Raw genomic sequence first — 55,363 nt, forward strand, 5'->3', positions numbered from 1 at the left:
TACGGCTTCAAGCTGAAGCCCGACCAGCTCGTGGTGCTGTCCGGCGGCGACACGGCCGCAACCATCAAGGCTGCCGCGAACCAGACCGACGGCGTGAATGCCGCGATGGTCTACGGCACCGACGGCGGCATCGCGTCGAGCGGCCTCGCGGTGCTCGACGACGACAAGCACGTGCAGCCCGTCTACGCGCCCGCACCGGTGATCCGCGAAGCCGTGCTGAAAGCGCACCCGCAGATCGCCGACTACCTGAAGCCGGTGTTCGCGAGCCTCGACCTGAAGACGCTGCAGTCACTGAACGCGCGCATCCAGATCAACGGCGAACCGGCCGCCGGTGTCGCGAAAAGCTACCTGAAATCGAAGGGCTTCGTTAAATGACGGGTCGCGCGGCGGCGTCCGCGCGGCGCATCACGGCGGACAAGGTCGGCATCCTGATCGGGGTCCTGACGATCGTCGCCGTGCTCGGCCTGCCGTTCGCGGTGCTGCGGCCGAACCGCATCGCCGCCGGCACCGACCTGTCGGTGTTCACCGCGCTGCCGGCCCTGCAGGGCGCCGGGCTCGCCGCGCTGTGGATCGTCGGCGCGCTGTGGGCGATGACCGCGAGCCGCCCCACGTGGCGCCTCTTGGCCGGCTGCGCGTGGCTCGCCACGCTCGCGTACGCGGTCGGCGCGGCCGCGACGCACGTCGTCGCACCGGACGACACGCTCGCCCGCGTGTCGCCCTCCTCCGGCGTCTGGCTGCTGCTGTTCGCGTGGGCCGTGCTCGTCGCGGATGCGCTCGCGCGCCTCGCATTCGGCCCGTGGCGGCGTCTCGCCGCGCTCGTCGTCGCGATAGCGGCGATTTCGGTGCCGCTCGCGAGCGGCTGGTGGGACGGCCTGTCCGTGATGCGCGAATACGCGGTGCGCAGCGACGACTTCTGGATCGAGGCGATCCGGCACGTGTCGCTCACCGGTGCCTCGGTGGCTGCCGCGCTCGTCGCGGGCGTGCCGCTCGGCATCGCCTGCGCGCGCATCGCGGCGGTGCGTACCGTCGCGATGCCCGTGCTCAATATCGTGCAGACGATCCCCAGCATCGCGATGTACGGGCTGATGATGGCGCCGCTCGGTTTGCTCGCCGCGCACGTGCCGCTCGCGGCCGCGCTCGGCATCCGCGGCATCGGCGTGGCGCCTGCCGTGCTCGCGCTGTTCCTGTATTCGCTGCTGCCGATCGCGTCGAGCGTCGTGGTCGGGCTCGGCCAGGTGCCGCCGCACGTGACCGAAGCGGCGCGCGCGATGGGCATGACGCGCGTGCAGCGGTTGCTGCGCGTCGATCTCGTGCTCGCGCTGCCGGTGATCCTGAGCGGCGTGCGCATCGTGCTCGTGCAGAACATCGGATTGACCGCGGTCGCCGCGCTGATCGGCGGCGGCGGCTTCGGCACCTTCATCTTCCAGGGGATCGGGCAGTCGGCCGCCGATCTCGTGCTGCTCGGCGCGATCCCGACGATCGCGCTCGCGCTGGTGGCGGCCGTCATATTCGAAGCCGCGACCACGCTCGCGAAGGGGCGTGCAGGATGATCGAGATCGAACGTGCGGGCAAACGCTTCGGCGATATCGTTGCCGTCGACGACGTCACGCTGACGATGAAACGCGGCACGATCACCGCGCTCGTCGGCGCATCGGGCAGCGGCAAGTCGACGCTGCTGCGCATGATCAACCGGCTGATCGCGCCCACCAGCGGCACGATCCGCATCGACGGCGTCGATACGGCCACCGTTGCGCCCGAGCAGCTGCGGCGCGGCATCGGCTATGCGATCCAGGGGCACGGGCTGTTTCCGCACTGGAGCGTCGCGCGCAACATCGCGACCGTGCCGCGCCTGCTCGGCTGGCCGGCCGACCGCATCGACGCGCGCGTGAGCGAATTGCTCGACCTGTTTCATCTCCCGCCGGCCGAGTTCGCGGACAAGCTGCCGCACGAACTGTCGGGCGGCCAGCAACAGCGCGTCGGCGTTGCGCGCGCGCTCGCGGCCGAGCCCGCGATGCTGCTGATGGACGAGCCGTTCGGCGCGCTCGATCCGATCATCCGCAACAAGGCGCAGGACGACCTGTTTGCATTGCAGCGCCGCCTCGGCATCACGGTCGTGATCGTCACGCACGATATCGAGGAAGCGCTGAAGCTCGGCGACACGATCGCGGTGATGGACGGCGGCCGGCTGCTGCAGGTCGCAACGCCTGCCGAGATTCTCGGCAAGCCGGCAGCCGGCGTCGTCGAACAGCTGGTCGCCGGCGTCGACCGGCCGCTGCGCCTGCTCGCGCTGACACCGATCGACGCGGTGGCCGAACCCGGTCATGCCGACGGCGAACCGATCGCCGCGACACGCACGCTGCGCGATGCGGTGTCGGAGCTGCTGTGGCGCGGTGTCGATGCGCTTCCGGTCGACGATGGCGACGGCCGCAACCCGCGCCGCATCACGCTCGACGCGATCCGTGCACACGCAAGGAAGCCCGCATGACGACGCACGGCAGCACGCGGCCCGGGCGGTCGGCACTTCCCGCTTTCATCGCACGCGCGGCCGCGCTCGCGCTGCTGCTCGTGCTGCTGTTGCGACCCGCATGGCTGCAAGGCTTGTTCGCGCCGTTCGCGGACAACGGCGCGCCGGTCATCTACGATCGCGCGAGCCTGCTCGACCTCACGCTCGCACATCTCGGCACGGTCGCATTGTCGAGCGTGATCGGCACGATCGTCGCGGTCGCGGCCGGTATCGCGGTCACTCGGCCGTGGGGCGCGGATTTCCTGCCGGTCGCGCGCAGCGTCGTCGACATCGGCCAGACCTTCCCGCCCGTCGCGGTGCTCGCGCTCGCGGTGCCGGCCGTCGGCTTCGGCTTGAAGCCCGTGCTGATCGCGCTCGTGCTGTACGGCCTCCTGCCCGTATTCGAAAGCACGATCGCGGGGCTCGAGGACGTGCCGCGCGACGTCGTCGACGCCGCGCGCGGGATGGGGATGAGCGGCTGGCAGCAACTGGTATCGGTCGAGCTGCCGCTCGCGTTTCCGGTGATCATCAACGGAGTCCGGCTCGCGGTCGTGATCAATCTCGGCACCGCGACGATCGGCTCGACGGTCGCCGCGCGCGGGCTCGGCGACGTGATCATCGCGGGGCTGCAGACGTCGAACACCGCGTTCGTGCTGCAAGGCGGCGTGATCGTCGGGCTGCTCGCGGTGCTCGTCAGCGATGCGATCGGCGCGATTGCGCGGGTGGCGAGCGCGCGGCGCGCGTAGAATCCATTGCGCGATTTTTGGAAGGAGAAACCATGACCGTTCCGGACACCGGCCCGTTCTTTCATGGCACGAAAGCGAATCTGCGGATCGGCGACTTGCTGACGGCAGGCTTCAGATCGAATTATCGCGATGACGTCGTGATGAATCACATTTACTTCACCGCCTTGCCCAAAGGCGCCGGCCTGGCTGCGGAAATGGCCAAAGGCGACGGCCGGCCGCGGGTCTACATCGTCGAGCCCACCGGCGAATTCGAAAACGACCCGAACGTCACGGACAAGAAATTCCCGGGCAATCCGACGCGATCGTATCGGAGCACATCGCCGTTGAAGATCGTCGGCGAACTCGAGAGCTGGGAACCCTACGATCCGGCGTTCATCCAGCAGCTCAGGATCCGCATCGAAACCGGCATCGGCGAGATCATCAACTAGCGTTCGTCCGGACTCCGATGCGTGTCCGCGCAACGATCGGTTCGTCGATCGGCTCGCCACGACACAAGCCTACATGCCGCTTTCATTCGAACCGGCACTCGACCACCGGCCGCGATTGGCCGATATACTAGGCGCCTTCCCATTCCCCGCACTCCACCATGCGACGGTTTCTCTGGCTGATCGTGCTTTCGCTCGGCATCACGCAACAGGCGTCGGCGCAGCAAGCGCCCGCACTGCCTGCGTCCGCGCCCGAAGCAGCCGCATCGGCGCCGTCCGTCGCATCCGCGCCGCTCGCCGACGCCAACGATCAGCCGAACGAAGCAAACCGCCGCATCACGTCCTACCTGACGAAGAAGTTCGGCGTCGCGAAGGAACGGGCCGCGAAGCTTGCCGATATCGTGAGCGTCACTGCGACGAAATATTCGCTGCCTCCCGCACTCGTTTACGCCATTATTTCGATCGAATCGCGCTTCCAGGAAAAGGCGCGCGGCCAGCATGGCGCGACCGGGCTGATGCAGGTCGTGCCGACCGCGCATCGCGGCCTGGTGCGCAACGTGAAGGACCTGACCGACCCGAACGCGAACGTCGAAGTCGGGTCGGCGATCCTGTCGGGCTACGTGAGGGCGGCCGGGGGCGACGTGCGGGCCGGGCTGAGGAGCTACAGCGGCGGTTCGAACGCGTATGCGGCGAAGGTGATGCAGCGCGTCGATTCGTTCCGCTTCGTGCTCGAACCTGACGACGATGCGAAAGCCGTGAATCCGGCGAACCCCGCGAACGATGCGAAGGCCCGCATGGTACCGGTCAGCGAAAAGACGAGCCCGGCGTCGGCCCGCGGCAACTAGTCTCCCCCTTCGTTCATCGCGTATGCGCCACGCCGCCCGCTTCCTTGCCGTCACCGCGCTGGCGACCGGCCCCATCGCTGCGTTTGCCGCCGTCGATTGCGAGAAACACGGCCCGACGATGGACAACGTGCGCGTGTGCATCCTGGATCAGAACAACCAGGCCGTCGAACGCGCGTACCGGTCGCTCGAGCGCAAGCTCGAGCAGCGCAACCCCGATGCCGCCAGCGCGCTCGCGAAGTCGCAGGCAAGCTGGACCCGTTTCGCCGACGACACCTGCGACTACGTGAAAGCCGCCAATCCACAGCAGATGATCCCGGAAGACGCGCGAACGAACTGCCGGGTCGATTTCAGCCAGGCACGCGTGCGCATCCTGAAGAAATGGGAAGCGCAGCTGGACGCACCGCCACCGGCGCAGAACTGAACGACGAACGGATACCCGCCCGTCACGCCTGCGCGAAACGCTCCCGCAAGAACTCGATGAAATGCTGCGTCTTCGCGGGCAGCAGCCGCGTTTCCGTCATCGCGTAGACGGCAATCGGCTCGCCCTCCCATTCGGGCATCACGCGGCGCAACCGGCCGGCGGCCAGGTCATCCGCGACGATCTCTTCGGACAGCACGATGATGCCCGCATCGAGCGTGGCCAGGCGCCGCAGCATGCCGACGCTGTTTCCCGCGAAACGGCTGCTCACCGGTACCGCGACGGTGTGCGTGCCGTCGTGCAGCGTCCACGTGCCGGCCCTCGCCAGGCTGAGGCACGCGTGCCGCGCGAGGTCGTCCGGCGTGCGCGGCTCGCCCGCGCGCGCGAGATAGCCGGGCGACGCATAAAGGTAGTTCCCGAGCGTGGCCAGCCGCCGCGCGATCAGTTGCGAATCTTCGGATTCGCCCAAGCGGATCGCCACGTCGAACGGTTCGCTCACCAGATCGACCCGCCGCGACGTCAGCTCGAAATCGAATGTCAGCTTCGGGTAGCGCGTCGAGAACTCGACGATCAGCGGCGCCAGGTAGGTCACCGCGAAATCGACCGGAAACGAGGCGCGCAGCACGCCGGTCGGCTCCGCCAGCAGGCCGCCGAGCTGCTCGTGCGCGAGCCGCGCCTCGTCGACGATGCGCTTGCAGCGCTCGAAGTAGAGCTGGCCGGCCTCGGTCAGCTCGATCCGGCGCGTCGTACGGTGCAGCAGCCGCAGCCCGATCGCCTTCTCCAGCGCGCTGATCCGCCGCGACAGCGTCGAGTTCGGCATCCCCAGCGTCTCGGCCGCACTGCGAAAGCCCTTCGCTTTCACGACTTCGACGAACAGCGCCATGTCGTTCAGCAGTTCCATGCTCATTGCCCCACTAATGGATCAATGCTATCCAGATTACCCGGTTTATCCCGAAAAGGAAGCAATGGATGATGGGTGTGTGGAGGCGAGGTCGGCACACCCGTGCGCGGCCGGCGCCAGAGGCGGCACCGACCCGGCGCCGCCGTCCCGAATCTCGAGGAGCTGACGCATCATGAGCCAACTGTTCACTCCGGTCCGCGTGGGCCGATATACGCTGGAAAACCGCCTGGTCATGGCGCCGATGACCCGCAGCCGCGCCGCCTTCGACGGCACGCCCGGCGAATGGGCCGCCGAGTACTACGCGCAGCGATCGAGCCTCGGCCTGATCGTCAGCGAAGGCACCCAGCCGTCGGACGACGGGCAAGGCTACCTGACGACGCCAGGCATCTATACCGACGCGCACGTCGCCGGCTGGAAGGCGATCAGCGACCGCGTGCATGCACGCGGTGGCCGGTTGTTCATCCAGCTGATGCACGTCGGGCGCATGTCGCATCCGGACAATACACCGCATCACCGGCAGGGCGTTGCACCGTCGGCGATTGCGCCGAACGCGCAGATGTTCACGGTAAAGGGCATGCAGGACATCCCCGCGCCGCGCGCGTTGACAACCGACGAAGTGTGCGCGACCGTGAACGACTTCCGCATCGCCGCGCGCCGCGCGATCGAGGCGGGCGCCGACGGCGTCGAGATCCACGGCGCGAACGGCTACCTGATCCAGCAGTTCTTCGCGCCGAATGCCAACACGCGCACCGACGTGTACGGCGGCTCGATCGAGAACCGCGCGCGCTTCGCGATCGAGGTAGCCACGGCGATCGCCGACGAGATCGGCGCGGACCGCACGGCCATCCGGGTATCGCCCGGCAACACGCTGGGCGGCCTCGACGAAGGTGCGGAAGGGCGGGACCTGTACCGCCATCTCGCGACGGAACTCGACCGGCTCGGTCTCGCCTACCTGCACGTGATGCATCAGGGCGACGAAGCACTGCTGGCCGACCTGCGCGCACGCTGGAACGGCACGCTGATCCTGAACCGGCCGGGCCGCACGCGCGACGCGATCGGCACGGACGTGACGTCGGGGCTGGCCGATCTCGAAGCGTACGGGCAGATGGTGCTGGCGAATCCGGATTTCGTGACGCGGGTGAAGACCGGCGCACCGATGAACGATGCGCGGCGCGAGACGTTTTTCGGCGGCGATGCGCGCGGGTATGTCGACTATCCGGCGCTGGACGGGGCGGCTGCGGCTTGATGCTTCGGCCCAGGGTGATCGCAACATCACGCGCCCTCCCGCGACTCCGCCGGAACAGTCGGCTCGGCAAGTTCATGCAATGCCTTGCGTGCGACGGGCACTTCGCGCTTCGGTACGACGAGCAAATTGAGTCCCAGACCGTCAAGCACCTTGAACAACTTGTCGAGGCTCACCGCCCGGCCGTTTTCGAGCCGCGATAGCACGTCCTTGGAGACGCCGAGCATGTCGGCTGCGTCGTCGATCCGCATCCGGTTCTGCGCCCGCCGGTTGCGGACGAGTGCACCCAGCGCCGCGAGATCCTGCGCGAGCGGGTCGGGTGATGCAATGGGGCGGGGTAAGGTGCGGGCCATAATTCCGGGATACCAGGAACAAAACGCCGACGAACGGCATCGACGGCATTGTTACGAGAATATCGGAATTAAAGGCTTGAATGTCAGCGACGGTGAATTGTTCGCATATTTCAGGAACTATAAAGGCCAGCAAGTGCCACGGCCGACGGCCGACCGGCATCGTTTCGACGCACTCATCGGCCGCCTCTACTGCCTCAAAACTGCCCCACCGCCCCCGTCCACCGCAAATAATCCCCGCGCGTCCAGTCGAGCGACACGCCGACCCGCTTCGTGCCGGGCCGGATCTTCGGCTTGTACACCGACAGCGTCAGCGACTCCAGCGCCGGCCACTCACGGAACGACAGCACCGCGATATCGGCGACGAGCGTCTCCAGCAGCCGCGTATGCGGCTTGTGCGACAGGAACGCGGCAAGGCGCGCGCAATAGCCGTCGTAATCGATCCACTCTCCCTGCTCGCTCGGTTCGCACCGGTAGCCGAGCCTTGCATCGATCACGATCGGCTGCGGCGCTTCATGCTCGTGTGCATGAATGCCGATCCGCGCGGGCACCTTCAGTTCGTCGACGAACACGCTCCAGCCGCGCCCGCGCAGGCGCGGCGCGTCGATCGCCACGAACGGTTCGTCGAACGGCTTCATGATGCGAGCGGCGCGGCCGCGTCGAGCATGATGCGCACGAAGTAGTCGGCGAAGCTGCGGCGTACGACGATCTCGAACGCATCGTCGCCCGTCGGGATCAGCACGATCGACGACTTGAAGTAGTGCGACTGCGCGCACTGGCCCGGCTTGAACGCGCGCGGATGGAGATCGAGCGGGCAGCCGCGTGCGAGCACGTCGCGCACGCGTTCGCCGCTGATCTCGACGACCGTATAGCCGCTGCCGACATCGACGGCCGCCGCATACGTGCCCTGCACGGCTTCCGCGAGCTTCGCTTCGAGCACACCGGCCGGCACGGGCCCGTTCGAGCGCACGAGCCACTCGTCGGGGCCGAGCCACAGCACGTCATACTCGGCGCCGCGCGCGACCGTGTTCGGCGCCGCGGGCGGCCGGCAGCCGACCACGCGCTCGAACGCGGCGACGAACGCCGGATCGCTCAACTCGCCGCGCACGTTGACGAGATCGAGGAACGGCCGCTCGCGCAGCGTGAACTTCTTCGATGCGCGCGCCTGGTGCGGCTTCAGCACGTCGGCCGCGCCGACGAACGGCGATTCAAGCGTCACGCCGCCCGCGCCCGCCACCTGCGACTGGTTTCTGGTTTCATTCCACATGCTGGCGCACCCCTTCGGTATCGTAGAAAACCGGGCTCGAGATCTTCGCGGTGATGCGCTTGCCGTTGGCCAGCGGAATCACGACGCTCTCGCCCATCTTGTTCAGGCCGCCCTTCACCACCGCGAGCGCGATCGAGCGCTTCAGGATCGGGCTGTAGTAGCTCGACGTCACGTGGCCGATCATCGGCGTCGGATCGACCGCCGACACCTGCGTGTCCTTCGCGATGATCTGCGCGCCTTCCGGCAGCACGAACTGTTCGTCCTCGGTCAGCAGGCCGACGAACTGCTTGCGGCCTTCCTTCGCGGTATCCGAGCGCGCAAGCGAACGCTTGCCGAGGAAGTCCTTCGACTTCGCGACGACGCCGCCCATCCCGAGGTCGTACGGCGTGACCGAGCCGTCGGTATCCTGGCCGACGATGATGTAGCCCTTCTCCGCGCGCAGCACGTGCATCGTCTCGGTGCCGTACGGCGTGATGTCGAACTCGGCACCGGCCGCCATCAGCGCTTCCCACACCGCACGGCCCGCATTCGCCGGCACGTTCACTTCATAGGCGAGCTCGCCCGAGAAGCTGATCCGCATCACGCGCGCCTTCGCACCCGCGACGGTGCCGTTCCGGTAGCTCATGAACGGGAACGCCTCGTTGCCGAAGTCGATGTCCTGGCACACCTTCTGCACGACCTTGCGGCTCTTCGGGCCGACCACCGCGAACGTCGCCCAGTGATCGGTGACGGACGACAGCCGCACCTTCATGTCGGGCCATTCGGTCTGCAGCCAGCGCTCGAGCCACGTGAGCACACGCGCCGCGCCGCCCGTCGTGGTCGTCATCATGAAATGCTGGTCGGCGAGGCGCACCGTGACGCCGTCGTCGAACACCATCCCGTTCTCGTCGAGCATCAGCCCGTAGCGGCACTTGCCCACTTCGAGCTTGTTCCACGGGTTCGTGTACATCCAGTTCAGCAGCTTCACCGCATCCGGACCCTGGATGTCGATCTTGCCGAGCGTGGACGCGTCGAGGATGCCGACGCTGTTGCGCACCGCGAGGCACTCGCGCTTCACGGCCGCATGGAGATCCTCGCCGTTCTTCGGGAAGTACCACGGCCGCTTCCAGTTGCCGACGTCCTCGAACAGCGCGCCATGCTCGACGTGCCACTCGTGCACGCAGGTCTTGCGGATCGGGTCGAGGAAATCGCCGAGCTCGCGGCCCGCGAACGTGCCGAACGACACCGGCGTGTAGTTCGGGCGGAACGTCGTCGTGCCCGTTTCCGGAATCGTCTTGCCGAGCGCCCCCGCGAGGATCGCCATCCCGTTGATGTTGCCGAGCTTGCCCTGGTCGGTGCCGAAGCCCATCGCCGTGTAGCGCTTCACGTGCTCGACCGACTCGAAGCCTTCGCGTGCGGCCAGCAGGATGTCCGCGGCCGACACGTCGTTCTGGAAGTCGACGAACTGCTTCGGCCCGCGTGCCGCGGCTTCGCGGCTGCCGACCAGCCACAGCGGCTGCAGTGCGCCTTCGACGGTTTCCGCGACCTGCGGCGCGACCGCGCGCTGCTCGGCCGCGAAACCCGCTGCCTTCGCGGCTTCCACGCCCGCATCGACCGCGAGCCGCAGCGCACGGGCCAGGCCGAACTCGCCGGCCGCGGCGCCGATGCTCGCTTCCGCCTGCACGGGCTTGCCCGGCAGGAAGCATGCCTTCTCGTCGTTCCAGCAGGCCTTGCCGCCCGACTGCGCGAACAGGTGCAGCACCGGGCTGAAGCCGCCCGACATCGCGACGAGGTCACACGGCAGCGTCTGCAGCTTGCCGCCCACCTGGCCGTTCGAGTGCGACGCGACGTCGACCGACGATACGCGCCACTTGCCCGATGCGCCTGTCACGACCGCGCCGCTCATCACCGTCACGCCCTGCCGCTTCGCGGCGGCCGGCAGCGCGCCGTTGGACGATGCGCGCGAATCGACGACCGTCACCTTCGCGCCGCACGCCTTCAGGTCGAGCGCGGTCTGGTACGCGCGATCGTTGTTCGTGAACACGACCGCGTTGCGGCCCGGCAGCACGCCGAAGCGATGCACGTAGGTGGACACGGCGCCGGCGAGCATCACGCCCGGCAGGTCGTTGTTGCCGAACACGATCGGACGCTCGTGCGCGCCGGTCGCGAGGATCACGCGCTTTGCGCGGACCTTCCACAGCAGCTCGCGCGTGCCCTTGCGCATCGACACCGGCAGGTGATCGGTCAAACGCTGCGTGACCGTCACGAGGTTGTGGTCCTGGTAGCCGAACGCGGTGCTGCGCGACAGGATCGTCACGTCGGGCAGCTTGCGCAGCTCGGCCTCGATCTTCTCGACCCACTGCAGCGCGGGCTTCCCGTCGATCTCCGCGCGGCACGACAGCAGGCTGCCGCCGAGCTCGCGCTGGTCGTCGACGAGGATCACGCGCGCGCCGGCCGTAGCCGCCGCATGCGCGGCCGCGAGGCCCGACGGGCCGCCGCCGACCACGAGCACGTCGCAATGCGCGTAGCACTTGTCGTAGCGATCGGCGTCGAGCGCTTCCGGCGCCTTGCCGAGGCCGGCCGCTTCGCGGATCTTCTCTTCGTACTTCGGCCACATGTTGCGCGGCCACATGAACGTCTTGTAGTAGAAGCCGGCCGGCAGGAAGCGCGACAGCTTCTGGTTGATCGCGTACTTGTCGTTCTCGAGCGACGGCTCCGCGTTCACGCTCGTTGCGACGAGGCCCTGGTACAGCTCGATCTCGGTCGCGCGCGCGTTCGGCACCGTGTACGGGCCGGATTCGAGCTGCACGACAGCGTTCGGTTCAGCGACGTCCGCCGTCACGATCCCGCGCGGACGGTGGTACTTGAAGCTGCGCGCGACGAAGTGCACGCCGTTCGCGAGCAGCGCGGACGCGAGCGTGTCGCCCTGGAAGCCCTGATACGTGCGGCCGTTGAACGTGAAGGTCAGCGGAATCGCGCGATTGATGCGGCCACCGGTGCCGAGGCGGTCTTTCTGGCTCATTTGCTCGTGCCCTCTTCGTGTGCGTTACCGGCAGCTGCGCCACTGACGGCAGCCCCACCGAACTTTTCGTAGCCCTTGATATCGTAGGTCACCGTGTCGCGCGTCACCTTGAACCAGCGGCGGCAGCCCTGCGTGTGCAGCCATTGCTCCTTGTGCAGCCCGCGCTTGTTCTCGCGCATGAACACGTACTCGCCCCATTCACGGTCGGTCATGTTCTCGTTGTTCACGGGGCGCACGATGTCGGCTTCACCACCGCACGAGAACTCGGATTCGGCGCGCGGCCCGCACCACGGACATTCGATCAGCAACATGTTTTTCTCCTCGTTCAGTGCGCGACGGCGGCGGCGCCGTGCTCGTCGATCAGGTGGCCCGTGTAGAAACGGTCGAGCGCAAACGGCGCGTTCAGCGGATGCGGTTCGTCGCGGGCGATCGTGTGCGCGAACACCCAGCCCGAGCCGGGCGTCGCCTTGAAGCCGCCGGTGCCCCAGCCGCAGTTGAAATAGAGGCCCTTCACGTCGGTCTTGGTGATGATCGGGCAGGCGTCCGGCGACACGTCGACGATGCCGCCCCACTGGCGGTTCATCCGCACGCGCGAGAACACCGGGAACATCTCGACGATCGCCTGCAGCGTGCTTTCGATGATGTGGAAGCTGCCGCGCTGGCCGAAGCCCGTGTACTGGTCGATACCGGCGCCGATCACGAGGTCGCCCTTGTCGGACTGGCTGATGTACGCGTGCACCGCGTTCGACATGATCACCGAGTTGACGACCGGCTTGATCGGCTCGGACACCAGCGCCTGCAGCGGGTGGCTTTCGATCGGCAGGCGCACGCCGGCCATGTCGGCGAGCGTCGTCGTGTTGCCGGCCGCGACCACCGCAACCTTCTTCGCCTTGATGAAACCCTTCACCGTGTCGACGCCGACCACCGCACCGCCTTCGCGGCGTATGCCCGTCACCTGGCAGTTCTGGATGATGTCGACACCCGCGCGGTCCGCGCCGCGCGCGAAGCCCCAGGCCACCGCATCGTGACGCGCCACGCCCGCGCGGCGCTGGATCGATGCGCCGAGCACCGGGTAGCGGCTGTTCAGGTTGATGGTCGGCTCGATTTCCTTGATCTGCGCGGGCGTCAGGAATTCGGCGTCGACGCCGTTCAGCCGGTTCGCGTTCACGCGGCGCTCGGTGTCACGCACGTCCTGCAGCGTGTGGGCCAGGTTCATCACGCCGCGCTGGCTGAACATCACGTTGTAGTTCAGGTCCTGCGACAGCCCTTCCCACAGCTTCATCGCCTTTTCGTACAGCGCGGCCGATTCGTCCCACAGATAGTTCGAGCGGACGATCGTCGTGTTGCGCGCGGTGTTGCCGCCGCCGATCCAGCCCTTCTCGAGGATCGCGACGTTCGTGATCCCGTGCTCCTTCGCGAGGTAGTAGGCGGTCGCGAGGCCGTGGCCGCCGCCGCCGACGATCACGACGTCGTATTCCTTCTTCGGTTCCGGGCTCTTCCACTGCTTTTCCCAGTTCTCGTGATACGAGAGGCCGTTGCGGAACAGGCTGAATATCGAGTAGCGGCTCATGTGAGTGATCCTTCGTTTAGCATTCGATGACGTTCACGGCCAGACCGCCGCGCGACGTTTCCTTGTATTTCGTCTTCATGTCGGCGCCCGTCTCGCGCATCGTCTTGATGACCGAATCGAGCGACACGTAGTGCTGGCCGTTACCCTTGAGCGCCATGCGCGACGCGTTCAGCGCCTTGATCGCGCCCATCGCGTTGCGCTCGATGCACGGGATCTGCACGAGCCCGCCCACCGGGTCGCAGGTCATCCCGAGGTTGTGCTCCATGCCGATCTCGGCGGCGTTCTCGACTTGGGTCGCCGTGCCGCCCATCACCGCGGCGAGCGCGGCGGCGGCCATCGAGCACGCGACGCCCACTTCGCCCTGGCAACCCACTTCCGCGCCGGAGATCGACGCGGTTTCCTTGTAGATGATCCCGATCGCCGCGGCCGTCATCAGGAATTCGAGGATGCCGGCTTCGTTCGAGCCCGGCACGAACTTCACGTAGTAGTGCAGCACCGCGGGAATCACGCCGGCCGCGCCGTTGGTCGGCGCGGTGACGACACGGCCGCCCGCCGCGTTCTCCTCGTTGACGGCCATCGCATACAGGTTGACCCAGTCGAGCATCGACAGCGGGTCGCGCAGCGACTCTTCCGAGCGCTCGCGCAGGCGGGCGTTCAGCTCGGCCGCGCGGCGCTTCACGCGCATCGGGCCCGGCAGGTCGCCCTCGACCTTGCAGCCGCGCTCGACGCACGCGGCCATCGTGCGCCAGATCGCGAGCAGCCCGGCGCGCACTTCGTCGGCGGGACGCAGCGCGCATTCGTTGCGCATCATCAGCTCGGCGATCGACAGCCCGTGCTCGCGGCACTGGCGCATCAGGTCGTCGCCGGTGCGGAACGGATACGGCACCTCGACGGCCGCACGCACGCCGTTCACGCGATCGCCGTCGCGGTTCACGACGAAGCCGCCGCCGACCGAGTAATACTCTTTCTCGACGAGCAGCTGGCCGTGCTCGTCGAAGGCCTGGAAGCGCATCCCGTTCGGGTGCACGATGCTCGTGCCGCTCATCAGCTTGCGATAGAAGCCGATGTGCTCCTTTTCCTCGAAGCGGACGGTCTGCTTGCCGAGCAGCGACAGCGATTTCTCCGTGCGGATCGCGGCGAGCCGCGGCTCGATCAGGTCCGGATCGATCGTGTCGGGCAGGTGGCCCTCGAGACCGAGCAGCACGGCCTTGTCGGTGCCGTGGCCCTTGCCGGTCGCGCCGAGCGAGCCGTATAGTTCGACCCGCACGCGGCGCACGAAACCGAGCAGGTTCGCGTCCTCCACGTGCGACGCGAAGCGGCACGCGGCGATCATCGGGCCGACCGTATGCGAACTGGACGGACCGATGCCGATCTTGAACAGGTCGAAGACGCTGACGTTCATCTGCCTTCCTCTGGGTGGGACATACGTGAAGTGACGTTGGCGCCAGTACATCAAAGCGTAAAATCGGCCGATAGAACAAAAACGGCATCGGCGTGGGATACCGCCGCCAAGCGCCACGCCGGCGGGCCCGAAAGTGCGCTTTGGCGATGGTTCGCGACGGAAAACCACAAGTCGGGCCGGAACCGATCAGCGACGCTGGCTACATCCGCCCCGCCCGACTGCCGTACCCGCATGACCCGTATCAACAGACTGAGTGAGACCGCCCGCCCGGCGTGAAGAGACTGGCCGCGATGACAACCGACGTACCCGCTTCCCCCCTCGCAGAACCCGCGCCGCGGCGCATCCGCTTCGGCATCGTGCTGCTGCCGAACTTCACGCTGACGGCCTTCTCCGGCTTCGTCGACATGCTGCGGCTGTCGGCCGACGACGGCGACTACAGCAAGCCCGTGCGCTGCGCGTGGAGCGTGATCGGCGAGACCCTCGCGCCGGTGCGCGCGAGCTGCGGGATCCAGATCACGCCGTGGGAAACGTTCGACGCGGCCGAGCCGTTCGACTACGTGGTGGTAGTGGGCGGGCTGCTGCATTCGGGGCCGCAGGCGGGCCCCGAGACGCTCGAGTTCATCCGCCGCGCGGCGGCGGCCGGCGCGACCGTCGTCGGCATCTGCACCGGCGTGTTCACGCTGATGCGCGCCGGCGTGCTCGACGGCTACCGCACCTGCGTGAGCTGGTTCCACTACTGGGATTTCATCGAGCGCTTCCCGGCCGCCGATCCCGACCTGCTGATCGCCGACCGGCTGTTCGTGATCGACCAGCGCCGCATCACCTGTTCGGGCGGCCGCGCGTCGATCGACGTCGCCGCCGCAATCCTGCTGCGCCATTTCGATCACGCGACCGTGCAGAAGGCGCTGCGCATCCTGCTGGTCGGCGAGATGCAGAAAGGCAATGCGCCGCAGCCGCATCCGCCGGGCCTCGAACCGGCGACGCACCCGAAGGTCAAGCGCGCGATTCTCCTGATGGAACAGCATGTCGGCCGCGCGCTGTCGCTCGACGAGCTCGCGAGCAAGCTCGATTTGTCGACGCGGCAGCTTGAGCGCCTGTTCAAGGCGGAAACGGGCAAGAGCCCGCAGGTGTTCGCGAAGCAGGTGCGGCTGCGCACGGCCGCGTGGCTGCTGACCAGCTCGGACCGCACGGTGGCCGATATCGCGTCGAGCTGCGGATTCGCCGATGCGTCGCACCTCGGGCGCGAATTCCGCAAGCAGTTCGGCGTGCCGCCGGCGACTTACCGGGAGCGTGGCGGCGAAGTGGCGGAAGCCGGCGCGGCAATCGCGGCGGACCCCGTCGAGGACATCGCCGACTGACGGCAACGGGCACCCGCTCCTTCACCAACCGATCGCGACACGACACCCGAACGCATCGGTTTCGATTCAATTGGAACCGGTTCCAATTAATTTAGCCGACGTTGCACGCCGTTAACCGAGGGTTATCCCGGATGCTGTCGCACACTCAAATTTGTATGATGACCACATAACCTTACAAGCCAGAGCACCATGTTCGAGAAAATTCCCGCCCGCGCGATGAGCGACCATGTCGCGCAGCAACTGCTCAAGCAGATCGAAGTCGGCAGTTTCTCCGCCACCGGCAAGCTGCCGACGGAGGCCGTGCTCGCGCAGGAATTCGGCGTGAGCCGCACGGTGATTCGCGAGGCGATCTCGCGGCTGAAGAACGAAGGCGTGGTCGAGCCGCGCCAGGGCAGCGGCGTGTACGTGAACCAGCACGGCGCGATCCGGCCGCTGCGGATCGACTACGCGGAAGCGGTCGAGGCCACCTCGCTGCCGCACCTGCTCGCGGTGCGCCGCGCGATCGAGGCCGAGGTCGCGGCCGAAGCGGCGTTGAATCACACCGACGAAGACATGGCCGACATCGACGATGCGCTGCGCAAGATCGACGATGCGGTCGCGGAAGGGCGCGACGGCGTCGCGGAAGACGTCGCGTTCCACCGCACGATCGCGGCCGTCACCGGCAACCCGTATTTCCTGAAGACGCTGCAGTTCCTGAACCAGTACCTCGAAGCCGGCGTGAAGGTCACGCGGCGCAACGAAGCGACGCGCGAGGACTTCTCGCGCCAGGTGCGCGAGGAACACGCGGCGATCGCCGACGCGATCCGCGCGCGCGACCCGATGGCCGCACGCAACGCGGCACGCACGCACATGTACAACGCCGCCCGCCGTCTCGCGGAAGCCGGTATCTGCTGAACCCGGCGGCCGCGGCCGTTACCGGCGCCGCCGCTGTCATGAACCTCTCCCGAATCGATCAAGGTTGACCATGTCACGAAATGTTGGAGTCATCGGCCTCGGCGCGATGGGCCTCGGCGTCGCCCGCTCGCTGCTGCGCGCCGGCCTGCGCGTGCACGCATGCGACGTGCGCGACACCGTGCTGCAGGCGTTCGCCGCCGAAGGCGGCATCGCCTGCGCGACGCCGGCCGAACTCGGTGCGCAGTGCGACGTCGTCGTCACGCTCGTCGTCAATGCCGCGCAGACCGAAACGGTGCTGTTCGGCGAGCACGGCGCGGTCGCGGCGATGAAGCCGGGCGGCGTCGTGATCGCCAGCGCGACCGTCGCGCCCGACTTCGCGGTCGCGCTCGGCGCGCGCATCGAGGCCGCCGGCCTGCAGATGCTCGACGCGCCGGTATCCGGCGGCGCCGCGCGCGCGGCCTCCGGCGAGATGACGATGATGACGTCGGGCCCGGCCGCCGCGTATGCGGGCTGCGAGGACGTGCTCGCGGCGATCGCCGGCAAGGTCTATCGCCTCGGCGACGCGCACGGCATCGGCTCGAAGGTGAAGATCATCAACCAGTTGCTCGCCGGCGTGCACATCGCGGCAGCGGCCGAGGCGATGGCGCTCGGCCTGCGCGAAGGCGTCGATGCGGATGCGCTGTACGACGTGATCACGCACAGCGCCGGCAACTCGTGGATGTTCGAGAACCGCGTGCCGCACATCCTGAACGGCGACTACACGCCGCTGTCGGCCGTCGACATCTTCGTGAAGGATCTCGGCATCGTGCTCGATACCGCGCGCCGCAGCAAGTTCCCGCTGCCGCTGTCGGCCACCGCGCACCAGATGTTCATGAGCGCGTCGAGCGCCGGCCACGGCGGCGAGGACGATTCCGCCGTGATCAAGACTTTCCCCGGCATCACGCTGCCGCCCGCCCGCTGATTCGACCGACGCTTCCGCCATGACCGCTTCCGCTTCCCGTCCCCTGCTCGGCTGCATCGCCGACGATTTCACCGGCGCGACCGATCTCGCGAACATGCTCGTGAAGAGCGGCATGCGCACCGTGCAGACGATCGGCGTGCCCGCCGACGGCACCGCCGACACCACGCTCGACGCCGACGCGATCGTCGTCGCGCTGAAGTCGCGCACGATCCCCGCCGCCGACGCGGTCGCCCAGTCGCTCGCCGCATACGAATGGCTGCGCGCGCAAGGCTGCCGGCAGTTTTTCTTCAAGTACTGCTCGACGTTCGATTCGACCGACGCAGGCAACATCGGGCCCGTCGCCGATGCGCTGCTCGATGCGGCCGGCGGCGGCTTCACGATCGCCTGCCCGGCGTTCCCCGAGAACGGCCGCACGATCTATCGCGGCCACCTGTTCGTCGGCGATGTGCTGCTGAACGAATCGGGGATGGAGCATCATCCGCTCACGCCGATGAAGGACGCGAACCTCGTGCGCGTGCTGCAGCGGCAGACGAAGTCGCCGGTCGGCCTGATCCGCTACGACACGATCGCGCTGGGCGCGGCCGCCGTGCGCACGCGGATCGAGCAACTGCGCGCGGAAGGCGCGCGCTTCGCAATCGCCGACGCGCTGTCGGACCGCGACCTCTACGTGCTCGGCGAAGCGTGCGCGGGCCTGCCGCTCGTCACCGGCGGCTCGGGCATCGCGCTCGGCCTGCCCGCGAATTTCCGCCGCGCGGAGCAACTGCCCGAGCGCGACAACGCGGCGTCGCTGCCGCGCATCGACGGCCTGTCGGCCGTGCTCGCCGGCAGCGCGTCGAAGGCCACCCATGCGCAGGTCGCCGCATGGCGCGCCACGCGGCCAAGCTTCCGCATCGATCCGCTCGCGGCCTCGCGCGGCGAACCTGTCGTCGAGCAAGCACTCGCGTTCGCGCGCTCGCACCTGCCGCAACCCGTGCTGATCTATGCAACCGCGACGCCCGACGAAGTGAAGGCCGTGCAGCAGGCGCTCGGCGTCGACGCGGCCGGCCATCTCGTCGAAGCCACGCTCGCGGCGATCGCGCGCGGGCTGCGTGACCTCGGCGTGCGCAAGTTCGTCGTGGCCGGCGGCGAAACGTCCGGCGCGGTGGTGCAGGCGCTCGACGTGAAGTCGCTGCAGATCGGCGCGCAGATCGATCCGGGCGTGCCGGCGACGGCCACCATCGACGCGCAGCCGCTCGGCCTCGCGCTGAAGTCCGGCAACTTCGGCACCACGGACTTTTTCGACAAGGCGCTGCGCGCGCTGGACGGAGCCGCACGATGAGCGACGAAGCGAAACTGCGCGAAGAGATCTGCATGGTCGGCGCGAGCCTGTATGCGCGCGGCCATGCGGTCGGCAGCGCCGGCAACATCAGCGCGCGCCTCGCCGACGGCTGGCTGATCACGCCGACCGACGCCTGCCTCGGCCGGCTCGACCCGAACGACATCGCGAAGGTCGGCGCGGACGGCCAGCCCGTATCGGGCGGCAAGCCGTCGAAGACACTCGCGCTGCATCGCGGCATCTACGCACGCAATGCCGAAGCGAACGGCGTCGTCCACACGCATTCGACGCACCTCGTCGCGCTGACGCTCGCGGGCGTGTGGCGCGACACCGACGTGCTGCCGCCGATCACGCCGTACTACGTGATGAAGGTCGGCCACATTCCGCTGATCCGCTACCGCCGCCCCGGCGATCCGGGCGTCGCGGCCGAAGTCGCGGCGCTCGCCGACCAGGTGCGCGGCGTGCTGCTCGAGCGCCTCGGCCCGGTGATGTGGGGAGCGTCGGTATCGCACGCGTCGTATGCGCTCGAGGAACTCGAGGAAACGGCGCGGCTGTGGCTGATGACGCACCCGAAACCCGAGCCGCTCGACGACGCCGCGCTCGACGAACTGCGCACCAGCTTCGGCGCGCGCTGGTAGCGGCACGCCACGCAACGATTCCCATGCCCGCCGTGTGCGCGGGCCCTTCCGTCAGCACACACACGACCGGCGACGTACGCGCCGCCGGCACACGACATCATTGGAGACGACGATGACTGCTCTCGACGCGGCCGCTGGCCGCTCGCCCGCCGCGCCCGCCCATGCCGCGGAACTCGACCGCACCTACAAGAAAGTGTTCTGGCGCATCGTGCCGTTCCTGATGCTCTGCTACGTGGTCGCGTATCTCGACCGCGTGAACGTCGGCTTCGCGAAGCTGCAGATGTCGCAGGATCTCGCGTTCAGCGAAACGGTGTTCGGGCTCGGCGCCGGCATTTTCTTCCTGGGCTATTTTCTGTTCGAACTGCCAAGCAACCTGCTGATGCACCGCATCGGCGCGCGCATCTGGATCGCGCGGATCATGATCACGTGGGGCCTGCTGTCCGCGCTGTTCGCGTTCGTGCAGACGCCAACGCAGTTCTACGTGCTGCGCTTCCTGCTCGGCCTCGCGGAAGCCGGCTTCTATCCCGGCGTGATCCTGTACCTCACGTACTGGTTCCCGTCGCATCGCCGCGCGAAGATCATCGCGGTGTTCATGTCCGCGATTCCCGTGTCGGGCATCTTCGGCAACCCGCTGTCGGGCTGGATCATGGAGCGCTTTCACGGCGGCTCGGGCTTCCACGGCTGGCAATGGATGTTCATGATCGAGGCCGTGCCGGCCGTGCTCGTCGGGATCGCGACGATCCTGTATCTCGACAACAGCATCCGCGGCGCGAAGTGGCTCGACGAGCGCGAGAAGCAGCTGCTGGAGGACGAGATCGCCGCGCAGCCGCAGGAACAGCAGAAGCACGGCCATTCGCTGAAGGCCGTGTTCGCGGACCCGCGCATGTGGTGGATGTCGCTGATCTACTTCGCTTTCGTCACGGGCCAGTACGGCCTCACGTTCTGGATGCCGACGCTCGTCAAGTCGACCGGCATCACCGATACGCTGCAGATCGGCCTGCTGTCGGCCATTCCGTTCGTCGTCGCGATCGTCGTGATGAACCTGTTCGGCCACAGCGCGGACAAGCGCCGCGAACGCCGCTGGCACCTGATCGTGCCCGCGCTGATGGGCGCGCTCGGGTTTGCGGTCGCCGCGTCGTACTCGCACAATACGGCGGTGTCGATCGTGTTCCTGTCGCTCGCGGCGGGCGGCGTGCTGACCTGCGCGCCGCTGTTCTGGTCGCTGCCGACCGCGTTCCTCGCGGGCTCCGCGGCCGCGGCCGGGATCGCGATCATCAACTCGGTCGGCAACCTCGCCGGGTTCGCGAGCCCGTACGTGATCGGCTACCTGAAGGACGTCACGCACAGCACGGCGTCCGGCATGTACGTGCTCGCCGCGATGCTCGTGATCGGCGCGATCGCCGTGTGGCTCACGCCCGCGAAACTCGTGAACCGCTGATCCGGCGCTGGCCGATTCATCATTCGACGCGGGGCGCGCGGCGCCCCGCCCCATTCATTCACAGGACCCGCTGCCATGCCACGCTTCGCCGCCAACCTCTCGATGATGTACACCGAGCACGCGTTCCTCGAACGCTTCGCCGCTGCCGCGTACGACGGCTTCAAGGCCGTCGAGTACCTGTTCCCGTACGACTTCGCCGCCGAGGACATCCGCGCGCGCCTCGACGCGCACGGCCTCGAACAGGCGCTGTTCAACGCGCCGCCCGGCGACTGGGCCGCGGGCGAACGCGGCACCGCATCGCTGCCGGGCCGCGAGGACGAGTTCCGGCGCGGCATTGACCTGGCGCTCGACTATGCACGCGTGCTCGGCAACAGGAAGCTGCACGTGATGGCCGGCATGGTGCCGCCGGGCGCCGACCGTGCACGCCATCGCGACACCTACCTGGCGAACCTGCGGCACGCGACCCAGGCCGCCGCCGCGCACGGCATCACGATCCTGATCGAGCCGATCAACCAGCGCGACATGCCCGGCTATTTCCTGAGCCGCCAGGACGACGCGCAGGCGATCTGCGCGGAAGTCGGCGCGCCGAACCTGAAGGTGCAGTTCGACTGCTACCACTGCCAGATCGTCGAGGGCGATCTCGCGATGAAGCTCAAGCGCGATTTCGCGGGCATCGGCCATATCCAGATCGCGGGCGTGCCCGAGCGCCACGAACCGGATATCGGCGAACTCAACTACCCGTACCTGTTCGCGCTGATCGACGCGCTCGGCTACGACGGCTGGATCGGCTGCGAGTACCGCCCGAAGGCCGGCACGTCCGAAGGGCTCGGCTGGCTCAAGGCGTACCTGTAATTCCCGCATTCTTCCGAGGGTAAAGAACATGAAAGTACTGATCACCGGCGGCGCCGGCTTTCTCGGCCAGCGTCTCGCGCGCAAGCTGCTCGAGCGCGGCGAACTGACCGGCCCCGACGGCCGCAGCGAGAAGATCGACGAGCTGGTCCTGCTCGACGTCGTCGCCGGCAGCGATTTCGGCGACGCGCGCGTGACGCCGATCGTCGGCGACATCGCCGACCGCGCGGTGCTCGACAGCGCGATCGACACGCAAACGGGCGCGATCTTCCACCTCGCGGCGATCGTCAGCGGGCAGGCCGAAGCCGATTTCGACCTCGGCATGCGGATCAATCTCGACGCGTCGCGTACGCTGCTCGAAGTGTGCCGCGCGCGTGGCCATCGGCCGCGCGTCGTGTTCACGAGCTCCGTCGCGGTCTATGGCGGCACGCTGCCGGACGTCGTGCAGGACGACACCGCGCTGAACCCGCAATCGTCGTACGGCGCCGAGAAGGCGATCGCCGAGCTGCTGCTGTGCGACTACGCGCGGCGCGGCTTCGTCGACGGCCGCGTGCTGCGGCTGCCGACGATCAGCGTGCGGCCGGGCCGCCCGAATGCGGCTGCGTCGTCGTTCGCGAGCGGCATCATCCGCGAGCCGCTGAACGGCGAGGAAAGCGTGTGCCCGGTGCCGGGTTCGACGCGGCTGTGGCTGTTGTCGCCGCGCGGGGCGATCGAAGCGCTCGTCGCGGGCTGCGAGATCGACGGCGCGAAGCTCGGCAACAAGCGGGTGATCAATCTGCCCGGCCTGTCGGTATCGGTCGACGAAATGATCGCGGCGCTGCGCGAAGTCGCGGGCGACGAAGTCGTGAAGCTGATCCGCCATGTGCCGGACGAGCGCGTCGAGAAGATCGTCGGCAGCTGGCCGGGCCGCTGGGATACGTCGCGCGCGGAAGCGCTCGGGCTGAAGGGCGATACGTCGTTCGCGGACGTGATCCGCAGCCATCTCGCCGACGAACGGCGCTGATTCCCGCGCCGCTCGGCGCGCGGACGCGGGCTCCCCGGTCGCCTCAACGCGACCGGGCGGATTCCCCGATGGGCAACGGCGCGTTTTTCGCCCCGCCCGGCCGGTTCGCCGAACCGGCCGCCCACTGCCATGCCACCAGGCCCGGCAGATAGAACAGCAGGTCGCGCACGCGGCGGGCGCCGGCCAGTGCGAGGCAGGTCGGCGGGTCGAACCCGAGCAGCCCGCCGATCAGCACGAACCCGCCCTCCTGCACCCCGAGCCCGCCCGGCATCAGGAACGCAATGCTGCTCACGAGCTGGATCAGCGCCTCGATCGCGAGCGCCTGCGCGAACGTCGGCTCCGCGCCGAGAAAATACAGCGCGAGCCAGATTTCCAGCGCATAGCCGACGAACTGCAGCGTCTGCCAGATCACGAGATAACGCACGACGACGCCGGTCTTTCTCCAGATCATCCGGATCGACTGATCGGTACGCGCCGATTCGCCGACCAGCGCCACCACCTTGCCGCTCGTGACGCGGTTGAGCACGCGCATCGCGCGCTCGAACGGCCGCGCATGCTGCACCAGTGCGAACAGCAGCAGCACCGGCACCAGCGCGGCCATGCCGATCGCGAGATTGCCGGCCACGCGCGCAGCATCGGACGACACATGCCCGAGCACGTAGCCGATCGCGACCAGCGCGAACACCAGCTGGCTGATCAGCGTCAGCTGCATGTCGGCGACGAGGCTGGCGACGACAGTTGCCGGCCGCACGCCCGCCTGCCGCAGCAGGCCGAACGACACGATCTCGCCGCCGATCCGCGCGACCGGCAACAACCCGTTGATCGATTCGCGGATCCACACGAGCTTCAGCATCGTCGCGAACGACGGCCGGCGCCGGCCGCGGATCAGCATCCGCCAGTCCCACGCATTCGCGAGCATCGGCAGGATGTGCGCCAGCGCCGCGAGCAGCAGGCCGGCCCCGGCGATCTGCAGGCGATGCAGGATGTCCAGCGGATGCTCACGCCAGATCAGCCACACGGCGAGCGCCAGCCCGCCCAGCGCCGCCAGCTGCCCCACATGGCGAAGCCGTGTGTCGCCCCGCGCGGCGTTCCGCTCCGCGGCATCGGCGCCGGCGTTCGTCGGCGTCGTCATGATTCGCTCGCGGGCGACAACAGCCCTTCCCGGTCGACGCGAAAACGCGTGCCGCGCCACACGACATGCGACGAGAAGAAGCTCGACACGAACACGAAGAACTGCAGGAGATCGACGAACGGCAGCCAGAGCGCGCCGCGCAGCCCCGCGCCGGTCGCCCGGCTCGTCTTCAGCATCAGCAGCGCCCGCGCGGCCAGCGCCGCGACCACCAGCCCGCATGCGACGGCCGTGCCGCCGGAGAACAGCAGCGCCAGCAGCGCGAGCGGCACCGGGTGCATCAGCACCGAGCCGGCATGACCGAGCCGGTCCGCCGCGCGGATCGTGCAGCTCCAGCGCAATTCGTGTGCGTACAGCTTCGCGAACGTCTCCTCGACGCATGCATGCCCGACGACGAACGGCGGAATGACGACCTGCGCGCCCACCTGCCGCACCGCTTCGCCCAGCGCATGATCCTCGGCCAGGTGATGCGCGAAACGCGTGAGCCCGCCGATGCGTTCGAGCGTCGCGCGCGTGAACGCAATCGTCTGGCCAAAGCAGGGCCGTGCGCGCCCGATGAAGAGCCCGGTGATCACGCCCGGCAGGAAATGGTAGTTCGTCATCGCGACGGCGACACCGGGCCAGAAGCCCGGCGACGCGATGCCGCGATACACGCTCGTCACGATGCCGACATCCGGCTGCTGCAGCGCGCCGACGACGGCGCGCAAATAATCGCGCTCGACCAGCACGTCGCTGTCGGCGAGACAGAGCACCGAATACTCCGCGTGTTCGAGCATGTTCACGAGATTGGCGATCTTGCGGTTCGGCCCGTAAAGCCGCGCATCGGCGACGACCTTGATGTTCGCGTCAGGATAGCGCGCCCGCAGCGTCTCGACGGCCGCGAGGGCCTTGTCGTTCGCATCGTGCACGCCGAACAGGTGCTGAACCGGCCCCGGATAATCCTGCACGAAGAAGCTTTCGAGATGCTGTACGAGCTGCCACTCGTCGCCGTGCAGCGGCTTCGCGACGGTGACGCCCGGATGATCGCGCGGCTCGGCCGGCGCCCGGGCAAAGAACCGGCCAACCAGCACGCTGGCCGTGATCGTGTATGCAATGCCCAGTAGCACGCCCAGCCCGCAGACGATCGACATTGCCTCGGCCAGCGCGCGCAGCACATGCAGCAATACCATGCTTCTCCCCAGTGGTGACCCGTGAAACCACGACACCCGGGAGCCGCCGCGCGTACGCGGGTTCACCCGTGCGCGCCGCCATATCGATTCCCGTGGAGCCGGATGTGAAGGACGACCAAGCGACGATACGCGCAATCAGATGACACAACTACCGTGCGGCGATCGATTCCCGTCACGCGCACGTAGCCGCAGGCGACCGCGGCGCGAAACGCGACGTCGGCAAGCTTGCGGGCTGAAAGGATCGCGGTGGCGATCGCGATGACGACCCAGATGCGAAACGTCATCGTGGTGAAAAATACTTCGGGTACGCGCCATGCAAGCAACGACACCAGCACGAAACACTGAATCAACATGCCGGCCAGCGCGGCGATCAGCAGGTGGGCGCGCCATCGCCCGATCGTCGAGGATGCCATGAGAAGTGAACCTCCCGTTCGGACGACTCCCATCGACCTGGGATCGATCGGAAGCGTCGCGGATTGACGGGCACGCATGCGCGGCCAGTGCCGGACAGGCGAAACCCGGTTCGGGATCCAGGGAAGCGGAGCACCACCCGAGAAATGTTGTGGCCGATGGTAGCGGGATTACCGGCGCCAAACCTTAAGCGTTCTTCAGAATCGGCGGAAGCTTGACGCAGCACAATTACAATCCGTTGCACGGGATGCAGGGTTGCACTCGTACAATCGCAGCCATCTGCACCCGAATCGACCATGCGACTCCTCCTTGTTGAAGACGACGACCTGATCGGCAGCGGTCTCGAGATCAGCCTGAGTCAGGCCGGCTATCACGTCGACTGGTTGCGCGACGGTCACGCGGCCGCCGCGGCGCTCGCGACGACGCGCTTCGCGCTCGTCGTGCTCGATCTCGGCCTGCCCGGGAAATCGGGCACGGAACTGCTACGTGCGTTGCGCGATGCCGGCGACACGGTCCCCGTGCTGGTGCTGACCGCGCGCGGCACCGTGGCCGACCGGGTCCGCGGCCTCGACGACGGCGCGGACGACTATCTCGCGAAGCCGTTCGAGCTGACCGAGGTGCTGGCCCGCTGTCGTGCGCTCGTGCGCCGCTCGCAGGGCCGCGCCGGCGACGAGATCGTGTGGCGCGACATCACGATCGACCTGACCGCCCACACCGTGACACGCGATGCGTCGCGCATCGCACTGACCTCGCGCGAGTGGGCCATCCTGGTGCAGCTCGTCAGCCACCCGGGTGCGCCGCAATCGCGCGCGCGCCTCGAAGACACCCTGTACGGCTGGCAGGAAGGTATCGAAAGCAATGCGATCGAGGTCCACGTCTCGAACTTGCGCAAGAAACTCGGCGCGGACCTGATCCGCACCGTGCGCGGCATCGGTTACGTCGTCGACCTCGCATGATCTCCCGCTCGATACGGCGCCGCGTGTCGTCGATGGCGCTCGGCTGCGTGACCGTCGTGTGGCTCGTTGCCGTATTCGGCAGCTTCCGTTACGCGACGCGCGAGATCGGCGAATGGGAAGACGCCCGCCTCGTCGAGTACGCGTCGCTGCTGGTCGATCTTTCACCCGCCGACCTCGAACGCCTCGCCCGTGTTCCGCCGGATGCGCGCGTCGAACTGGATCGTGGCCATTCGAGGCCCGGCCCCGTGACCGACGGCGATCGCCTGCCGCGCGACGTGCTGTTCGAGGTACGCGACGCGCAGGGCCATGTCGTCGCGTCGAGCCTTCCGGCCGAAGCGGCCGGGTTGCCCGCCGCGCGCAACTCGCGCGGCACGCCTGAAACGATCGTCATTCACGACACACCGTGGCGCACGCACACGTTGCGCGACGATGCGTCGGGGCGCTGGATACGCGTGATGGAAATCGTCAACACGCGCAGCGATCTGGCGACCGGCATCGCGCGCGGCATCGTCCTGCCGCTGATCGTCGCACTCCCGGTGCTGGCGCTGCTCCTCTGGTACCTGATCGGGCGCGGCCTCGCCCCATTGAAGACGCTGTCGGCACTGATCGGCGCGCGCGACGCACGATCGCTCGAACCGCTCGGCATCGCCACCGTGCCGGACGAAGTGCGCGCGCTGGTCGACGCGATCGATCGCCTGCTGGCGAGGCTTCGGCAATCGATCGTGCGCGAGCGCGCGTTCACGTCCGACGCCGCGCACGAACTGAAGACGCCGCTCGCCGCGATCAAGGTCCAGGCGCAGGTGGCGCTCGCGACCGACGATCCGGCATGCAAGCAACTGGCGATGCAACGGGTCGTCCAAGGCGTGGACCGCAGCGCGCGTCTCGCCGAACAACTGCTGCTGCTCGCCCGGCTCGACGAATACGACCGCATTCCGACGCGTGCCGTCGTCGTTCGCGAACTCGTCGAAGCCGCCATCGATCGCCATCTCGCGAAGGCATCGGACAAGGCCATCGCGCTCGTGGCCGACACCGTATCCGGACGAGCGATCGAAGCCGATCCGATCCTGATCGGCATCCTGCTCGACAACCTCGTCGACAATGCCGTCAAGTATGGCCGCCAGGGCGGCCGCATCGAGATCGGTGTGGACGATGACGGCACGCGGCAACGCATCGTCGTATGCGACGACGGGCCGGGTGTCGCACCCGGCGAGCACGAGCGGCTCGGCGACCGTTTCTATCGGGGCAGCGGCGTGCAATCGCCCGGCAGCGGGCTCGGATTGTCGATCGTCACACGCATCGCCCACTATTTCGGCGGCACCGTGCAGTTCGGGGCCGGCATCGGCGGGCGGGGCCTCGGCGTCGTGATCACGCTGCCGTCGGCAGGCGCGAGCGAACCGTCGCCAGCGGGCGAAGCCGGCGGGCCGGCGTCACGTGCGATACCCCGTGCTTAACATTTCGTTAAGGAAGCCACCGTAGAATCCACCCGACCGATACCTTCCCCGCCGTACGCCAGGAGTCTCCATGACCACGCCCGCCCGCTATGACACCGTTGCGCGCTTGCTTCACTGGCTGATCGTCGCGCTGGTCGTCGCGCAATATGCGATCGGCTGGACGATGCCCGACGTGCATCGCGACACGCAGCCCGTCGGCCTGATCGCCGCCCACCTCCTCGTGGGAACCGCGCTGCTCGCCGCGATGGTTTGCCGCGTGCTGTGGCGCGCGACGCATCGCCCGCCCGCGAGTGACCTGCCGCCCGCGATGCGCGCACTGTCGGGCGCGACGCATTTTGCGCTCTACGCGTTGCTGATCGCGGTGCCGGTGCTCGGCTGGATCAACGCGTCGTCGCGCGCGTGGGGCGTCACGTTGCTCGGGATCGTGCCGCTGCCCGCGCTGTCGGCAGCCGGCTCCAGCTTCGGCCATGCGATGGGCGATGTACACGGCATCCTCGCTTGGGCACTGTTCGCCGGCATTTGCCTGCACGTGGCAGCCGCGCTGGCGCACCGCTTCGTGCTGCGCGATCAGGTCACGCAGCGCATGATGCCCTGGTGATCGCCATGCCGGCGGCACCGCACGCCATTGCGCGCATGAGCCGGATTGCCGCCGATATCGATACCGTCTTCGTTCCGGTTCATCGCACAACCAGCCGGCCGCTCATCGCACGCGGCCGATGAGATGATCGCGCCGCCGCGCGAAGCGGCGCGCGATGACAGGCATCGCGGCCGGCGCCCTTCTGCCGCGTCGAGCGGCACGAAGGGCTGCCGTCCTGCCGTGTCGCGAACACGACGGCCTGAAGTCACACAAGACCATTTCCACACCTAGTTGCTGGTCTGCGCCGGCATGCCGGACGCCGGTGCGTGCGCGGCAGCCGCCATCCGGGCCCGGTCCTGCTCGGCAAGCTTCGCTTCCGCCGCCTGGATGTCCGCCGGATACTCGCCTTCGTCTCCCTTCGCCGGGTCGTACCCGGCTGCTTCCAGGCGGATCAATTCGTCGCGAACCTGTGCGCGCGTCAGCGGCGCGGCCGATTGCGCGAAGGCCGACTGACCGATGATCGCCCCGATCATCGTCAGTACTGCGATATATGTTTTCATCATCAACTCCTTCAATGTTCCGTATCGATCAACCGTGTCGAATTCCTTGAATGCCTGACCTGCGAACGCAGGCGGCTGCGTCAGCTTCCGAAATAGATCGCGCAGAAACTCGCGGGGCCGACGCATGCGGCAGAACCCCGGCGCGACGACATCGTCGCCGGCTTACCCGCTTCGGATGACGCGGCCGGATCGCCGCCGACCGCCGTGCCGGCCTGATGCGCCGGCATCTGTTCGACCTGCCGCTGGAACAGCGGGCTCACGTCCGGATACGACGTATCGGTCACGAAGCGCAGCCCGTTGCTTTCGGCGTTGATCAGTTCCTGCCTGACCTGCGCGCGCGTCAGTTCCTGGGCCGACGCTTGCGTCGCGATACCCGCGAGAGAAATCGCCGCTACCGCGGCGGCCACCAGCCAATGCGTGTTCATGTTCCACTCCTTGAGAAGTCAACGAGACGACGTGCTACACCCGTATGACGACGGAGCGCGTGCGTTTATTCCCGCGCGTTGCGCAACGCCGATCGCGCGGCGCCTCCAGCGCCGCGAGCACCCGGAACGGACGTTCATGAAACTGTCATTCTTTCGTCAGCCGGCGTAACCTGACGTAACGCAGCGCCAGCCGCGCTTCGGGCAGACTGACGTCACCCTTTACGGATCGCCCTTCGATCGACCATGTCCGTCGCTTACGACTATGCAGCCGGCCTGCTGCGCAGGCTGTTCGACCGCCATATCGACGGCGGCGCGGTGCTCGACCCGGCCGCGTTTCCCGACGCAGGGCGTTTCGTCCGCGCATGGACCGACATCCAGGCTGAAGCGTTCGCCGTGGCGCGCGACATGCCGCGCATTCCGCGCTTTCACGAGATCATGCGCGAGCAGTACGACATCTCGGCCAACGATGCGCGCGACTGGCGGATGTTCATCATGCAGGCGTACGGACAGCCGTTCCCGCGCAACCTGTCGCGCTGCCCGACCGTCGCGTCGATCGTCGCGACATCGCCGGACGTGCTGTCCGCATCGCTGTCGTTCCTCGCGCCCGGCAAGCACATTCCACCGCATCGCGGCCCGTTTCGCGGCATCCTGCGCGGCTATCTGGTGCTGTCGATGCCGAAGCGCGCGGACGGCACGCCGGCCGCCGTGCTGAAGGTGGACGGCCACGAATACCGGCTCGACGAAGGACGCTTCCTGCTGTGGGACGACACGTTCATGCACGAGGTATGGAACGACAGCGACGAAGTGCGGATCGTGCTGCTGCTCGATATCCGCCGGCGCGGGATGCCGCGCCTGCTCACGTGGTTGTCGAATGCGGTGATCGGTGTGGTGCGGCTCGGGATCAGGATTCGCGGGCGATCGATTCCGGTTTAGCGCACACGGCCGGCATGCGCCGAGTGCCCCGTCGTTTCGCGACTGCGCTCTGTCGTGTCGGGAAGGCGCTCAACGCGCGCCGGATGCAGGCGCGATCGTCAGGACACCTTGCCGGAATCATCGTCCAGTGCGTAGATGCCGCGCCTGGCGACACACGGAAACGGCGGATCGATCGCCCGCACGTTCGTCAGTTCCCAGCACACGTATCCGGCGCACCATGGCTTGCCTTGCGCGCGGGCTTCATCAGGCGTCCAGTCGTGCACGCCCACGACGTCGACCAACGCGAGCGCGATGCCGTCAGGGTCCTCCTGCCCGTCCTGTCGCAGAAAGACCGTGTTCTGCACCAGCACGAGATCGCGCAACGGTATGGCCGGCGGCGCCCACGACCGGATTTCGACCCGCTTGCGGCCCGCGACGATATCGTCGACGGCGGGTTTGACGATCGACAGCGCGGGTCGCGGCATGGCAAGTATTTCCTTCATCGGCAAGGGGAAAGCGTGCGCCCGTCAGTCGGCATGTGCGCCGAATCCGGGAGGCGATCGCGGTTCGGACTGGATTGTTGCCGATTCGCCCGAACGTGTCGACCGGGCCCGATCCGAAACGCCGGTGCACCGCGACTACGCGATGCCGGCTTTCCGCGGCTGACGAATCGCCTAAACTACAGACCGTCCCCTCCGCGCGGCTCCTGCCAGCCACCGCCATGGCACACCTCTTCTTCGCCGCCTCGATCCAGCGGCATATCGAAACGCCCGAGCGCGAAATCGACGCCCGCTCGGTCGGCGAAGCATTCGACACCGTTTTCGGCGAGCACCCGCGGCTGCGCGGTTACATCCTCGACGACCAGGGTGCGCTGCGCAAACACCTGTCGGTATTCATCGACGGCCAGCCGATACGCGACCGGCAACACCTGTCCGATGAGCTCGGCGACGCCAGCCGGGTCTATGTCGTGCAGGCGTTGACGGGCGGATAAGGGACATATGCACAAGCACCGACCGCTCACCCCAACGTCAGGCCGTGCCATCAGGAGACATCGCTCATGAACGATCGACTGCTCGTCGCCACCCGCAAGGGCTTGTTCGTCCTGCAGGCCGACGGCCACGGCGGCTGGACGCTCGATGAGCCGCACTTCGCCGGCGAGCCGGTCAGCATGGCGCTCGCCGACCCGCGCGACGGCACGCTGTATGCCGCGCTGAACCTCGGCCATTTCGGCGTCAAGCTGCACCGCAGGCGCGCGGGCGCCGCCGACTGGGAAGAATGCGCGGTTCCCGTCTATCCGCCGCAGCCCGCCGAAGCCCCACCCGCCAGCGCCCGCGGGAATGCCGGCACCGGCGACGCGGACGACGCGCCACCCGGCCCGCCGCAGCCGCCGTGGACGCTCCAGCAGATCTGGTCGCTCGAAGCCGGCGGCGCCGACGAGCCGGGCGTGCTGTGGGCCGGCACGATTCCCGGCGGGCTGTTCCGCTCCGACGACGGCGGCAGTTCGTGGGTGCTCAACCGGGCACTGTGGGATCGCCCGGAGCGCGCCGAATGGGGCGGCGGCGGATACGATGCGCCGGGCATCCATTCGGTGATGGTCGATCCGCGCGACAGCCGGCACGTGACGATCGGCATCTCGTGCGGCGGCGTCTGGCAGACCGCCGACGGCGGCGCGACGTGGCGCGTGACCGCGGACGGCATGGAAGCCGACTACATGCCGCCCGAGCGGCGCGGCGAACCGAACATGCAGGACCCGCACCGCGTCGTGCAATGCGCGGCCAACCCGGACGTGCTGTGGACACAGCATCACTGCGCGATCTTCCGCTCGACCGACGGCGCCGAACACTGGCGGCGCATCGAGGCGCAGCCTTCGAGCTTCGGCTTCGCGGTAGCCGTGCACCCGCATGAACCGGACACCGCGTGGTTCGTGCCGGCCGTGAAGGACGCGTGCCGGATTCCGGTGAACGGCCGGTTCGTCGTCACGCGCACGCGTGATGGTGGGCGCAGTTTCCAGCAGTTCTCGAACGGATTGCCGAGTGCGCCGGCGTACGACCTCGTGTATCGGCACGGGCTCACGATCGATGAGACCGGCACGCGCCTCGCGATGGCGTCAACGACCGGTGGGTTATGGACGTCCGACGATGGCGGTGAAAACTGGCGGCTGGTGTCTGCGCATTTGCCGCCGATTTATTGCGTCAGGTTCGGGTGACGGAGCGCGAGCGGGTCGGTTCGTACCCGGCCCACACGGCCCGCTTTACCGCTCGACGCCGCCCATCCGCCCCACCGCCTCCCGCGTCTTCGCCATCTCCGCGTCGAGCCAGTCGAGAAACGACCTGACCTGCGGCTCACGCTCCCGCCCGGGCCGGCACAGCGCGACGAAACGCGCGCCTTCGATCCGCACCGCCGGCTCGATCGGCGTCAGTGCCCCGTGCGCGACATGCTCGGCAGCCAGCACCGAGCTGAGCAGCGCGATGCCCTGCCCGTGCAGCACCGCCTGCAACGCGTAATGCTCGTCGTCGTAGTGGCGAAACACCGCGCGTTCGAGCCACGATTCTCGGCCGGCCGCCCGACACCACGACGCCCAGTCGACCGACACCGGCAGCGGCGTATCCCACATGGTCTCGATCAGGTCGAGCGGCTCGTCCGTGCGATGCGCGTCGAACCCGGCGGCCGCATACGCGCCGAAGTACTCGTCGATCAGCGCAATTTCGTGAAGTGCCGGAAACGTGCGCGACGTCGCGCGAATCGCGAGATCGATCCGCGCATCGCGCTCTAGATCGACCAGCGTATTGCCGGTTTCAACCTTGATGTGCAGGTGCGGATCGACGTGGCCAAACCGGCCGAGGCGCGGAATCAGCCACATCGCGGCAAAGGCGGGCGTCGTGGTCAGCACGAGCGTGCGCTCGCCGTCCGCCGCGGGCCGCACCGCGTCGAGCCCGCGGCTCAATGCGAGCAGTGCATCGTGACTCGCGCGAAACAGGCGTTCGCCTTCGTCCGTGAGCCGCACGCCGCTCGCACCGCGCTCGAACAGCAGCACACCGAGCCGGCTTTCGAGCGACTTGATCTGGTGCGACACGGCGGCCGGTGTCACGGACAGTTCGTCCGCGGCAGCCTTGAATGCGCCGAGCCGTGCCGACGACTCGAATACACGCAATGCAGTCAGGGGAATTTTCGAGAACACGGGGCCTCGCGGGCCGAATGCGGCCGGGTTGAATTCAATTGAATCGGGGTGAGATTAGGTGAATTGAAGCGGGTGTGCAACGCGGATAGCCTTGCGGAACGTCGCGGCACGGTGCCGCGGCGAGTGGTGTCGATCCGGAGAAACAACGTGCAAGGCCTACCGCGCAGGATCACGCAGGCGGTGCTCTACGAAGCAATCGCCATTTCCTGCATCTCGCCCGCGATCGCAGCGATCTTCAAGCAGGATCTCGTCTATTCGGGCGCACTGTCGGCGACGATGTCGGCGATCGCGCTGCTGTGGAACATGATCTTCAACGCGCTGTTCGAGCGCTGGGAAGCGTCGCGGCGGCAGCCGGCGCGCACGCTCGGGCGGCGGATCCTGCATGCGACCGGATTCGAAGGCGGGCTGATCTTCATTCTCGTGCCCGTCGTGTCGTGGTGGCTCGACATCTCGTGGCTCGACGCGTTCGTCGTGGACATCGGGTTGTTCGTATTCTTCTTCTGCTACGCGTTCGTGTTCCAGTGGGCATTCGATCGGGTGTTCGACGTGCCGGCGGCGACGAAGGGGTCGTGAGGTGGGTGCAAGGTACGCACCCTGCGAGGCGGGCAAAGTCAGATCCGGTCGAAGTTGAACGGCGTCACGCCAGGCAAACCATCGACCCGCTGCACGTCGACACCGCACCAGGCGCCGATCATGCCGGCCATGCGGCGCGCTTGCTCGCCGTCGTTGATCCGCCCCATCAGGTCGATCGGCTGACGGCTACGAAACACGAGCACGAGCTGCGCCAGGTCGCTCTGGATCTTCACCAGCGAACCGCCCACGACCGCGCCGTCGATACTTTTCCGGCCACCGACCAGCAGGTGCTCCAGATCGCGGCACGCGTAGCTACTCAGCACCGGCTTGCGCAGCAGCCGCGTGGTGCGAATATCGATCCAGCGTTCGCCGTCGCGCCAGCAGAAACGCGCTTCGCGCAGCGGACCGGCAAACCAGCGCGCGCGCATCAGCTTGCGGCCGATCCAGATCAACAGCACGCCCGCGCCGGCGACGAACACACCGAAGACGCCAAGCCCGAGCCATTCGTACCACGCATGCAATTCGTCACTGGTGACGCTCCCGGCAAGCAGCGGTACGCCCATCATGCAGGCCAGTCCCAACGCACTCAGCCCGAAGCCGAACGACCACCATACGAAGTGGCCCATGCGCATGCGCCGCGGCGACAGGATCAGGTCCCGGCCGTCGGGCACGCACGCATAGCCGGCCTCGAACACCCACCGGTCCGGCGTCAGCGGCCAGATCATCATGCAGATCAAGCCCAGTGCGCCCAGCGCGACTGTGGCCCAACCCAGGATTGCTTCGACGAGAGGCGGCATAGGCGTACCCGATTGCGATCCATTGCGCTGCGCGAAACGAACGTCCGGTCCGGGTCAGTCGTCGCGATTCTGTCCTGTCCCTTTTCCGTGCGGCAAGCGGCTCCGGCTGCGCGAAGTGTGCCAGAAGCGCCGTTTACGCCCCGCCCGCAATTTTCGGCAATTGCCAGCCGAAGCGCACCGCCGTCATCCGCAGCGCAAAGCATGCGGCGCCGCCCAGCACGGCCGCGACGATCGGCGAACAGCCGAGCCGCCGGCACGATACGACGACCACCGCGCCGAGCAGAGCCGCGCTCGCATAAATGTCCGTGACCAGGACGACCGGTATCCGTGCAAGCAGCACATCGCGCACGACACCGCCGCCGCAACCGGTCACGGCGCCCATCAGCGTCGCAATGAACGGGTGAACGCGGAATTCGAGCGCCTTCACCGCACCCGCGACGGCGAACAACGCGAGGCCGGCGGCATCGAGCGTCGTGAGCAGCGACGGAGAAAACGCGGCGACCCGCTCATGAAACACGAACGCGAACAGCCCTGAGGCGAACGCAAGCGCCGGATAACGCCAGTCGCTCACGGCGCTCGGCGGGCGGGCCCCGATCAGCAGGTCGCGAATCACACCGCCGCCGAGCGCGACGACGAGCGACAGCACCATCACCCCGAACAGGTCGAGTCCGGCGCCGATCGCCGCATTGGCGCCCTCGATTGCGAACACCGCCGTGCCCGCGAGATCGGCGGCCAGCACCACTTGCTCGATGCGCTTCATGCGTAACGACAGTCGAGGTGCGGCATCATCCGGCTGCCGGCTGCGTCGACACGATTGGACGCGCCGTTCAGCCACCTGCTGCCTTCCTGCCGCCATCCGGATACATCGCGCCTGTTGCGGATCATGACCGCCTCCTTGATCGGAATCGGGCAGTCTAGCGCATCGGCCGCTCACGGTCGGGCCGCGCATGAAGCCGAATGCAAAAAGCCGGCGAAAGCAGGATGTGTACCCTGCTTCCGCCGGCTCGACAGCACGCCGGGCTTCCAGTCAGGACCGCGAAGCCCCGCGCACCTCGCTCAATGCACGCCGAGATAAGCCTTCACCGCCGGCAGGCCCGGCTTGCCGTCGAGCGTCGTCACGCCCGCGAGCCACTTGTCGAGCGCCTGCGGGTTCGCCTTCAGCCACTCGGCCGCCGCCTTGTTCGGGTCTTCCTTGTTCATGATCGGCGTCATCACGTGGTTCTCGATCGACGTCGTGAACTGCAGGTTCGACACGAACTTCGCGACGTTCGGGCAGCGCTGCGCGTAGTCGGGCGGCGTCGCCGTCAGCACCTTCGCTTCGCCGTAGTTCGGGCCGAACACGTCGTCGCCGCCGCTCAGGTAGTCGATCTTCATCTGCACGTTCATCGGATGCGGTTCCCAGCCGAGGAACACGATCCACTGCTTGTCGCGGATCGCGCGATTCACCTCGACCAGCATCCCGGCCTCGCTCGACTCGACCATCTTGAACTTGCCGAGGCCGAACTGGTTGCCGTCGATCATCTTCTTGATCAGCAGGTTGCCGTCGTTGCCCGGCTCGATCCCGTAGATCTTGCCGTTGAGCTTGTCCGCGTACTTCTGGATATCCGCGAACGACTTCAGGCCGCCCTGGTACACGTAGTCGGGCACCGCGAGCGTATATTTCGCGCCGGTCAGGTTCGGCGTCGAAAGCACCTTGATCTGGCCGGCCTTCGTGAACGGCTGGATGATCGGGTCCATCGTCGGCGACCAGTAGCCGAGGAACACGTCGATCTGCTTGCTCTTGATGCCGGCGAACGTGATCGGCACCGATGCGATCGTCTTCGTCGGGTTGTAGCCGAGCCCCTGCAGCATCGTCGACGCGAGGCCCGTGGTCGCCGCGATGTCGGACCAGCCGACGTCCGCGAAGCGCACGTTCTTGCACACGGGCGGATCGGCCGCGTACACGGCCGACATCGGCGCGGATATCCCGATCCCGCACACCGCTGCGATCAATAGGCGCTTCATCTTGCTTCTCCTCAAAGTGATGTCGTTTGCTTGAATGCGGGATCGTTTATTGAAGCCGCGCGCCGCGATCCCGGCGGCGTCGCGGACCATGGGTTCGGTCAGCGCCCCGGCAACCGGCGCTCGTAGCTCGGCGCGTGGCCGAACTGCGCGCGGTAGGCCTTGCTGAAATGGCAGGGCGAATGAAAGCCGCAGACGGTCGTCACGCGTGCGATCGACGCGTCGGTCGTGCGCAGCAGGTCGCGCGCGCGCTTCAGGCGCAGCGTCAGGTAATAGTGGGTCGGCGACACGTTCAGGTACACCTTGAACATGCGCTGCAGGTGCCGCTGCGACAGCCGCACAAGCCGCGCGAGTTCCTCGAGCGACAGCGGCTCCTCGATGTTCGCCTCCATCAGCCGCACGACCTCGATCAACTCCGCGCGCGAGAAGCCGACGCGCGCATCGACCGGAATCGGCTGCGTGTCGGTCGAGCTGCGGATGCGCTCGAGGATGAACTGCTCGGATACCTGCGCGGCCAGCTGCTGGCCGAAGCGCATGCCGACGAGGTTCAGCATCAGGTCGAGCGGCGCGGTGCCGCCGGTGCAGGTCAGCCGGTCGCGATCGACGACGAACAGTTCGTCGGCGAAGCCGACCTGCGGAAACTCCGAATGCAGCGCGGACAGGTTCTCCCAGTGCACGGTGCAGCGATAGCCGTCGAGCAGCCCGCTCGACATCAGCGCATACGCGCCCGTGCAGATGCCGCCGAGCGGCAGGCCGCGTTCGGCAAGCGCCGCGAGCGTATCGCGTGCACCCTCGTCGACCACGTCGCGGATGCGGATGCCGCCGCACACGATCATCACGTCGGGCAGGTTGGTGTAGTCGAGCGCCTGCGTGGGCCGTACCGCGATGCCGTTGCTGGCGTGCACCGGACTGCCGTCGAGCGAATAGATCGACCACTGGTAGTGATCGGCACGCCCGACGTAGTTCGCCATCCGAAGCACTTCGACAGCGCTGGAGAACGCGATCATCGAGAAGTTCGGCAGCGTCAGGAAGCCGAAATGGGCGAGCGATGAAACCGGTGAAACGCAGGCTGCGGGCGCGACAGCAACGGCGGACGTCACATCGGTCTCCTGGCGAGGAGGTTGCAGGGGGCCAGCCCCGCGGCGCAAGCCGCGGAGGCCGTTATCCATGTTCAGGATGAGCGGCCGGGGTCCGGCCGCCGGAGCTCACGCCTGAGCGGGCGCGGCTTTCACGCGAAACAGCTGCTTGAGACCCGAGAACAGCGGCGCCTTCACGGTGCCCGGCGCACGGCCGAAGCTTTCGGTGATGCGATCGAGAATGATCGCGAGCAACACGACCGACAGGCCGCTTTCGAAACCGAGGCCGATGTCGAGGCGCTGGATACTGGCGAGCACGTCGTTGCCGAGGCCGCCCGCACCCACCATCGACGCGATGATCACCATCGACAGCGCCATCATGATCGTCTGGTTCACGCCCTGCATGATCGACGGCAGCGCGTTCGGGAACTGCACCTTGTACAGCAGCTGCCACGGCGTGCAGCCGAAGGCCTGGCCGGCTTCGACGATCTCGCGGTTCACGTGGCGGATCCCGAGGCTCGTCAGGCGCACCGCCGGCGGCATCGCGAAGATCACCGTCGACAGGATCCCCGGCACGCGGCCGAGACCGAACAGCATCGCAGCCGGAATCAGGTAGACGAACGCGGGCATCGTCTGCATCAGGTCGAGGATCGGGCGCACGATCGCGGCGACCCACTTGCTCTTCGCGGCCCAGATGCCGAGCGGGATGCCGAGCACGAGGCTGATGATCGTCGACGACAGCGTGAGGCCGAGCGTGATGACCGTCTGGTCCCAGAAGCCCGTCGCGAAGATCAGCAGCAGCGACAGCGTCGTGAACAGCGCGAAGCGCCAGCCCACCCGCCACAGCCCGACGCCGATGAAGATGGCCATCATCAGCCACATCGGGATCGCCTGCAGGCCGTGCTCGACGAATGCCGCGAGCCCCTCGATCGCCTGGCCGATCGCGTCGAACGTCTTGGCGTCGTGGTCGAGCAGGTAGTGAACGGACTGGTCGACCCAGGTACCGAGCGGAATCATTTCAGACATGGGAACCTCGCGAACGCGTGATGGCCTTCAGGATGAGCGCACGATCGACCGAGCCGCAGTAGCAGCCGTCGTCGTCGACGACCGGCAGCGCATTCGGGCTCGCGACCACGCGCGCGACGACATGTTCGAGCGACGCATCGCGGCGGATGGATTCGATCGGGCTCACGGACGGCGTCGCCTGGCCGATCGCATCGCGCGTGACGAAGCCGCGGATCTTGCGTTGCGCATCGAGCACGAACGCATAGTCGGCACTGCCGTTCAGCGTCGCCGCGACGTTCGCGGCATCGCACTTCGACACGATCGGCACGGCGCCCGTCTGCATCAGGTCGCCGGCCGTGAGGTAGCGGCTGGTGTCGATGCCGTCGAAGAACGCGCGCACGTAATCGTCGGCCGGGTTCGCGATGATGTCCTGCGGCGTGCCGACCTGCACGAGCCGGCCGCCTTCCATGATCGCGATACGGTTGCCGATGCGCAGCGCTTCTTCCAGATCGTGCGACACGAACATGATCGTGCGGCGTTGTTCCTTCTGCAGCTGCAGCAGCACATCCTGCATTTCCCGGCGCTTGAGCGGATCGAGCGCGGAGAACGCCTCGTCCATGATCATCAGCGACGGGTTCACGGCCAGCGCGCGGGCGAGGCCGACGCGCTGCTGCATGCCGCCCGACAGTTCCGACGGCAGCTTGTGCGAGAACGGTGCGAGGCCGACCTGCTCGAGCACTTCCATCGCGCGGCGCTCGCGCTCCTTCTTGCCGACGCCCGCGACTTCCAGGCCGAACGCGGCGTTCGACACCACGGAGCGATGCGGCATCAGCGCGAACGACTGGAACACCATGCTCATGTCCTTGCGGCGCAGCGCGGTCAGCGCCGAGCGGCGCGCCGACGCGACGTCGAGCCCGTCGATCATCACCTTGCCGGCGCTGGGATCGACCAGCCGGTTCACGAGGCGGATCAGCGTGGACTTGCCGGAGCCGGACAGGCCCATCAGCACGAAAATTTCGCCTTCCTGCACATCGAAGGAGACGTTGTGCACGCCGACGACCTGGCCGGTGCGCTTGAGCACATCGTCCTTCGTCGCGCCGGCGGCGAGCATGTCGAGCGCCTGCTGCGGGTTGCTTCCAAACACCTTGCACAGACCTTCGACCACGACCTTGGGGGCATCCATCGAAACCTTCTCCTCGTGTAGCGGGACTCGCGCTTGTCTTAGCGTGCCTACATAGTTGCCAGAAAAAACCCCGACCTGCCGACGAATTACGACAAACGCTTGCGCAAATACGACACGGCCGCCAGCCCCGCCGGGCGGGCCGCGGCACGCGGCGGCACCCGATTGCGGCGGCGCAATACGCGCATGTCCAGCAACGACGGGCATCGCGGGTCGGACTTGTGCGCAGCAGCGCGGCGCATATCGCGTCGCGCGTTGCGGCAAATCGCATCGGGCACGCGTCGCTTTACGACAATTTCACGTCCGATCACGCGCCGATCTGCTCAGACGAAAGCGTATCGTCTCCCCCGATAAAAAGCATGACCGTGCAAAAAACCGCGCGGCGACACCGGACGGAGCACGCCGCGATACCGCGCCAACCCGGAAATTTCGCGACAGCCGCTGTGATACATTCCCCGCCAACACGCCGATCGCGACGCAGGCCGCCACGCGGCCACCGTGGTCGGCAGCGCATGCCGGTTCGCCTGCCGGCCATGCCGATACCGCCTCGACCGGCAAACGTCCGATCGCAGGCCGATAACGATACGAGAGAGAGGGAGCAAAGGCGAGATGAACTGGGCTTTTACCGCAATCGGCTTCATCGTGGGCGGGATTGCCGCATTGATCGGGGATTTCTCCGGCATCACCGGCGCAGTGCTCGGTGCCGCGATCGGATTCTGCCTCGACAACACGCTGCAACAGCGCAAGCGCAAGAACAACGGCACGGCCCCCGGCGCGTTCGCGATGCAGGCACCGCCCGCCCAGCCGCCGGTTCCCTTGGCCGAGCGCGTCGCGCGCCTCGAGGCGACCGTCGAGACGCTGACGCGTGAAGTCGCGTCGTTGCGCGGCCAGTTGGCCGGCGCGAAGGCCGGCTCGGCCGCGACTGGCGCGACCGTGTACACGCCGACCGGGGCCGCCTCCGCCTCCGCCTCCGCCTCCGCCTCCGCCTCCGCCTCCGCCTCCGCCTCCGCCTCTGCCTCTGCCTCGGCATCCCCATCCGCATCCTTGCCGCCTTCGGTCGCCCTGCCGCCGCGCATGCCTGCCCAGCCGGCCGCCGCACGCCCGGACGCATCGGTATCCGCATCGGCACCCGTTCCCTCCCCGTTCGCGCCGCCACGCCGGCACCGACACCGGCCGCCGCGATCCGCGCGAGCGAAACGCCTGCCGCCGCGGCGCCCGCACCGTCGGCTCCCCGCGCCGCCCAAACCGCGCGAACCCGACCTCGTCGAGCGCGCATTCCGCGCCGCGCGCGACTGGCTGCTCGGCGGCAACACGGTCGTGCGCGTCGGGATCATCGTGCTGTTCTTCGGCGTCGCGTTCCTGCTCAAGTACGCGGCCGACAACAACATGCTGCCGATCGAATTCCGCCTCGCCGGCACCGCGCTGGCCGCGGCCGCGCTGCTCGCGATCGGCTGGCGCGTGCGCGCACGCCGTGCGGCGTACGGGCTCGTGCTGCAGGGCGGCGGCGTCGGCATCCTGTACCTGACGATCTTCGCCGCGACCAAGCTTTACGCACTGCTGCCCGTCGGCGCCGCGTTCCCGCTGATGGTGGCCGTGTGCGCGCTGAGCGCGTTCCTCGCGGTGCGGCAGAACGCACTGCCGCTCGCGTTCATGGGCACCGCGGGCGGCTTTCTCGCGCCGGTGCTGCTGTCGACCGGCCACGGCAATCATGTCGCGCTGTTCAGCTACTACGCGCTGCTGAACGCGGGCATCTTCGCGATCGCCTGGTTCAAGGCCTGGCGTCCGCTGAACCTGCTCGGCTTCGTGTTCACGTTCACGATCGGCTCGGCATGGGGCGTGACGGCCTACCGCCCCGCGCTGTTCGCGAGCACCGAGCCGTTCCTCATCCTGTTCTTCCTGATGTACGTCGGCATCGCGCTGCTGTATGCGGTGAAACGCGAACTCGCGCTGCGGCACTACGTGGACGGCACGCTCGTGTTCGGCACGCCGATCGTCGCGACCGCGCTGCAGGCATCGCTCGTGAAGGACATGCCGTTCGGGCTCGCGTGGAGCGCCGTCGCGCTGTCGGCGTTCTACGTCGTGGTCACCGCGTGGCTCGCGCGGCGCCGCGACCGCCTCGCGCTGCTGTTCGAATCCACGCTCGCGCTCGCGGTGATCTTCGCGACGCTGGCCGTGCCGCTCGCGTTCTCCGGCCCGACGACCAGCGCCGCGTGGGCGATCGAAGGCGCGGCCGTCGTGTGGCTCGGCGTGCGCGAGAAACGCATGCTGCGGTTCGGCTTCGGGCTGCTGATGCAGGTTGCCGCGGCCGGCGCATTCTTCACGAGCCTGCTCGGGCCGGCCGACGCCGCCGCACTGCCGGTGCTCAACAGCCCATACATCGCGATGCTGCTGATCGCGCTCGCCGGCCTGTTCACCGGCTGGTGGCTGCACGGGCGCGGCGAAGCGCGCGCGTGGCATGCGTGGATGCCCGAGATCGGCGCCGCGGCCGCCGCTTGGGGGCTGCTGTGGTGGGTGAGCGGCGGCCTGCACGAGATCCTCGTCTACGCGAGCCGTCACGTCGACCTGCATGCCGACCGCTTCGTCGTCGATACGACTGCGCTGTTCGCGGCCGGCACCGCGTGGCTCGCGCATGCCGCGCGCCGCCGGCTGGCGTGGCCGCTCGCCGAATGGCCCGCGCTCGCGCTGACGCCGGTGCTGGCGCTGCTCGCGCTGCGTGCGTTCGATGCACACGAGGCTCCGCTGTCGGGGATGGGCGCGTTCGCGTGGCCCGTCGCGGTCGGCGCAGGACTTGCGCTGCTGTGGCGCCAGTCGCGCGGCACGGCAGGCGCCGGTTCCGCGTCAGGCTCGGCACGCGGCGGCGCGCCATCCCTCTCCGCAGGCATCGTCGCGCCGCTGCATACGCTGATGTTCTGGACCGTGTGCGGGCTGCTGTCGCTCGAAGGCTTCTGGCGCCTGCGTGCGTACGTGCCCGAAGGCGCGTGGAGCTGGAGCGCATGGGCCTACGGTTTCGGTGCGCTGCTCCTGCTGGTGTCGGGCCCAGGCTCGCGGCTGCGCTGGCCGGTTGCGGCGTTTCCGCGCGCGTACCAGGTATGGGGCGCGGCGCCGCTCGCCGCGCTGCTGTGGCTGTGGAGCATCGCCAGCGTGATCAGCGACGGCAACGCCGCGCCGCTTTTCTGGCTCCCGCTGCTCAACCCGCTCGACGTCGCGCAGTGCCTCGTGTTCGTCGCGTTCGCCGTGTGGCTGCGCCGCCTGAAAACGCTCGGCATCGCGTGGCATCCGCGCGTCGTCGACTACGCGGCCATTGCGACCGTGTTCCTGTGGTTCAACGCACTGATGCTGCGCACGCTGCATCATCGCTTCCACCTGGCCTACGACATCGACACCGTGCTGTCGTCGTTCGGCATCCAGCAGGTGTTCATGGTCGGCTGGAGCCTGTTCGCTTTTGCCGGGATGTGGCTGACGCGCCGCGACGGCATCGCCCGCATGTGCGCGCTCGCGTCGCTGCCGCTCATCGTCGTGATGTGGGTGTGGACCTTCTACGCGAACTTCACGCAGGACGGCGGAAGCTGGGCGCGCGTGCCCCTCTTCAACCCGCTCGACCTCGTGCTCGCGGTCGTCTATGCACTCGCCGCGTCGTGGTTCGTGCGCGCACGCAAGCTTGGCTGGTCGTTCGGCAAGTATCGCGTCGAGCTGGTGAGCGCGGCCGGCGCGACCGCGTTCCTGTGGCTGAACGCGATCCTGTTGCGCACGCTGCATCACTGGGCCGGCGTGCCGTACGAACTCGGCGCGATGGCGGCATCGACGCTCGTGCAGGCGTCGGTGTCCGTGTACTGGACGCTCTGCGCGCTCGCGATCACGATCTGGGCCACGCGCCGCGGGCTGCGTCCGCTGTGGTTCGTCGGCGCCGCGCTGCTCGCGCTCACGGTCGTCAAGCTGTTCCTGTTCGACCTGTCGCACGTGTCCGGCATCGAGCGCATCGTGTCGTTCATCGGCATCGGCGTGCTGCTGCTGTTGATCGGGTATTTCTCGCCGCTGCCGCCGAAGGCCGCCGCGCAACAGGACGACCACGCATGAAACGACTCGCCGCCCTGCTCGGACTGAGCCTGCTCGCGTCATTCGCGGCGGCCGACGGCCGCGCAGCGCAGCGCTTTGCGCTCGACCTCGACGGCACCGCCGCGTATTACCAGCTCACCGTGCCGCAGCCCGTCTATGCGGCGAGCCGGCGCGAGGATCTCGGTGACGTGCGCATCTTCAACAGCGCGGGCGAGCCGGTGCCGTATTCGCTCGACGCCCCCGCGGCGGCCGCGGCCGCCGTCCCGCCGACGCGCACGCCGGTGCACTGGTTTCCGCTGCCGCCTGCCCGCGCCGACAACGCCAACGCGCCACTCGGCGTGACGGTCGGCCCGGACGGCGCGCTGCGCGCGGGCGTCGCCGCACCGGTGCGCGCGAAGCATGGCGCGGATCTCGTCGACCTGTCGCATGCGGAGGGCGAGATCGACGCGCTGCTCGTGCACGTGAGCGACGACAGCTACCAGGGGCGTGTGGCCGTCGAAGCCAGCGACGACCTGCGCAGCTGGCGGCCGCTCGGCAGCACGCAACTGCTGAAGGTCGGCCGCGGCGACGCGATGCTGGTGCAGGAACGCATCGCGCTCGAAGGCGCGGCGCCGCGCTACCTGCGACTCGACTGGCTCGACGGTGCGCCCGCGATCGCGTCGATCGACGTCGAGACGCACCTGCGCGATGCGCGCGGGGCCGACACCGCATCCGTGCCGCGCCAATGGCGCGACGCCGTGCGCGTGCGGGCCGGCGGCACGCCTGGCGAGTATCTGTTCGACACCGACGGCGCCTATCCGGTCGACCGCGTGCGCATCGACCTGCCGCAGCCGAATACCGTCGCGCGCGCGACGCTGCAGAGCCGCGCCGACGCGCAGGCGCCGTGGCGCGACGTCGCGGGCGCCGTGCTGTTCCGGCTGCAGGGCAAGGCCGGCGAGCAGCGCAATCCGCCGCTCGAATTCGCGGCGAATACGGATCACGCGTGGCGGATCGTCGTCGACATGCGCAATGGCGGATTCGGCGGCGGCCAGCCGGCCGTCGCGATCGGCTGGCATCCGGCCGCGCTGACGTTCGTCGCGCGCGGCACGCCGCCGTTTACGCTCGGTGTCGGCGACGCGTCGCTCGTGTCGTCGGCCGTGAGCCGCGACGCATTGCTGGTCGGCATGGCGCCCGAAGTGCGGCCCGCGCGCGTCGGCGCGGCGTTGCCGGTGTCGGCGGTCGCGCCGGCGTCAGTGGCCGATACGGACGCACCGCGCCGCTACGTGCTGTGGGGCGCGCTGGTCGTCGCGGTCGGCGTGCTCGGCACGATTGCGTGGCGCCTCGCGAAAGGCGGTGGCGATACGCGCCGCGACGGGTGACGCGGGGCGCTCGTCGCCCGTCTTTACGCGCCGTTTATCGGGCGAACCGGTTTCTTTCGACGGTCGCAATGCGTAACTGCGTACAGTCGTCGCATCGGAACCACGATGCGACGACATGCAGGAAACCTATCCATCGTATGACCGGCCGCTGCCACGCACGCGCGTGCGCCCGGCCTTGCGGCTGAAGCGGCTTCTGCTGCTCTTCCCGATCATGCTGCCGCTGCCGATCGCGCTGCCCGCGCATGCGGACGACACACCCGCGGCGCCGGACAGCGCCGTCAGCGCGCCCGCCCCCTCGCTTCCCCCGACCCTCGACACGATCGTCACCGCGCTGCGCGACCGTTTTCACGTCGCGTACGCCGACGCGCGCACGATCGCGCGAGCAGTGCAGACCGAATCGGATCACTACGGGCTTGCGCCGGCACTGCTGCTCGCGATCATCGCGGTCGAGTCGGGCTTCGATCGCCACGCGGTCAGCGTCGCCGGCGCGCGCGGGTTGATGCAGGTGATGCCCACCGCTCATCGCGATCTCGTCGCGCACGTGAAGGATCTCTCCGATCCGGCCACCAACGTGCGGATCGGCGCGGCGATCTTCCGCGGCTATCTCGACGATGCGGACGGCGACGTCGAAACCGCGCTCGTGCGCTACAACGGCGGCACGAAGCGCTATGCGCAGCGGGTCGCGCTGCGCGTGCAGCAATTCGACGCGCAACTGCGCAGTACGAACGGCGCGGCGAGCGACGCGCCGCGGACGGCCGCGAACCCCTGAGCGCGTCGCTACCGTGCGCCGGCGAGCCGGTAACCGACGCCCGTCTCCGTGACGATGTACGCGGGCCGGCGCGGATCGCACTCCAGCTTGCGCCGCAGGTGGCCGACATATACGCGCAGGTAGTGCGCATCCTTGCCGTGTGCCGCGCCCCACACTTCGCTCAGCAGGCGGTCGTGCGTCAGCAGCCGCCCGCGTGATGCGCGAGCGCGGCCAGCAGCCGGAATTCGATCGGGCTCAGATGGACGCGCGCCCCGCCGCGCAGCACCTGGCGATCGCCGAGATCGACGGTCACGTCGCCGAAGCGGACGCACACCGCATCGATGCGCCCGCCGCCGGCTTGCCGCCGCAGGTGCGCACGAATCCGCGCGATCAGCTCGGCGGCGCCGAACGGCTTGGTCAGGTAATCGTCCGCGCCCGCGTCGAGCGCGGCCACCTTGTCGCTTTCCGCACTCAGCGCCGACAGCACGATCAGCGGCGCGGCCGAGCACGCGCGCAGCGCACGGATCAAGTCGGTGCCGCCGAGATCGTGCAGGTTCGTGTCCGCGACGATCAGGTCGGGACGTCGCGCGCCGACGGCCGCTACGCCCGCCGTACCGGTCGCGGCCTCGAAGACGTGCATGTGTTCGGCCTTCAGCGCGACACGGACGAAATGCCGGATGAACTTGTCCTCGTCGACGATCACGATGACGACGCTCGGTTCGCTCATCCGGCAGCGCCTTCGTCCGGTGCGTGATGCGCGCCTGCGCAAGGGGCACGGTGCGCGCTCATGCTCACGCCCATCCGCAGGCCACCAGCACCATGTCGATCAGCTTGATGAACGGGAACGGCAGCAGCACGCCGCCGAGGCCGTACAGCAGCAGGTTCCTGCGCAGCAGCGGCGCCGCGCCGAGCGGACGATAGCGCACGCCCTTCAGCGCGAGCGGAATCAGCGCGACGATGATCAATGCATTGAAGATCACCGCGGACAGGATCGCGGATGCAGGCGACGCGAGATGCATCACGTCGAGCACGCGCAGCTGCGGATACGTCGTCGCGAACGCGGCCGGGATGATCGCGAAATACTTCGCGACGTCGTTCGCGATCGAGAACGTCGTCAGCGACCCGCGCGTCATCAGCATCTGCTTGCCGATCTCGACGATCTCGATCAGCTTCGTCGGATTCGAGTCGAGGTCGACCATGTTGCCGGCTTCCTTCGCCGCCTGCGTGCCGGTGTTCATCGCGACCGCCACGTCGGCCTGCGCGAGCGCCGGCGCGTCGTTGGTGCCGTCGCCCGTCATCGCTACCAGACGGCCTACCGCCTGGTGCTCGCGAATCGTCGCGAGCTTGGTTTCCGGCGTCGCTTCCGCGAGGAAATCGTCGACGCCCGCTTCCGCCGCGATCGCCGCGGCCGTCAACCGGTTGTCGCCCGTCACCATCACGGTCTTGATACCCATCTTGCGCAGCTCTGCAAAGCGCTCCTTGATGCCGCCCTTCACGATGTCCTTCAGCTCGATCACGCCGAGCACGCGGGCGACACCGTCGACACGCTCCGCCACCGCGAGCGGCGTGCTGCCGCGACGCGCGATGTCGGTCACGACGGCTTCGACTTCGCGCGTGACGCAGCCGCCGTGGGACTCGACGTAATGCTTGATCGCGTCGGCCGCGCCCTTGCGGATCTCGCGGCCGGGCAAGTCGACGCCGCTCATCCGCGTCTGCGCGCTGAACGACAGGAACACCGGATGCAGCGCCTGCATGTCGCGCTCGCGCAGGTTGAAGCGCTGCTTCGCGAGCACGACGATGCTGCGGCCTTCCGGCGTTTCGTCGGCGAGCGACGACAGTTGCGCGGCATCGGCCAGCGCTTCCTCGGTCACGAACGGCGCGGGCACGAACGTCGATGCCTGGCGGTTGCCGAGCGTGATCGTGCCGGTCTTGTCGAGCAGCAGCACGTCGACGTCGCCGGCCGCTTCCACCGCGCGGCCCGACGTCGCGATCACGTTCGCCTGCATCATCCGGCTCATCCCGGCCACGCCGATCGCGGACAGCAATCCGCCGATCGTCGTCGGGATCAGGCACACGAGCAGTGCGACGAGCGCGGTGATCGTCACCACGTGGCCGGCCTTCATCGCTTCGACCGCGAACGTCGAGAACGGCAGCAAGGTGGCAGTCGCGAGCAGCATCACGATCGTCAGCGCGACGAGCAGGATCGTCAGCGCGATCTCGTTCGGCGTCTTCTTGCGCTTCGCGCCTTCGACCATCGCGATCATGCGGTCGAGGAACGCCTCGCCCGGATTGACGGCAACCCGCACGACGATCCAGTCGGACAGCACGCGCGTGCCGCCCGTGACCGACGAGAAGTCGCCGCCCGATTCGCGGATCACCGGCGCGGATTCGCCGGTGATCGCCGATTCGTCGACCGACGCGACGCCTTCGATCACGTCGCCGTCGGCCGGGATCGTGTCGCCGGTTTCGACGAGCACGACGTCGCCCTTGCGCAGGTCGGTCGACGCCATCACCTCGACGGCCGCCTTCGCATGCGGCGCCACGAGCTTTTTCGCGACCACGTTGTGTTTCGCACTGCGCAGCGACGCAGCCTGTGCCTTCGAACGCCCTTCCGCGAGCGCCTCGGCGAAGTTCGCGAACAGCACGGTGAACCACAGCCACAGCGCGATCGCGACGATGAAGCCGGCAGGCGCTTCGGCCTGGCCGAACAGCGCGGCAATCCACAGGATCGTGGTCAGGATGCTGCCGACGTACACGCAGAACATCACCGGGTTGCGGAACTGCGTGCGCGGCGTGAGTTTCCGGAACGAATCCGCGATCGCCGGGCGCACGAGTGCGGGATCGAACATCGAGCGCGCGGCCGTGCGCGCATGGCCCGGCTGCGCGGGGCGCGGGCCTGTCACGGGTGCGAGAGACATGGCGGTTTCCTTTTGCCGGCACGCCCCGCGCAGCAGCATCCGGCATCGATCACGCGAGCCGGCTGCCTGCGCGCGATCTCGCGTGCAGCTTCCGTTTCCATGCAACCATCTTATGAAGGTTCGCGTGAAGATCGCGGCAAAGGATCGCGTCAGGGTATAAAAAGCGCGTAAACGTCCGTTTCGCCGCGGCGCGGCGGGGGTGTCTCAAGGGCCGTACACGAGCGGGAGCGCCACACTCCGCTCATCCGACGTTTACGCGGAAAAACAGGAAAACGAACCGGCGCGCGACGGTCAGCCGAACGTGTAGCGCCCGTGCTGACGCGGACGCCACGGCGTCGAGCGGCAACTCGCGGCACCGGCCGCGCGTCGTGCCGCCCAGCCTGCGCCACGGCGCACGTGCTGGCCGCGCCGGGCCACGGCGACCACGCGCGACGGCAACGCATACGCAAGACGCCGCACGGCCGCCACGCGCGCGGCCATGCGTGACGCCGGCGCCACGCGGCGCGCCACCTGCGCGACGGGCCGCTTGCAAAGGATCGCGCTGTCGTAGCGCTTGCCGTCGAAGCGCATCACGTCGACGACGTCGAAACCCTGCGCGCCGTAGAACGCGAGCAGGTGCGAAGCGGGATGCGGCGTATCGAGTGCGAGCAGCGTATAGCCACGCAGCGCGGCCCACTGTTCGGCGAACGACAGCAGCAGCGCGCCGATTCCGCGGCTTTGGCATTCGGGGTCCACCGCCACCTGCCGCACGCTCGCGACACCTTCGCGCCGGTACAGCGAGCACGCCGACGACGGATCGGTCGCATACAGCGTGGCCGTGCCGATCACGCGCCCGCCGCACACGGCGACGTAGCACTCGCCCGCTTCCGCGCGGCGGCGCGTGACATCCTCGCTCTGGTCGACGCACGTGCAGTTGAGTCCCATCGCGCCGAGCCGCGCGAACGCGCGATGCAGCATCGGCGTAAGTTGTGCATAACTGTCGAAGGCCGGGTCGAAACGCCGCACGGTCACCCGATCGGCGCACACGGAAGGCGGCGCGGCGGGAGACCGTTCGGCGATCGCGTTCCAGGGTATCGACATTGCCTTGCTCCGTGGTTGGGATGCCCGAAGTCTATGAGCGCGCCCGCGGCCCTCGCAAGAAAAAATGTCGTAAAAAGTTTGGGGAAACGCGCGCCGGAGAGACGGTTGAAACGGTGTCCGCCGCAGCGCTGAGCCGGTCGTTGCGAATGCACGAAAGCGCGCCGATCGTTGTTTGCGCAAGCAACGCGCCCCGTGGCCGGCTCATGCGCCGGCGAGCGCCGTTGACACATGCGGCGGCACCTTCCAGACTCGCGGGTTCCTTCTCTCATCGAGCGCGCCCATGATCACCTGCTACCTTCGCTACGTCATCGATCCGTACAAGCTCGACCAGTTCGAAACCTACGGCAAGATGTGGATTCCGCTCGTCGAAAAGTTCGGCGGCACGCATCACGGCTACTTCCTGCCGTCCGAAGGGGCGAACAACATCGCGCTCGCGATGTTCTCGTTCCCGAGCCTCGCCGAATACGAGCGCTACCGCGAACGCTCGATGGACGATCCGGCCTGCCAGGCCGCGTTCCGCTACGCGGAAGAAACGCGCTGCATCGTCAGCTACGAGCGCAGCTTCTTCCGGCCGGTGTTCGAGTAACGGATAACGGGCAACGGCCCGGCGCATTGCGCCCCGTTTCCTGACCGGGACGAAAAAAAGCCCCGCCTGCATCCGCGCGGCGGGGCTAACCCATGTCAGTAGAGACATCATGGAGGAGACGGACCCATCTTATCGACCGCGGCCCGCCGTCCCAACCAAGCATTTCTGCTATCGATCTGGGAGGCCGCGCACACGATTGCCCCGGCCGCGCGGCATATCGATAGAACGAAAAGTCGTTTTCAGAGTGGCGGCGGGGTCGTTACCATCTGGTTTTAAGCCTGTGCTTAGCCGGGCAAGCCATCCCCAAGGAGCGCCCCTTGACTGCATTCGATCAACACCGCCGCCCGTTCGTCGTCGGCATTGGCGGTACCACCCGTGCAGCGTCGTCGACCGAACGCGCGCTGTCGTTCGCGTTGCGCGGCGCGCAAGCGGCCGGCGCACGCACGCGCCTGTTCGACGGCCCGTTCCTGCATACGCTGCCGCACTACGCGCCCGAACACAAAACGCTGACCGACGCGCAGCGCGAACTGATCGACGCCGTGCGCCAGGCCGACGCGATCATCATCGCGACGCCCGGCTATCACGGCGGCGTCTCCGGCCTCGTGAAGAACGCGCTCGACACGCTCGAGGAACTGCGTGCGGACGATCGGCCGTATCTCGACGGCCGTGCGGTCGGCCTGATCGTCACCGCCTACGGCTGGCAGGCAGCCGGCACCGTGCTGACGTCGCTGCGGTCGATCGTGCATGCGCTGCGCGGCTGGCCGACGCCGTTCGGCGCGACCGTGAACACGCTCGAAACGCGCTTCGACAGCGCCGACAGCTGCTCGGATCCGAAGGTCGTCGCGCAACTCGAGACGGTCGGCACGCAGGCGGCCGAGTTCGCGCTCGCGTTCGCATCGCATCGCGCGGCCTCGCATGCGGCATCGGTCGACGCACTCGCGCCCGTGCTGAAGATCGCCAACCAGTAATTTCCCCGCCTCCCACCGCCCGCGCCCGGCCGATTCCATTCGCCGGCGCGGGCGGTGCACATTCGGACGAGCGGCCACGCGCCGTGTACGTCGACGCCTTTCGCCATTGCCCGTTCCCCACCACCGATAACGATTCGGCCCACTGCGTGATTTGCATTGGCCGAAAGATTGGTTCACGCCGCGGGCGGGTTTTCGTACGCTGAACCTCCGAACTTTCTCCGCGCATGCCATGAACCGTACGATCCGCTACAAGGGCTACGAAGTCGCCCCCGCTGCCGCCCGGTTGCCGAACGGGCTGTTCGCCGCCAACCTGACGATCGAGAAGGCGAGCGGCGGCCCGTCGCCGCGCGCCGTTTCGTTCGACGCGATCGATTTCTTCTTCGAGGAAGAGCACGCGCTCGCCTACGCGTCCCGCTGGGGCCGCCTCTGGGTCGACACGAACGCGTGACGCACGCCTGGCCGGCTGACGTTCACCAATGAAGCTGAACGGCATAAATTAATGAAATCAATGGCTTGCAAAGCAAGCCGCCATGATTGCCCGCTTCATTTTTCCATGCAAACAAATTCCGCCGCCCCTTTCGGGCCGCGCACGCTGTCCGGCAACCAGGTGTCCGGCGCCGGAGGCTGCGACGGCCGAAACTGAACGGATCACGATCACGAGGTTCGTGCCGGAACTCACGTGCGCTCGAGCGCATGGGTGACGAGCGCGTCGATCGTACCGTCGTGCCGAAATCCCGCCTCGATGGCACGGCGATCATTCAGCGGCGGTTGTCGTCCGAATAGCCGCTCGATCCGCTCCACCGGCGCGTAGTCGATGTCGAACGAGCCGAACCGCCGGACCAACGCATCGACGATCTCTTGAACCGACAGATGCAGCACCGGGGGCGTCCAGACTCGGCCGACGTGCAACCCCTCTGCGGACATGCGTCCGGCGTGCAGCAGGTTGTCGACACAGCATCTGCGGGACATCCACCACACGGTGGCCGAGGGAGAAACGGGACAGGTATAAGACTGGCCGCTCTGCGCCGCGCGGAAGATCTGGCTCATGAACGCGGACCCATGTCCCGCAGAAAGCGCCGGACGAGCCACGATGCCCGGCAGGCGCAACGCACGGCCATCCAGCTTGCCGCGTCGCGTCCAGTCGGCCAGGATCAGCTCGCCAACCAGCTTGTGCACGCCGTAGCTCATCGTCGGGCGCGGCAGGGTGTGCTCGTCCACGGACGGGGGTAACGACTCGCCCAACACCGCAACGCTGCTGGCATAGACGACGCGCGCCGCACGCCCCTGCTCCGTCGCTTGCTTCGCCAGGCGCTCGAACAGCGCCAGCATCCCCGACAGATTCACCCGGTCGCCTTCAGCCGGTTCGGCTTCCGCCTGCGAGCCGGGCATGCTCGCCAGATGAAAGACGACGTCGACAGGTTTCGACAGCTGCGGCTCGAGAATCTCCGGGCTGCTGAAATCGCCGACCCGTGCCGTGATTCGCGCATCGTCGTACGGCCACTCCGCTTGCCGGTCGACCAACAGCAGTTCCGACACATCGCCGGGCTCCGCGATACCGTCGCGCAGCAGCCGTTCGACCAACGCCGTTCCGACAAATCCGCCCGCCCCGGTCACCAGCACTCTCATGGCCGGGCCTCCGCGTCGTCGGCGCGCGGCGCGCGCACGACCCGCTGATCGATCGTGCCGAACGGTGCGTTGCCGGCGTCATCGCGCGCCGTCATCCTGACCCGGTCGCCAAAGCGCATGAACCGCGTGCGCGCGGCCCCTTCGTCGATCATTTCGATCACGCGGCGCTCGGCGACGCACGCCGAGCCCGCGTTGCGATCGGCATTCGACACCGTGCCGGACCCGACGATCGTCCCCGCCGACAGGCGGCGCGTACGGGCCGCATGCGCGACGAGCTCACCGAAGCCGAAGTTCATCTCGCGTCCATGCGGATGACCGAACCAGCGGTCGTTCCATTCGACGTGCAGGCTCAGATGCACGCGGCCGTCGCGCCAGTGCTCGCCGAGTTCGTCGGGCGTGACGGCAACCGGTGCAAAGCTCGTAGAGGGCTTGGCCTGCAGGAAACCAAAGCCCGTCTTCATTTCGCGCGGGCCGAACGCCCGCAGGCTCCAGTCGTTGAGCTGCACGATCAGGCGGATGCAGCGCAGCGCACCGGCGGCCGATACGCCCATCGGCACGTGCCCCACCACCACACCGAATTCGCCTTCGAAGTCGATGCCGTCGGCCTCGTCAGGCAAGGGCACGTCGCTGGCCGGGCCAAGGAAATCGTCGCTGGCGCCCTGGTACATGACCGGCACCGTATCGAACTCGGGAATCGGCGGAGTATTGAACGCCTGCTCCATCAGGCGGCCGTGATTCAGAAACGCCGAGCCGTCGCACCACTGCGGACTGCGCGGCAAGGGCGCAGCGCAGGCGGCCGGATGGAACGGACGCGCATCGCGCACGCTGCCGGCGTTCAACGCGTCGTAACGCGCCTGCAAGCCGGGTGCGAGCACGTCCCAGCGATCGAGCACATCAGCCAGTGTCGTTGCGATCGGTGCAGCTTCGACGGCATGGCGCAGGTCGCGCGACACGACCAGCAAGCGGCCATCGGCGCTGCCATCGGGCAAGGTGGCGAATTTCATCGTGCGCCTCCGTGTGCGGGCGTGTCGAGCACGGCGGCAATCGCCGGATCGTAGGCGCCGTCGATCAGAACGAACAGCATCCGGCATGGGCGACCCGAGCGATTCGCCCAAGCATGGTTGGTTCCCCGCTGAATCACCACGTTGCCCGGCGCCAGTGCGACTTCGGCATCGTCGAGGATCAAGGTCATTTCGCCTTCGATCACCACGCCGTAATCGATCGACTCGGTGCGATGCATCAGCGGATGCGGCGAGCCGGCCTTCACCGTCGACGCTGCTGCGTCGCCGATCTGGCTGAACGCGTCGTGCATCTTCACCGCTCCGTGCGCGAGAAATTCCGGCGTGTCGGGCGGAATGTCGACGAAGCGCATACGGGTGCCGTGCTTCGGCGGCGGCAGCACGAGCGCGCCAACCGTGGGATCGACGCCGTTGTCCACGATGGCGGGGCTCGACGACGTGCTCCACACTTCGTGGAATACGGTGCCGGGAATCGCGGCG

The 55,363-nt window shown here is 67.9% G+C and carries 55 protein-coding genes and 2 pseudogenes (2 of these 57 only partly in view); 29 read left to right on the forward strand and 28 right to left on the reverse strand.

Annotated features, from left to right (window positions below):
- The 7 genes from osmF to LXE91_RS22885 all read left to right on the forward strand — a co-directional run.
- Positions 1-375, forward strand: partial view of a glycine betaine ABC transporter substrate-binding protein OsmF gene (gene osmF / locus LXE91_RS22855; RefSeq protein ID WP_039346572.1) — the end only. It extends 549 nt beyond the left edge of the window; the window shows 375 of its 924 coding nt (coding positions 550-924); its start codon lies off the left edge, out of view; the stop codon is at positions 373-375.
- Positions 372-1,550: an ABC transporter permease gene (locus tag LXE91_RS22860; RefSeq protein ID WP_039346575.1), complete on the forward strand. Its 1,179-nt coding sequence runs from the start codon at positions 372-374 to the stop codon at positions 1,548-1,550. The genes osmF and LXE91_RS22860 overlap by 4 nt, the downstream gene beginning before the upstream one ends.
- On the forward strand, positions 1,547-2,485 hold the full coding sequence (locus LXE91_RS22865) for an ABC transporter ATP-binding protein (RefSeq protein ID WP_039346579.1): 939 nt from the start codon (positions 1,547-1,549) through the stop codon (positions 2,483-2,485). The genes LXE91_RS22860 and LXE91_RS22865 overlap by 4 nt, the downstream gene beginning before the upstream one ends.
- On the forward strand, positions 2,482-3,249 hold the full coding sequence (locus tag LXE91_RS22870) for an ABC transporter permease (RefSeq protein WP_039346581.1): 768 nt from the start codon (positions 2,482-2,484) through the stop codon (positions 3,247-3,249). The genes LXE91_RS22865 and LXE91_RS22870 overlap by 4 nt, the downstream gene beginning before the upstream one ends.
- Positions 3,250-3,281: 32 nt before the next feature.
- Positions 3,282-3,677, forward strand: a complete 396-nt coding sequence (arr, locus tag LXE91_RS22875) for an NAD(+)--rifampin ADP-ribosyltransferase (RefSeq protein WP_039346583.1) — start codon at positions 3,282-3,284, stop codon at positions 3,675-3,677.
- 158 nt (positions 3,678-3,835) lie between these two features.
- On the forward strand, positions 3,836-4,519 hold the full coding sequence (locus tag LXE91_RS22880; RefSeq protein ID WP_039346585.1) for a lytic transglycosylase domain-containing protein: 684 nt from the start codon (positions 3,836-3,838) through the stop codon (positions 4,517-4,519).
- A 22-nt stretch (positions 4,520-4,541) separates the two neighbouring features.
- Positions 4,542-4,940, forward strand: a complete 399-nt coding sequence (locus LXE91_RS22885) for a lysozyme inhibitor LprI family protein (protein ID WP_046196892.1) — start codon at positions 4,542-4,544, stop codon at positions 4,938-4,940.
- Between the two features lie 22 nt (positions 4,941-4,962).
- Here LXE91_RS22885 and LXE91_RS22890 read toward each other — a convergent pair whose 3' ends face one another.
- The gene (locus LXE91_RS22890; protein ID WP_039346588.1) at positions 4,963-5,838 is read right to left on the reverse strand and encodes a LysR family transcriptional regulator; all 876 of its coding nucleotides are present in this window, start codon (positions 5,836-5,838) and stop codon (positions 4,963-4,965) included.
- 172 nt (positions 5,839-6,010) lie between these two features.
- Between LXE91_RS22890 and LXE91_RS22895 the strand changes: the two genes are divergently transcribed.
- Positions 6,011-7,084 carry an alkene reductase gene (locus LXE91_RS22895; RefSeq protein ID WP_039346590.1) on the forward strand — a complete coding sequence of 358 codons (1,074 nt, stop codon included), beginning with the start codon at positions 6,011-6,013 and terminating at the stop codon, positions 7,082-7,084.
- Positions 7,085-7,110: 26 nt separating this feature from the next.
- Here LXE91_RS22895 and LXE91_RS22900 read toward each other — a convergent pair whose 3' ends face one another.
- The 7 genes from LXE91_RS22900 to LXE91_RS22930 all read right to left on the reverse strand — a co-directional run bounded on the left by LXE91_RS22900 (position 7,111) and on the right by LXE91_RS22930 (position 14,671).
- Positions 7,111-7,434 carry a helix-turn-helix domain-containing protein gene (locus LXE91_RS22900; protein ID WP_039346592.1) on the reverse strand — a complete coding sequence of 108 codons (324 nt, stop codon included), beginning with the start codon at positions 7,432-7,434 and terminating at the stop codon, positions 7,111-7,113.
- 194 nt (positions 7,435-7,628) lie between these two features.
- A complete protein-coding gene (locus tag LXE91_RS22905; RefSeq protein WP_039346594.1) occupies positions 7,629-8,069 on the reverse strand; it encodes a dihydroneopterin aldolase in 441 nt (146 codons plus the stop codon).
- Positions 8,066-8,698, reverse strand: coding sequence for a sarcosine oxidase subunit gamma (locus LXE91_RS22910; RefSeq protein WP_039346597.1), 633 nt, complete (start codon positions 8,696-8,698; stop codon positions 8,066-8,068). Before LXE91_RS22910 ends, LXE91_RS22905 begins: the two co-directional genes overlap by 4 nt.
- Positions 8,688-11,699, reverse strand: a complete 3,012-nt coding sequence (locus tag LXE91_RS22915) for a sarcosine oxidase subunit alpha family protein (protein ID WP_039346599.1) — start codon at positions 11,697-11,699, stop codon at positions 8,688-8,690. The genes LXE91_RS22910 and LXE91_RS22915 overlap by 11 nt, the downstream gene beginning before the upstream one ends.
- Positions 11,696-12,010: a sarcosine oxidase subunit delta gene (locus LXE91_RS22920; RefSeq protein WP_039346602.1), complete on the reverse strand. Its 315-nt coding sequence runs from the start codon at positions 12,008-12,010 to the stop codon at positions 11,696-11,698. The genes LXE91_RS22915 and LXE91_RS22920 overlap by 4 nt, the downstream gene beginning before the upstream one ends.
- A gap of 14 nt (positions 12,011-12,024) precedes the next feature.
- The gene (locus tag LXE91_RS22925) at positions 12,025-13,269 is read right to left on the reverse strand and encodes a sarcosine oxidase subunit beta family protein (RefSeq protein WP_006480591.1); all 1,245 of its coding nucleotides are present in this window, start codon (positions 13,267-13,269) and stop codon (positions 12,025-12,027) included.
- A gap of 16 nt (positions 13,270-13,285) precedes the next feature.
- Complete coding sequence (locus LXE91_RS22930; protein ID WP_039346607.1) at positions 13,286-14,671, reverse strand: L-serine ammonia-lyase; 1,386 nt, start codon at positions 14,669-14,671, stop codon at positions 13,286-13,288.
- 290 nt (positions 14,672-14,961) lie between these two features.
- Here LXE91_RS22930 and LXE91_RS22935 point away from each other — a divergent pair, with 290 nt between their 5' ends.
- From LXE91_RS22935 to denD, 8 genes are all read left to right on the forward strand, one after another.
- Entirely contained in the window at positions 14,962-16,029 is a 1,068-nt protein-coding gene (locus tag LXE91_RS22935; protein WP_039346609.1) for a GlxA family transcriptional regulator, read from the forward strand.
- Positions 16,030-16,218: 189 nt separating this feature from the next.
- Positions 16,219-16,923 (forward strand): FadR/GntR family transcriptional regulator, encoded by a 705-nt coding sequence (locus LXE91_RS22940; protein WP_011354089.1) that lies wholly within the window; start codon positions 16,219-16,221, stop codon positions 16,921-16,923.
- A 70-nt stretch (positions 16,924-16,993) separates the two neighbouring features.
- Entirely contained in the window at positions 16,994-17,884 is an 891-nt protein-coding gene (gene ltnD, locus LXE91_RS22945; RefSeq protein WP_039346611.1) for an L-threonate dehydrogenase, read from the forward strand.
- A 19-nt stretch (positions 17,885-17,903) separates the two neighbouring features.
- Positions 17,904-19,202: a 3-oxo-tetronate kinase gene (gene otnK / locus LXE91_RS22950; RefSeq protein WP_039346612.1), complete on the forward strand. Its 1,299-nt coding sequence runs from the start codon at positions 17,904-17,906 to the stop codon at positions 19,200-19,202.
- Positions 19,199-19,837, forward strand: coding sequence for a 3-oxo-tetronate 4-phosphate decarboxylase (otnC, locus tag LXE91_RS22955; protein WP_039346613.1), 639 nt, complete (start codon positions 19,199-19,201; stop codon positions 19,835-19,837). The genes otnK and otnC overlap by 4 nt, the downstream gene beginning before the upstream one ends.
- Positions 19,838-19,949: 112 nt before the next feature.
- Positions 19,950-21,275: an MFS transporter gene (locus tag LXE91_RS22960; RefSeq protein ID WP_039346614.1), complete on the forward strand. Its 1,326-nt coding sequence runs from the start codon at positions 19,950-19,952 to the stop codon at positions 21,273-21,275.
- 75 nt (positions 21,276-21,350) lie between these two features.
- Positions 21,351-22,127 (forward strand): 2-oxo-tetronate isomerase, encoded by a 777-nt coding sequence (gene otnI / locus LXE91_RS22965; protein ID WP_039346615.1) that lies wholly within the window; start codon positions 21,351-21,353, stop codon positions 22,125-22,127.
- A 28-nt stretch (positions 22,128-22,155) separates the two neighbouring features.
- The gene (denD, locus tag LXE91_RS22970) at positions 22,156-23,127 is read left to right on the forward strand and encodes a D-erythronate dehydrogenase (RefSeq protein WP_039346617.1); all 972 of its coding nucleotides are present in this window, start codon (positions 22,156-22,158) and stop codon (positions 23,125-23,127) included.
- 43 nt (positions 23,128-23,170) lie between these two features.
- On the opposite strand, the gene LXE91_RS22975 is transcribed toward denD, so the two are convergent.
- The 3 genes from LXE91_RS22975 to LXE91_RS22985 all read right to left on the reverse strand — a co-directional run bounded on the left by LXE91_RS22975 (position 23,171) and on the right by LXE91_RS22985 (position 25,838).
- Complete coding sequence (locus LXE91_RS22975; protein WP_039346619.1) at positions 23,171-24,259, reverse strand: lysylphosphatidylglycerol synthase domain-containing protein; 1,089 nt, start codon at positions 24,257-24,259, stop codon at positions 23,171-23,173.
- Positions 24,256-25,425 (reverse strand): bacteriohopanetetrol glucosamine biosynthesis glycosyltransferase HpnI, encoded by a 1,170-nt coding sequence (gene hpnI, locus LXE91_RS22980; protein ID WP_039346620.1) that lies wholly within the window; start codon positions 25,423-25,425, stop codon positions 24,256-24,258. Before hpnI ends, LXE91_RS22975 begins: the two co-directional genes overlap by 4 nt.
- Before the next feature lie 62 nt (positions 25,426-25,487).
- On the reverse strand, positions 25,488-25,838 hold the full coding sequence (locus tag LXE91_RS22985) for a hypothetical protein (RefSeq protein ID WP_039346622.1): 351 nt from the start codon (positions 25,836-25,838) through the stop codon (positions 25,488-25,490).
- A gap of 294 nt (positions 25,839-26,132) precedes the next feature.
- Between LXE91_RS22985 and LXE91_RS22990 the strand changes: the two genes are divergently transcribed.
- The 3 genes from LXE91_RS22990 (at position 26,133) to LXE91_RS23000 (ending at position 28,841) form a co-directional block, all read left to right on the forward strand.
- Positions 26,133-26,792 carry a response regulator gene (locus LXE91_RS22990; protein WP_039346624.1) on the forward strand — a complete coding sequence of 220 codons (660 nt, stop codon included), beginning with the start codon at positions 26,133-26,135 and terminating at the stop codon, positions 26,790-26,792.
- Positions 26,789-28,243: an ATP-binding protein gene (locus tag LXE91_RS22995; protein ID WP_039346626.1), complete on the forward strand. Its 1,455-nt coding sequence runs from the start codon at positions 26,789-26,791 to the stop codon at positions 28,241-28,243. The genes LXE91_RS22990 and LXE91_RS22995 overlap by 4 nt, the downstream gene beginning before the upstream one ends.
- A gap of 70 nt (positions 28,244-28,313) precedes the next feature.
- The gene (locus LXE91_RS23000; protein ID WP_039346628.1) at positions 28,314-28,841 is read left to right on the forward strand and encodes a cytochrome b; all 528 of its coding nucleotides are present in this window, start codon (positions 28,314-28,316) and stop codon (positions 28,839-28,841) included.
- On the opposite strand, the gene LXE91_RS23005 is transcribed toward LXE91_RS23000, so the two are convergent.
- From LXE91_RS23005 to LXE91_RS23015, 3 genes are all read right to left on the reverse strand, one after another.
- Positions 28,811-29,041 (reverse strand): hypothetical protein, encoded by a 231-nt coding sequence (locus LXE91_RS23005; protein ID WP_095145860.1) that lies wholly within the window; start codon positions 29,039-29,041, stop codon positions 28,811-28,813. The genes LXE91_RS23000 and LXE91_RS23005 overlap by 31 nt on opposite strands.
- Positions 29,042-29,107: 66 nt before the next feature.
- Positions 29,108-29,380, reverse strand: a complete 273-nt coding sequence (locus LXE91_RS23010) for a DUF4148 domain-containing protein (protein ID WP_039346691.1) — start codon at positions 29,378-29,380, stop codon at positions 29,108-29,110.
- 80 nt (positions 29,381-29,460) lie between these two features.
- Entirely contained in the window at positions 29,461-29,805 is a 345-nt protein-coding gene (locus tag LXE91_RS23015; protein ID WP_039346630.1) for a DUF4148 domain-containing protein, read from the reverse strand.
- 243 nt (positions 29,806-30,048) lie between these two features.
- Between LXE91_RS23015 and LXE91_RS23020 the strand changes: the two genes are divergently transcribed.
- Complete coding sequence (locus tag LXE91_RS23020) at positions 30,049-30,738, forward strand: aspartyl/asparaginyl beta-hydroxylase domain-containing protein (RefSeq protein WP_039346632.1); 690 nt, start codon at positions 30,049-30,051, stop codon at positions 30,736-30,738.
- A 98-nt stretch (positions 30,739-30,836) separates the two neighbouring features.
- On the opposite strand, the gene LXE91_RS23025 is transcribed toward LXE91_RS23020, so the two are convergent.
- Positions 30,837-31,202 (reverse strand): ASCH domain-containing protein, encoded by a 366-nt coding sequence (locus LXE91_RS23025; RefSeq protein ID WP_052760202.1) that lies wholly within the window; start codon positions 31,200-31,202, stop codon positions 30,837-30,839.
- Positions 31,203-31,438: 236 nt separating this feature from the next.
- On the opposite strand from LXE91_RS23025, the gene LXE91_RS23030 reads away from it, so the two are divergent.
- Complete coding sequence (locus tag LXE91_RS23030; RefSeq protein ID WP_039346636.1) at positions 31,439-31,708, forward strand: MoaD/ThiS family protein; 270 nt, start codon at positions 31,439-31,441, stop codon at positions 31,706-31,708.
- A 66-nt stretch (positions 31,709-31,774) separates the two neighbouring features.
- Positions 31,775-32,923 carry a WD40/YVTN/BNR-like repeat-containing protein gene (locus LXE91_RS23035; RefSeq protein WP_039346641.1) on the forward strand — a complete coding sequence of 383 codons (1,149 nt, stop codon included), beginning with the start codon at positions 31,775-31,777 and terminating at the stop codon, positions 32,921-32,923.
- A gap of 45 nt (positions 32,924-32,968) precedes the next feature.
- Here the strand turns inward: LXE91_RS23035 and LXE91_RS23040 are convergent, their stop codons facing one another.
- A complete protein-coding gene (locus LXE91_RS23040; RefSeq protein ID WP_039346643.1) occupies positions 32,969-33,895 on the reverse strand; it encodes a LysR substrate-binding domain-containing protein in 927 nt (308 codons plus the stop codon).
- A 147-nt stretch (positions 33,896-34,042) separates the two neighbouring features.
- Between LXE91_RS23040 and LXE91_RS23045 the strand changes: the two genes are divergently transcribed.
- A complete protein-coding gene (locus tag LXE91_RS23045; protein WP_039346692.1) occupies positions 34,043-34,468 on the forward strand; it encodes a PACE efflux transporter in 426 nt (141 codons plus the stop codon).
- A gap of 38 nt (positions 34,469-34,506) precedes the next feature.
- On the opposite strand, the gene LXE91_RS23050 is transcribed toward LXE91_RS23045, so the two are convergent.
- The 6 genes and pseudogenes from LXE91_RS23050 to LXE91_RS23075 all read right to left on the reverse strand — a co-directional run.
- A complete protein-coding gene (locus LXE91_RS23050; protein WP_039346645.1) occupies positions 34,507-35,265 on the reverse strand; it encodes a hypothetical protein in 759 nt (252 codons plus the stop codon).
- Positions 35,266-35,398: 133 nt separating this feature from the next.
- A complete protein-coding gene (locus tag LXE91_RS23055; protein ID WP_039346647.1) occupies positions 35,399-36,025 on the reverse strand; it encodes a trimeric intracellular cation channel family protein in 627 nt (208 codons plus the stop codon).
- Positions 36,026-36,321: 296 nt separating this feature from the next.
- Complete coding sequence (locus tag LXE91_RS23060; protein WP_039346649.1) at positions 36,322-37,269, reverse strand: choline ABC transporter substrate-binding protein; 948 nt, start codon at positions 37,267-37,269, stop codon at positions 36,322-36,324.
- A 98-nt stretch (positions 37,270-37,367) separates the two neighbouring features.
- A complete protein-coding gene (locus LXE91_RS23065) occupies positions 37,368-38,366 on the reverse strand; it encodes a GlxA family transcriptional regulator (RefSeq protein WP_039346651.1) in 999 nt (332 codons plus the stop codon).
- Positions 38,367-38,471: 105 nt separating this feature from the next.
- A complete protein-coding gene (gene choW, locus LXE91_RS23070; RefSeq protein WP_006480571.1) occupies positions 38,472-39,368 on the reverse strand; it encodes a choline ABC transporter permease subunit in 897 nt (298 codons plus the stop codon).
- Positions 39,361-40,766, reverse strand: a pseudogene (locus tag LXE91_RS23075) (quaternary amine ABC transporter ATP-binding protein); the annotation flags it as partial. The gene choW and the pseudogene LXE91_RS23075, both read right to left, overlap by 8 nt.
- A 370-nt stretch (positions 40,767-41,136) precedes the next feature.
- On the opposite strand from LXE91_RS23075, the gene LXE91_RS23085 reads away from it, so the two are divergent.
- The 3 genes from LXE91_RS23085 to LXE91_RS23095 all read left to right on the forward strand — a co-directional run bounded on the left by LXE91_RS23085 (position 41,137) and on the right by LXE91_RS23095 (position 46,707).
- Positions 41,137-44,601, forward strand: coding sequence for a DUF2339 domain-containing protein (locus LXE91_RS23085; protein WP_278068169.1), 3,465 nt, complete (start codon positions 41,137-41,139; stop codon positions 44,599-44,601).
- The gene (locus LXE91_RS23090; protein WP_039346657.1) at positions 44,598-45,938 is read left to right on the forward strand and encodes a DUF3999 domain-containing protein; all 1,341 of its coding nucleotides are present in this window, start codon (positions 44,598-44,600) and stop codon (positions 45,936-45,938) included. Before LXE91_RS23085 ends, LXE91_RS23090 begins: the two co-directional genes overlap by 4 nt.
- Positions 45,939-46,053: 115 nt before the next feature.
- A complete protein-coding gene (locus tag LXE91_RS23095; RefSeq protein WP_052760204.1) occupies positions 46,054-46,707 on the forward strand; it encodes a lytic transglycosylase domain-containing protein in 654 nt (217 codons plus the stop codon).
- 8 nt (positions 46,708-46,715) lie between these two features.
- Here LXE91_RS23095 and LXE91_RS23100 read toward each other — a convergent pair.
- The 3 genes and pseudogenes from LXE91_RS23100 to LXE91_RS23110 form a co-directional block, all read right to left on the reverse strand.
- Positions 46,716-47,413 (reverse strand): annotated as a pseudogene (locus LXE91_RS23100) (response regulator).
- 64 nt (positions 47,414-47,477) lie between these two features.
- On the reverse strand, positions 47,478-49,535 hold the full coding sequence (gene kdpB, locus LXE91_RS23105) for a potassium-transporting ATPase subunit KdpB (RefSeq protein ID WP_039346696.1): 2,058 nt from the start codon (positions 49,533-49,535) through the stop codon (positions 47,478-47,480).
- A gap of 360 nt (positions 49,536-49,895) precedes the next feature.
- Positions 49,896-50,684 (reverse strand): GNAT family N-acetyltransferase, encoded by a 789-nt coding sequence (locus LXE91_RS23110; RefSeq protein ID WP_039346659.1) that lies wholly within the window; start codon positions 50,682-50,684, stop codon positions 49,896-49,898.
- Positions 50,685-50,964: 280 nt separating this feature from the next.
- On the opposite strand from LXE91_RS23110, the gene LXE91_RS23115 reads away from it, so the two are divergent.
- From LXE91_RS23115 to LXE91_RS23125, 3 genes are all read left to right on the forward strand, one after another.
- Complete coding sequence (locus LXE91_RS23115) at positions 50,965-51,270, forward strand: NIPSNAP family protein (RefSeq protein ID WP_039346660.1); 306 nt, start codon at positions 50,965-50,967, stop codon at positions 51,268-51,270.
- A gap of 317 nt (positions 51,271-51,587) precedes the next feature.
- Positions 51,588-52,238: an NADPH-dependent FMN reductase gene (locus LXE91_RS23120; protein WP_027790596.1), complete on the forward strand. Its 651-nt coding sequence runs from the start codon at positions 51,588-51,590 to the stop codon at positions 52,236-52,238.
- A gap of 229 nt (positions 52,239-52,467) precedes the next feature.
- Positions 52,468-52,686: a hypothetical protein gene (locus LXE91_RS23125; protein WP_011354057.1), complete on the forward strand. Its 219-nt coding sequence runs from the start codon at positions 52,468-52,470 to the stop codon at positions 52,684-52,686.
- A gap of 227 nt (positions 52,687-52,913) precedes the next feature.
- Here the strand turns inward: LXE91_RS23125 and LXE91_RS23130 are convergent, their stop codons facing one another.
- The 3 genes in view from LXE91_RS23130 to LXE91_RS23140 are tightly spaced (each overlapping or abutting the next) and all read right to left on the reverse strand, a layout consistent with a single transcriptional unit that may run on beyond the window.
- Positions 52,914-53,864, reverse strand: a complete 951-nt coding sequence (locus tag LXE91_RS23130) for an NAD-dependent epimerase/dehydratase family protein (protein WP_039346664.1) — start codon at positions 53,862-53,864, stop codon at positions 52,914-52,916.
- On the reverse strand, positions 53,861-54,868 hold the full coding sequence (locus LXE91_RS23135) for a fumarylacetoacetate hydrolase family protein (protein ID WP_039346665.1): 1,008 nt from the start codon (positions 54,866-54,868) through the stop codon (positions 53,861-53,863). Before LXE91_RS23135 ends, LXE91_RS23130 begins: the two co-directional genes overlap by 4 nt.
- Positions 54,865-55,363, reverse strand: partial view of a cupin domain-containing protein gene (locus LXE91_RS23140; RefSeq protein WP_039346667.1) — the 3' portion only. It continues 98 nt past the right edge of the window; only the last 499 of its 597 coding nucleotides appear in the window; its start codon lies off the right edge, out of view; it ends in the stop codon at positions 54,865-54,867. Before LXE91_RS23140 ends, LXE91_RS23135 begins: the two co-directional genes overlap by 4 nt.

This window comes from Burkholderia contaminans (assembly GCF_029633825.1).
GTDB classification, from domain to species: domain Bacteria; phylum Pseudomonadota; class Gammaproteobacteria; order Burkholderiales; family Burkholderiaceae; genus Burkholderia; species Burkholderia contaminans.

Bases quoted from the DNA above. Each gene is read 5' to 3' on its own strand.
- LXE91_RS22920 (WP_039346602.1), bottom strand. From the start codon at position 12,010: ATGTTGCTGATCGAATGTCCGTGGTGCGGGCCGCGCGCCGAATCCGAG.
- LXE91_RS22895 (WP_039346590.1), top strand. From the start codon at position 6,011: ATGAGCCAACTGTTCACTCCGGTCCGCGTGGGCCGATATACGCTGGAA.
- LXE91_RS23000 (WP_039346628.1), top strand. From the start codon at position 28,314: ATGACCACGCCCGCCCGCTATGACACCGTTGCGCGCTTGCTTCACTGG.
- LXE91_RS22860 (WP_039346575.1), top strand. From the start codon at position 372: ATGACGGGTCGCGCGGCGGCGTCCGCGCGGCGCATCACGGCGGACAAG.
- LXE91_RS23025 (WP_052760202.1), bottom strand. From the start codon at position 31,202: ATGCCGCGACCCGCGCTGTCGATCGTCAAACCCGCCGTCGACGATATC.
- otnC (WP_039346613.1), top strand. From the start codon at position 19,199: ATGAGCGACGAAGCGAAACTGCGCGAAGAGATCTGCATGGTCGGCGCG.
- arr (WP_039346583.1), top strand. From the start codon at position 3,282: ATGACCGTTCCGGACACCGGCCCGTTCTTTCATGGCACGAAAGCGAAT.
- LXE91_RS22880 (WP_039346585.1), top strand. From the start codon at position 3,836: ATGCGACGGTTTCTCTGGCTGATCGTGCTTTCGCTCGGCATCACGCAA.
- LXE91_RS22990 (WP_039346624.1), top strand. From the start codon at position 26,133: ATGCGACTCCTCCTTGTTGAAGACGACGACCTGATCGGCAGCGGTCTC.
- LXE91_RS22930 (WP_039346607.1), bottom strand. From the start codon at position 14,671: ATGAACGTCAGCGTCTTCGACCTGTTCAAGATCGGCATCGGTCCGTCC.
- LXE91_RS22910 (WP_039346597.1), bottom strand. From the start codon at position 8,698: ATGTGGAATGAAACCAGAAACCAGTCGCAGGTGGCGGGCGCGGGCGGC.
- LXE91_RS22975 (WP_039346619.1), bottom strand. From the start codon at position 24,259: ATGACGACGCCGACGAACGCCGGCGCCGATGCCGCGGAGCGGAACGCC.
- LXE91_RS23085 (WP_278068169.1), top strand. From the start codon at position 41,137: ATGAACTGGGCTTTTACCGCAATCGGCTTCATCGTGGGCGGGATTGCC.
- LXE91_RS23095 (WP_052760204.1), top strand. From the start codon at position 46,054: ATGCAGGAAACCTATCCATCGTATGACCGGCCGCTGCCACGCACGCGC.
- LXE91_RS22870 (WP_039346581.1), top strand. From the start codon at position 2,482: ATGACGACGCACGGCAGCACGCGGCCCGGGCGGTCGGCACTTCCCGCT.
- LXE91_RS22935 (WP_039346609.1), top strand. From the start codon at position 14,962: ATGACAACCGACGTACCCGCTTCCCCCCTCGCAGAACCCGCGCCGCGG.
- LXE91_RS22885 (WP_046196892.1), top strand. From the start codon at position 4,542: ATGCGCCACGCCGCCCGCTTCCTTGCCGTCACCGCGCTGGCGACCGGC.
- hpnI (WP_039346620.1), bottom strand. From the start codon at position 25,425: ATGGTATTGCTGCATGTGCTGCGCGCGCTGGCCGAGGCAATGTCGATC.
- LXE91_RS22865 (WP_039346579.1), top strand. From the start codon at position 1,547: ATGATCGAGATCGAACGTGCGGGCAAACGCTTCGGCGATATCGTTGCC.
- LXE91_RS22915 (WP_039346599.1), bottom strand. From the start codon at position 11,699: ATGAGCCAGAAAGACCGCCTCGGCACCGGTGGCCGCATCAATCGCGCG.
- LXE91_RS23010 (WP_039346691.1), bottom strand. From the start codon at position 29,380: ATGAAAACATATATCGCAGTACTGACGATGATCGGGGCGATCATCGGT.
- LXE91_RS23050 (WP_039346645.1), bottom strand. From the start codon at position 35,265: ATGCCGCCTCTCGTCGAAGCAATCCTGGGTTGGGCCACAGTCGCGCTG.
- LXE91_RS23135 (WP_039346665.1), bottom strand. From the start codon at position 54,868: ATGAAATTCGCCACCTTGCCCGATGGCAGCGCCGATGGCCGCTTGCTG.
- otnI (WP_039346615.1), top strand. From the start codon at position 21,351: ATGCCACGCTTCGCCGCCAACCTCTCGATGATGTACACCGAGCACGCG.
- LXE91_RS22985 (WP_039346622.1), bottom strand. From the start codon at position 25,838: ATGGCATCCTCGACGATCGGGCGATGGCGCGCCCACCTGCTGATCGCC.
- LXE91_RS23060 (WP_039346649.1), bottom strand. From the start codon at position 37,269: ATGAAGCGCCTATTGATCGCAGCGGTGTGCGGGATCGGGATATCCGCG.
- LXE91_RS23090 (WP_039346657.1), top strand. From the start codon at position 44,598: ATGAAACGACTCGCCGCCCTGCTCGGACTGAGCCTGCTCGCGTCATTC.
- LXE91_RS22940 (WP_011354089.1), top strand. From the start codon at position 16,219: ATGTTCGAGAAAATTCCCGCCCGCGCGATGAGCGACCATGTCGCGCAG.
- LXE91_RS22905 (WP_039346594.1), bottom strand. From the start codon at position 8,069: ATGAAGCCGTTCGACGAACCGTTCGTGGCGATCGACGCGCCGCGCCTG.
- LXE91_RS23110 (WP_039346659.1), bottom strand. From the start codon at position 50,684: ATGTCGATACCCTGGAACGCGATCGCCGAACGGTCTCCCGCCGCGCCG.
- denD (WP_039346617.1), top strand. From the start codon at position 22,156: ATGAAAGTACTGATCACCGGCGGCGCCGGCTTTCTCGGCCAGCGTCTC.
- LXE91_RS23035 (WP_039346641.1), top strand. From the start codon at position 31,775: ATGAACGATCGACTGCTCGTCGCCACCCGCAAGGGCTTGTTCGTCCTG.
- LXE91_RS22995 (WP_039346626.1), top strand. From the start codon at position 26,789: ATGATCTCCCGCTCGATACGGCGCCGCGTGTCGTCGATGGCGCTCGGC.
- LXE91_RS23125 (WP_011354057.1), top strand. From the start codon at position 52,468: ATGAACCGTACGATCCGCTACAAGGGCTACGAAGTCGCCCCCGCTGCC.
- LXE91_RS23055 (WP_039346647.1), bottom strand. From the start codon at position 36,025: ATGAAGCGCATCGAGCAAGTGGTGCTGGCCGCCGATCTCGCGGGCACG.
- LXE91_RS23130 (WP_039346664.1), bottom strand. From the start codon at position 53,864: ATGAGAGTGCTGGTGACCGGGGCGGGCGGATTTGTCGGAACGGCGTTG.
- ltnD (WP_039346611.1), top strand. From the start codon at position 16,994: ATGTCACGAAATGTTGGAGTCATCGGCCTCGGCGCGATGGGCCTCGGC.
- otnK (WP_039346612.1), top strand. From the start codon at position 17,904: ATGACCGCTTCCGCTTCCCGTCCCCTGCTCGGCTGCATCGCCGACGAT.
- LXE91_RS23115 (WP_039346660.1), top strand. From the start codon at position 50,965: ATGATCACCTGCTACCTTCGCTACGTCATCGATCCGTACAAGCTCGAC.
- kdpB (WP_039346696.1), bottom strand. From the start codon at position 49,535: ATGTTCGATCCCGCACTCGTGCGCCCGGCGATCGCGGATTCGTTCCGG.
- LXE91_RS22960 (WP_039346614.1), top strand. From the start codon at position 19,950: ATGACTGCTCTCGACGCGGCCGCTGGCCGCTCGCCCGCCGCGCCCGCC.
- choW (WP_006480571.1), bottom strand. From the start codon at position 39,368: ATGTCTGAAATGATTCCGCTCGGTACCTGGGTCGACCAGTCCGTTCAC.
- LXE91_RS23015 (WP_039346630.1), bottom strand. From the start codon at position 29,805: ATGAACACGCATTGGCTGGTGGCCGCCGCGGTAGCGGCGATTTCTCTC.
- LXE91_RS23030 (WP_039346636.1), top strand. From the start codon at position 31,439: ATGGCACACCTCTTCTTCGCCGCCTCGATCCAGCGGCATATCGAAACG.
- LXE91_RS22890 (WP_039346588.1), bottom strand. From the start codon at position 5,838: ATGGAACTGCTGAACGACATGGCGCTGTTCGTCGAAGTCGTGAAAGCG.
- LXE91_RS23020 (WP_039346632.1), top strand. From the start codon at position 30,049: ATGTCCGTCGCTTACGACTATGCAGCCGGCCTGCTGCGCAGGCTGTTC.
- LXE91_RS22925 (WP_006480591.1), bottom strand. From the start codon at position 13,269: ATGAGCCGCTACTCGATATTCAGCCTGTTCCGCAACGGCCTCTCGTAT.
- LXE91_RS22900 (WP_039346592.1), bottom strand. From the start codon at position 7,434: ATGGCCCGCACCTTACCCCGCCCCATTGCATCACCCGACCCGCTCGCG.